The sequence below is a fragment of the Stenotrophomonas sp. AS012628 genome (genome assembly GCF_010608305.1).
GTDB lineage: Bacteria > Pseudomonadota > Gammaproteobacteria > Xanthomonadales > Xanthomonadaceae > Stenotrophomonas > Stenotrophomonas geniculata.
Window position 1 is genome coordinate 60,220 of sequence record NZ_VMBJ01000003.1, and the last position, 56,503, is coordinate 116,722.

Annotated in this window: 51 protein-coding genes and 3 pseudogenes (2 of these 54 running past the window's edge); 41 read left to right on the top strand and 13 right to left on the bottom strand. The window is 67.4% G+C overall.

All coding sequences use genetic code 11. The features are described from left to right. From cls to G5A07_RS02625, 5 genes are all read left to right on the top strand, one after another. On the top strand, window positions 1-150 hold the end of the coding sequence (cls, locus tag G5A07_RS02605) for a cardiolipin synthase (protein WP_010482360.1). The gene continues 1,269 nt to the left of window position 1, outside the view; only the last 150 of its 1,419 coding nucleotides appear in the window; its start codon lies off the left edge, out of view; the stop codon is at window positions 148-150. 45 nt (window positions 151-195) lie between these two features. Next, window positions 196-1,620, top strand: a complete 1,425-nt coding sequence (locus G5A07_RS02610) for an FAD/NAD(P)-binding protein (protein ID WP_191862626.1) — start codon at window positions 196-198, stop codon at window positions 1,618-1,620. 10 nt (window positions 1,621-1,630) lie between these two features. After that, on the top strand, window positions 1,631-3,823 hold the full coding sequence (uvrD, locus tag G5A07_RS02615) for a DNA helicase II (protein ID WP_191862628.1): 2,193 nt from the start codon (window positions 1,631-1,633) through the stop codon (window positions 3,821-3,823). 106 nt (window positions 3,824-3,929) lie between these two features. Then, a complete protein-coding gene (locus G5A07_RS02620; protein WP_049454192.1) occupies window positions 3,930-4,256 on the top strand; it encodes a low molecular weight protein tyrosine phosphatase family protein in 327 nt (108 codons plus the stop codon). Window positions 4,257-4,362: 106 nt separating this feature from the next. Further along, the gene (locus G5A07_RS02625) at window positions 4,363-4,917 is read left to right on the top strand and encodes a hypothetical protein (protein ID WP_010482356.1); all 555 of its coding nucleotides are present in this window, start codon (window positions 4,363-4,365) and stop codon (window positions 4,915-4,917) included. 81 nt (window positions 4,918-4,998) lie between these two features. Here the strand turns inward: G5A07_RS02625 and G5A07_RS02630 are convergent, their stop codons facing one another. Then, window positions 4,999-5,145: a hypothetical protein gene (locus G5A07_RS02630; protein ID WP_021203516.1), complete on the bottom strand. Its 147-nt coding sequence runs from the start codon at window positions 5,143-5,145 to the stop codon at window positions 4,999-5,001. Window positions 5,146-5,328: 183 nt separating this feature from the next. Here G5A07_RS02630 and G5A07_RS02635 point away from each other — a divergent pair, with 183 nt between their 5' ends. Then, the gene (locus G5A07_RS02635; protein ID WP_005411629.1) at window positions 5,329-5,775 is read left to right on the top strand and encodes a universal stress protein; all 447 of its coding nucleotides are present in this window, start codon (window positions 5,329-5,331) and stop codon (window positions 5,773-5,775) included. 132 nt (window positions 5,776-5,907) lie between these two features. Here the strand turns inward: G5A07_RS02635 and G5A07_RS02640 are convergent, their stop codons facing one another. Next, window positions 5,908-6,192, bottom strand: coding sequence for a DUF2782 domain-containing protein (locus G5A07_RS02640; RefSeq protein WP_005411628.1), 285 nt, complete (start codon window positions 6,190-6,192; stop codon window positions 5,908-5,910). A gap of 98 nt (window positions 6,193-6,290) precedes the next feature. Here G5A07_RS02640 and polA point away from each other — a divergent pair, with 98 nt between their 5' ends. Together polA and G5A07_RS02650 are read left to right on the top strand one after the other, a co-directional pair. After that, the gene (gene polA, locus G5A07_RS02645) at window positions 6,291-9,065 is read left to right on the top strand and encodes a DNA polymerase I (protein WP_057503004.1); all 2,775 of its coding nucleotides are present in this window, start codon (window positions 6,291-6,293) and stop codon (window positions 9,063-9,065) included. Between the two features lie 328 nt (window positions 9,066-9,393). After that, on the top strand, window positions 9,394-9,873 hold the full coding sequence (locus G5A07_RS02650) for a YetF domain-containing protein (protein WP_010482347.1): 480 nt from the start codon (window positions 9,394-9,396) through the stop codon (window positions 9,871-9,873). Window positions 9,874-9,890: 17 nt separating this feature from the next. On the opposite strand, the gene G5A07_RS02655 is transcribed toward G5A07_RS02650, so the two are convergent. From G5A07_RS02655 to G5A07_RS02685, 7 genes are all read right to left on the bottom strand, one after another. Then, a complete protein-coding gene (locus tag G5A07_RS02655; RefSeq protein WP_191862629.1) occupies window positions 9,891-11,411 on the bottom strand; it encodes a hypothetical protein in 1,521 nt (506 codons plus the stop codon). A gap of 95 nt (window positions 11,412-11,506) precedes the next feature. Further along, the gene (gene hemF, locus G5A07_RS02660; protein ID WP_010482345.1) at window positions 11,507-12,403 is read right to left on the bottom strand and encodes an oxygen-dependent coproporphyrinogen oxidase; all 897 of its coding nucleotides are present in this window, start codon (window positions 12,401-12,403) and stop codon (window positions 11,507-11,509) included. Between the two features lie 54 nt (window positions 12,404-12,457). Further along, window positions 12,458-14,074, bottom strand: coding sequence for a hypothetical protein (locus G5A07_RS02665; protein WP_191862631.1), 1,617 nt, complete (start codon window positions 14,072-14,074; stop codon window positions 12,458-12,460). A gap of 37 nt (window positions 14,075-14,111) precedes the next feature. Continuing rightward, the gene (locus G5A07_RS02670) at window positions 14,112-15,230 is read right to left on the bottom strand and encodes a hypothetical protein (protein ID WP_049480322.1); all 1,119 of its coding nucleotides are present in this window, start codon (window positions 15,228-15,230) and stop codon (window positions 14,112-14,114) included. A gap of 32 nt (window positions 15,231-15,262) precedes the next feature. Then, window positions 15,263-15,823, bottom strand: a complete 561-nt coding sequence (locus G5A07_RS02675; protein ID WP_191862633.1) for a hypothetical protein — start codon at window positions 15,821-15,823, stop codon at window positions 15,263-15,265. Between the two features lie 30 nt (window positions 15,824-15,853). Next, window positions 15,854-16,273 carry an NUDIX domain-containing protein gene (locus G5A07_RS02680; protein ID WP_019337913.1) on the bottom strand — a complete coding sequence of 140 codons (420 nt, stop codon included), beginning with the start codon at window positions 16,271-16,273 and terminating at the stop codon, window positions 15,854-15,856. Beyond that, window positions 16,270-18,639 carry a S9 family peptidase gene (locus tag G5A07_RS02685; protein ID WP_053443729.1) on the bottom strand — a complete coding sequence of 790 codons (2,370 nt, stop codon included), beginning with the start codon at window positions 18,637-18,639 and terminating at the stop codon, window positions 16,270-16,272. Before G5A07_RS02685 ends, G5A07_RS02680 begins: the two co-directional genes overlap by 4 nt. 167 nt (window positions 18,640-18,806) lie before the next feature. Between G5A07_RS02685 and G5A07_RS02690 the strand changes: the two genes are divergently transcribed. The 28 genes from G5A07_RS02690 (at window position 18,807) to G5A07_RS02825 (ending at window position 46,411) form a co-directional block, all read left to right on the top strand. Then, a complete protein-coding gene (locus G5A07_RS02690) occupies window positions 18,807-19,136 on the top strand; it encodes a hypothetical protein (RefSeq protein WP_010482336.1) in 330 nt (109 codons plus the stop codon). 37 nt (window positions 19,137-19,173) lie between these two features. Continuing rightward, window positions 19,174-19,827 carry a sigma-70 family RNA polymerase sigma factor gene (locus G5A07_RS02695; protein ID WP_191862635.1) on the top strand — a complete coding sequence of 218 codons (654 nt, stop codon included), beginning with the start codon at window positions 19,174-19,176 and terminating at the stop codon, window positions 19,825-19,827. Next, a complete protein-coding gene (locus G5A07_RS02700; protein WP_049413155.1) occupies window positions 19,824-20,039 on the top strand; it encodes a hypothetical protein in 216 nt (71 codons plus the stop codon). The genes G5A07_RS02695 and G5A07_RS02700 overlap by 4 nt, the downstream gene beginning before the upstream one ends. Window positions 20,040-20,510: 471 nt before the next feature. Then, the gene (locus G5A07_RS02705; protein ID WP_191862637.1) at window positions 20,511-21,809 is read left to right on the top strand and encodes an FtsX-like permease family protein; all 1,299 of its coding nucleotides are present in this window, start codon (window positions 20,511-20,513) and stop codon (window positions 21,807-21,809) included. A gap of 1 nt (window position 21,810) precedes the next feature. Continuing rightward, on the top strand, window positions 21,811-23,010 hold the full coding sequence (locus G5A07_RS02710; RefSeq protein WP_262405808.1) for an ABC transporter permease: 1,200 nt from the start codon (window positions 21,811-21,813) through the stop codon (window positions 23,008-23,010). Between the two features lie 129 nt (window positions 23,011-23,139). Beyond that, entirely contained in the window at window positions 23,140-24,537 is a 1,398-nt protein-coding gene (locus G5A07_RS02715; RefSeq protein WP_049454170.1) for a cytochrome ubiquinol oxidase subunit I, read from the top strand. A gap of 1 nt (window position 24,538) precedes the next feature. Then, window positions 24,539-25,552 carry a cytochrome d ubiquinol oxidase subunit II gene (gene cydB, locus G5A07_RS02720; RefSeq protein ID WP_010482330.1) on the top strand — a complete coding sequence of 338 codons (1,014 nt, stop codon included), beginning with the start codon at window positions 24,539-24,541 and terminating at the stop codon, window positions 25,550-25,552. A 217-nt stretch (window positions 25,553-25,769) separates the two neighbouring features. Then, a complete protein-coding gene (locus G5A07_RS02725) occupies window positions 25,770-26,513 on the top strand; it encodes a beta-ketoacyl synthase chain length factor (protein WP_043399566.1) in 744 nt (247 codons plus the stop codon). Next, window positions 26,506-27,303 carry a lysophospholipid acyltransferase family protein gene (locus G5A07_RS02730; protein WP_010482327.1) on the top strand — a complete coding sequence of 266 codons (798 nt, stop codon included), beginning with the start codon at window positions 26,506-26,508 and terminating at the stop codon, window positions 27,301-27,303. Before G5A07_RS02725 ends, G5A07_RS02730 begins: the two co-directional genes overlap by 8 nt. After that, complete coding sequence (locus G5A07_RS02735; RefSeq protein ID WP_005411610.1) at window positions 27,290-27,547, top strand: phosphopantetheine-binding protein; 258 nt, start codon at window positions 27,290-27,292, stop codon at window positions 27,545-27,547. Before G5A07_RS02730 ends, G5A07_RS02735 begins: the two co-directional genes overlap by 14 nt. Before the next feature lie 17 nt (window positions 27,548-27,564). Continuing rightward, window positions 27,565-27,822 (top strand): acyl carrier protein, encoded by a 258-nt coding sequence (locus tag G5A07_RS02740; RefSeq protein WP_006402206.1) that lies wholly within the window; start codon window positions 27,565-27,567, stop codon window positions 27,820-27,822. Window positions 27,823-27,844: 22 nt separating this feature from the next. After that, the gene (locus G5A07_RS02745; protein WP_010482325.1) at window positions 27,845-28,396 is read left to right on the top strand and encodes a membrane protein; all 552 of its coding nucleotides are present in this window, start codon (window positions 27,845-27,847) and stop codon (window positions 28,394-28,396) included. Continuing rightward, window positions 28,389-30,074, top strand: coding sequence for an AMP-binding protein (locus G5A07_RS02750; protein ID WP_191862640.1), 1,686 nt, complete (start codon window positions 28,389-28,391; stop codon window positions 30,072-30,074). The genes G5A07_RS02745 and G5A07_RS02750 overlap by 8 nt, the downstream gene beginning before the upstream one ends. Beyond that, the gene (locus G5A07_RS02755) at window positions 30,064-30,834 is read left to right on the top strand and encodes a glycosyltransferase family 2 protein (protein WP_043399560.1); all 771 of its coding nucleotides are present in this window, start codon (window positions 30,064-30,066) and stop codon (window positions 30,832-30,834) included. The genes G5A07_RS02750 and G5A07_RS02755 overlap by 11 nt, the downstream gene beginning before the upstream one ends. A 1-nt stretch (window position 30,835) precedes the next feature. Next, window positions 30,836-31,777, top strand: a complete 942-nt coding sequence (locus tag G5A07_RS02760) for an acyltransferase (protein ID WP_010482320.1) — start codon at window positions 30,836-30,838, stop codon at window positions 31,775-31,777. Then, the gene (locus G5A07_RS02765) at window positions 31,767-33,317 is read left to right on the top strand and encodes an aromatic amino acid ammonia-lyase (protein WP_049413142.1); all 1,551 of its coding nucleotides are present in this window, start codon (window positions 31,767-31,769) and stop codon (window positions 33,315-33,317) included. Before G5A07_RS02760 ends, G5A07_RS02765 begins: the two co-directional genes overlap by 11 nt. Beyond that, window positions 33,304-33,735: an acyl-CoA thioesterase gene (locus tag G5A07_RS02770; protein ID WP_043034444.1), complete on the top strand. Its 432-nt coding sequence runs from the start codon at window positions 33,304-33,306 to the stop codon at window positions 33,733-33,735. The genes G5A07_RS02765 and G5A07_RS02770 overlap by 14 nt, the downstream gene beginning before the upstream one ends. A gap of 2 nt (window positions 33,736-33,737) precedes the next feature. After that, window positions 33,738-34,361 (top strand): outer membrane lipoprotein carrier protein LolA, encoded by a 624-nt coding sequence (locus G5A07_RS02775; RefSeq protein WP_171954952.1) that lies wholly within the window; start codon window positions 33,738-33,740, stop codon window positions 34,359-34,361. Continuing rightward, on the top strand, window positions 34,354-36,708 hold the full coding sequence (locus G5A07_RS02780; RefSeq protein ID WP_191862642.1) for a hypothetical protein: 2,355 nt from the start codon (window positions 34,354-34,356) through the stop codon (window positions 36,706-36,708). The genes G5A07_RS02775 and G5A07_RS02780 overlap by 8 nt, the downstream gene beginning before the upstream one ends. Window positions 36,709-36,761: 53 nt before the next feature. After that, on the top strand, window positions 36,762-38,012 hold the full coding sequence (locus G5A07_RS02785; protein ID WP_019336780.1) for an NAD(P)/FAD-dependent oxidoreductase: 1,251 nt from the start codon (window positions 36,762-36,764) through the stop codon (window positions 38,010-38,012). Beyond that, window positions 38,000-38,557, top strand: a complete 558-nt coding sequence (locus G5A07_RS02790; protein ID WP_191862644.1) for a DUF3261 domain-containing protein — start codon at window positions 38,000-38,002, stop codon at window positions 38,555-38,557. The genes G5A07_RS02785 and G5A07_RS02790 overlap by 13 nt, the downstream gene beginning before the upstream one ends. After that, window positions 38,554-39,738, top strand: a complete 1,185-nt coding sequence (locus G5A07_RS02795) for a beta-ketoacyl-[acyl-carrier-protein] synthase family protein (protein ID WP_019336778.1) — start codon at window positions 38,554-38,556, stop codon at window positions 39,736-39,738. Before G5A07_RS02790 ends, G5A07_RS02795 begins: the two co-directional genes overlap by 4 nt. Next, window positions 39,735-40,190: a hypothetical protein gene (locus G5A07_RS02800; protein ID WP_010482310.1), complete on the top strand. Its 456-nt coding sequence runs from the start codon at window positions 39,735-39,737 to the stop codon at window positions 40,188-40,190. Before G5A07_RS02795 ends, G5A07_RS02800 begins: the two co-directional genes overlap by 4 nt. Then, the gene (locus tag G5A07_RS02805; protein ID WP_029379816.1) at window positions 40,187-40,918 is read left to right on the top strand and encodes a 3-ketoacyl-ACP reductase FabG2; all 732 of its coding nucleotides are present in this window, start codon (window positions 40,187-40,189) and stop codon (window positions 40,916-40,918) included. The genes G5A07_RS02800 and G5A07_RS02805 overlap by 4 nt, the downstream gene beginning before the upstream one ends. Next, complete coding sequence (locus G5A07_RS02810) at window positions 40,918-42,156, top strand: beta-ketoacyl-ACP synthase (RefSeq protein ID WP_049413131.1); 1,239 nt, start codon at window positions 40,918-40,920, stop codon at window positions 42,154-42,156. Before G5A07_RS02805 ends, G5A07_RS02810 begins: the two co-directional genes overlap by 1 nt. 62 nt (window positions 42,157-42,218) lie before the next feature. After that, window positions 42,219-42,659: a hypothetical protein gene (locus G5A07_RS02815; RefSeq protein WP_010482305.1), complete on the top strand. Its 441-nt coding sequence runs from the start codon at window positions 42,219-42,221 to the stop codon at window positions 42,657-42,659. A gap of 160 nt (window positions 42,660-42,819) precedes the next feature. Next, window positions 42,820-43,080: a YcgL domain-containing protein gene (locus G5A07_RS02820; RefSeq protein ID WP_010482302.1), complete on the top strand. Its 261-nt coding sequence runs from the start codon at window positions 42,820-42,822 to the stop codon at window positions 43,078-43,080. Next, a complete protein-coding gene (locus G5A07_RS02825) occupies window positions 43,073-46,411 on the top strand; it encodes an ankyrin repeat domain-containing protein (RefSeq protein WP_191862646.1) in 3,339 nt (1,112 codons plus the stop codon). Before G5A07_RS02820 ends, G5A07_RS02825 begins: the two co-directional genes overlap by 8 nt. A 75-nt stretch (window positions 46,412-46,486) precedes the next feature. Here G5A07_RS02825 and G5A07_RS02830 read toward each other — a convergent pair whose 3' ends face one another. Continuing rightward, on the bottom strand, window positions 46,487-48,265 hold the full coding sequence (locus G5A07_RS02830; RefSeq protein ID WP_019336775.1) for a monovalent cation:proton antiporter-2 (CPA2) family protein: 1,779 nt from the start codon (window positions 48,263-48,265) through the stop codon (window positions 46,487-46,489). Window positions 48,266-48,611: 346 nt separating this feature from the next. Here G5A07_RS02830 and mgtE point away from each other — a divergent pair, with 346 nt between their 5' ends. Then, a complete protein-coding gene (gene mgtE / locus G5A07_RS02835; protein ID WP_191862648.1) occupies window positions 48,612-49,982 on the top strand; it encodes a magnesium transporter in 1,371 nt (456 codons plus the stop codon). An 84-nt stretch (window positions 49,983-50,066) separates the two neighbouring features. Continuing rightward, the gene (locus tag G5A07_RS02840) at window positions 50,067-52,787 is read left to right on the top strand and encodes a bifunctional acetate--CoA ligase family protein/GNAT family N-acetyltransferase (protein WP_191862650.1); all 2,721 of its coding nucleotides are present in this window, start codon (window positions 50,067-50,069) and stop codon (window positions 52,785-52,787) included. Between the two features lie 28 nt (window positions 52,788-52,815). Here the strand turns inward: G5A07_RS02840 and G5A07_RS02845 are convergent. After that, window positions 52,816-52,926 (bottom strand): annotated as a pseudogene (locus G5A07_RS02845) (YbjQ family protein); the annotation flags it as partial. 685 nt (window positions 52,927-53,611) lie between these two features. Further along, a pseudogene (locus G5A07_RS02850) lies at window positions 53,612-53,840 on the bottom strand (IS5/IS1182 family transposase); the annotation flags it as partial. Between the two features lie 159 nt (window positions 53,841-53,999). Here G5A07_RS02850 and G5A07_RS02855 point away from each other — a divergent pair. The 3 genes and pseudogenes from G5A07_RS02855 to G5A07_RS02865 all read left to right on the top strand — a co-directional run bounded on the left by G5A07_RS02855 (window position 54,000) and on the right by G5A07_RS02865 (window position 56,168). Then, window positions 54,000-54,377, top strand: coding sequence for a hypothetical protein (locus G5A07_RS02855; protein ID WP_071305585.1), 378 nt, complete (start codon window positions 54,000-54,002; stop codon window positions 54,375-54,377). Between the two features lie 172 nt (window positions 54,378-54,549). Next, window positions 54,550-55,339 (top strand): annotated as a pseudogene (locus G5A07_RS02860) (ATP-binding cassette domain-containing protein). 127 nt (window positions 55,340-55,466) lie between these two features. Then, window positions 55,467-56,168, top strand: a complete 702-nt coding sequence (locus G5A07_RS02865) for an alpha/beta hydrolase (protein WP_071305583.1) — start codon at window positions 55,467-55,469, stop codon at window positions 56,166-56,168. Here G5A07_RS02865 and G5A07_RS02870 read toward each other — a convergent pair. Continuing rightward, window positions 56,131-56,503, bottom strand: partial view of a YdcF family protein gene (locus tag G5A07_RS02870; protein ID WP_191862654.1) — the end only. 404 nt of this gene lie beyond the right edge of the window; the window shows 373 of its 777 coding nt (coding positions 405-777); its start codon lies beyond the right edge, outside the window — the gene reads right to left on this strand; the stop codon is at window positions 56,131-56,133. The genes G5A07_RS02865 and G5A07_RS02870 overlap by 38 nt on opposite strands.

Genomic DNA, 56,503 nt, shown 5'->3' on the forward strand with positions numbered 1-56,503 from the left:
TACGACCATGCGCTGGTGAAGCAGTTGTGCGGGATCGAGGATGGCTACCTGCGTGAATCGCGGCAGCTGGATCTGCAGCAATGGCGCAAGCGTCCTGCCTGGCGGCGCAGCCGCGAGGGCATCGCACGCTTGGCCGATGCGTTGATGTAAGGCAATGCCGGCCGCCCATTCCGGCAATCCGGCCTGTCATCGCCGATGGCCTACAATCGGCACATGACTGATTCACCGCGTAATGGCGAACTGGACCTGGCGATCATCGGTGGTGGTGCGGCCGGGGTGCTGGTGGCGATCCAGGTACTGCGCCAGGCCCACGCGCCGCTGGCGCTGGCCATCTTCGAACCCGCCTCGCAGCTGGCCCAGGGTATCGCCTATGCCACGCCATGGCCGGAGCACCTGCTGAACGTACCGGCGGCAAAGATGAGTGCGTTTGCCGACCAGCCCGGCGATTTCCTCGACTATCTGGTGGCTGCCAACGCCTACCCGGGCGAGGCGCGCGAGGTGCTGGGCGAGCGTTACGTGTGTCGCCATTACTTTGCTGCCTACCTGCAGCAGCGCCTGCAGGAGGCCGTGGCCGCCAGCCCCGCACAGCTGCAGGTGATCGCGCAGCCGGTACTGGGCCTGCAGCCGGATGACCATGGCTACCAGCTGACACTCGGCGATGGCAGCACGCTGCATGCTGCGCAGGCGGTGCTGGCCACCGGCAACAGCATGCGCCCGTTGCCCGTGGCCGGTGCCGACGCGCTGCCTGACGATGATGTGATCGAGGCCTGGGACTACGACGGTGTGCGTACCCTGGCCGGCGAACAGGCCGTGGCCATTGTCGGCTCCGGCCTGAGCATGGCCGACACCGTGCTGGCGCTGGTTGCTGCCGGTCACACCGGCCCGCTGCATGTGATCTCGCGTCACGGCCTGCTGCCGCTGCCGCACGCACACGGCGGCCTGCCCACGTTCGACCCGGCCACGCTGCTGCCGATGAACCTGCGCCAGCGCCTCCGTGCGCTGCGTGGCTTCGCCCGCCAAGCGCAGGCCGATGGCCTGCCGTGGCAGGGCGTGATGGACCGCATCCGTCCGCACGGGCAGGCACTGTGGTGCAGCCTCGACGAGGCCGACCAGCGCCGCTTCCTGCGCCATGTGGTGCGCTACTGGGACGTACATCGCCACCGCATCGCCGAAGAGGTGGATGCGCAGCTGCAGTCTCTGCAGGACAGTGGCCAACTGCGCATCCATCGGTCGCGCCTGCAGCGCGTCTGCCGCGAAGGCGATGCCCTGCGGTTGTCTGGCCGCGATGCCACCGGCAATGAACAGCAGTGGACGATGATTGGCGGGGTGATCAACGCCACCGGTGTGGAGACCCGTGCCAGTGCGCTGCGCAATCCGTTGCTGCAGCAGCTGCAGGCCGATGGCCTGGCACGCCCCGGTCCGCATGGGCTGGGCCTGGACAGCACCGTGCCGGGCGACCGCCTGCGTGCTGCCGGTGGCCAGCCGCAGGCACGGCTGGGTGTGCTCGGCAGCCTGCGCATTGGCAGCCTGTGGGAAAGCCTGGCGGTGCCTGAACTGCGTCAGCAGGCCCAGGCACTGGCCACCCAGGTGGTCGCAGGAGCCGCGACGGCGATGCCGTAAAATGGGGGGCATGGATGTCTCCCACCTGCTTGATGGCCTGAACCCGGCCCAGCGCGAAGCCGTCTCCGCTCCTCCCGGCCACCACCTGGTGCTGGCCGGTGCCGGTTCCGGCAAGACCCGCGTACTCACCCACCGCATCGCCTGGCTGCATGAAGTCAATGGCGTGCCGACCCACGGCATTTTCGCGGTGACTTTCACCAACAAGGCGGCCGGCGAGATGCGCCACCGCATCGACGCCCAGCTGCCCCATGGCAGCCGCGGCATGTGGATCGGCACCTTCCACGGCCTGGCCAACCGCCTGCTGCGCCTGCACTGGCAGGACGCGAAGCTGCCTGAAGGCTTCCAGGTGATGGATTCGGACGACCAGCTGCGGCTGGTCAAGCGCGTGGTGCAGGCGCTGGAACTGGACGACGGCAAGTACCCGGCCAAGCAGATCGCGTGGTGGATCAACGCGCAGAAGGATGAGGGCCGCCGCCCGCAGCACATCCAGCCCGAGCCGCACGATGCGTGGCTGGAAACCATGCGCCAGGCCTACATCGAGTACCAGGCGCGCTGCGACCGCGCCGGCCTGGTCGACTTCGCCGAGCTGCTGCTGCGCGCGCACGAACTGCTGCGCGACAATCCGGCGCTGCTGTCGCATTACCGCGCCCGTTTCCGCGAGATCCTGGTGGACGAGTTCCAGGACACCAACGCCATCCAGTACGCCTTCGTGCGCGTGCTGGCCGGCGATTCCGGCCATGTGTTCGTGGTTGGCGACGATGACCAGGCCATCTACGGCTGGCGCGGTGCCAAGGTCGAGAACGTGCAGGGCTTCCTGCGCGACTTCCCGGGTGCGCAGACCATCCGCCTGGAGCAGAACTACCGCTCCACCGCCAACATCCTCGGTGCCGCCAACGCGGTGATCGCGCACAATCCCGACCGCATCGGCAAGCAGCTGTGGACCGACAGCGGCGACGGCGAGCCGATCGATCTGTACGCGGCGTACAACGAGATGGACGAGGCGCGCTACATCGTCGAGCGTGCCCGCCAATGGGTGCGCGACGGTGGCAGTTACACCGAAGTGGCCGTGCTCTACCGCAGCAACGCGCAGTCGCGCGCGCTGGAAGAAGCGCTGCTGAGCGAACAGGTGCCGTACCGGGTGTATGGCGGCATGCGCTTCTTCGAGCGTGCCGAAATCAAGGATGCGCTGGCTTACCTGCGCCTGCTGTCCAACCGCAACGATGACGCCGCCTTCGAGCGCGCGGTCAACACGCCCACCCGTGGCATCGGCGACCGCACGCTCGACGAAGTGCGCCGCGAGGCGCGCGCACAGGGCATCTCGTTGTGGGAAGCGACCATGCTGGTCACCCAGGGCAACGCGCTGGCCGCACGCGCGCGCAATGCGCTGGCCGGCTTCCTGGGGCTGGTCAACGAGCTGCAGGCGCAGACCGTGCACATGACCCTGGCCGAGCGCGTGGACCACGTGCTGGCCCGCTCGCAGCTGCGCGAGCACTGGAGCAAGGAAAGCCGCAATTCGCTGGATTCGGAATCGCGTACCGACAACCTCGACGAACTGGTCTCGGTGGCGTCGCGCTTCGTGCGCCGCGCCGACGACGTCGAGGAAGTGGGCGAGGACATGGACGAGCTGGTCGCGTTCCTGGCCTATGCCGCGCTGGAGGCCGGTGAAGGCCAGGCGCAGGCCGGCGAGGACGGTGTGCAGTTGATGACCCTGCATTCGGCCAAGGGCCTGGAATTCCCGCTGGTGTTCCTGGCGGGCATGGAAGACGGCCTGTTCCCCAGCGCACGTTCGCTGGAAGAAAGCGGACGGCTGGAGGAAGAGCGCCGCCTGGCCTACGTCGGCATCACCCGCGCGCGCCAGAAGCTGGTGCTGAGCTATGCCGAATCGCGCCGCATCCACGGCCAGGACAACTACAGCCTGCCCTCGCGCTTCCTGCGCGAGATTCCGCGCGAGCTGCTGCATGAAGTGCGCCCGAAGGTGCAGGTCTCGCGGCCGGCCTCGATGGGCGCCAGCCGGGTGATGGGCCATGCCTCGATCGAAGCACCGCGGATCAAGCTCGGCGCGCTGGTCACCCATCCCAAGTTCGGCGAAGGCATGGTGACCGACTACGAAGGCAGCGGCGCCCACGCCCGCGTGCAGGTCGAGTTCGCCGACGCCGGCAGCAAGTGGCTGGTGATGGCCTACGCCAACCTGACGGTGATCTGATCACCGTCGGGGGGGCAGGAATTCCTGTAGAGCCGAGCCCATGCTCGGCTGCTTTTGGCGGAGAAAACCAGCCGAGCATCGCTCGGCTCTACCAAGGTGAGTACGCATGACCCGCAACGTGCTCTTCCTCTGCAGCCAGAACCGCCTGCGCAGCCCGACGGCCGAGCAGGTATTCGCCGATTGGCCGGGCATCGAGACCGCCTCGGCCGGGCTGCTGGCCGACGCCGAGGAAGTGCTCAGCCCCGAGCTGCTGCAGTGGGCCGACCTGGTGTTCGTGATGGAACGCGCCCACCGCAACCGGCTGTCCAGCCGCTACAAGGCGTGGTTGAACGGCAAGCGAGTGATCTGCCTGGATATCCCTGATGACTACGAGTACATGGACCCGGTGCTGGTGGAGTTGCTGAAGCGCAAGGTGACGCCGTTCCTGCGTTGACAGGCTGTTGTAGAGCCGAGCCCATGCTCGGCTGCTTCTGGCGCGAAAAGCAGCCGAGCATGGGCCTGGCTCTACAATAGGCTCCACATCTTCCAGGAACGCCCCCATGACCGAACCTACGCTGCACGTCACCGTGAAGTTGAACGCCCGGCTGCAGCCGGAGCATCGCCACGAGCTGTTCGAAGATCCGCTCGACGCGCTGCTGCAGGCGGCCCAGGTGGGCGAGCTCACCGGCGGCGGCACCGCGATGTCGGATCTGGGTGAGGTCGAATACGGCGACATCGAAGTGGCGCTGGTCGATGCGAGTGGCGTGCCGAAGCTGATCGACCTGCTGGAGCAGTTGGGTGCACCGAAGGGCTCGAAGATCCACGGCGCGGGCGAGGCCGACCGCAGCTTCGGCGTGACCGAGGGCCTCGGCATCTATCTGGATGGCCTGAATCTGCCGGACGAAGTCTACGAACAGTGCGATTCCAACCACGTATTCGAACAACTGTCGGAGAACATCGACGGCCTGGGCGAGATCTGCAGCTGGTGGCAGGGCCCGACCGAAACCGCGCTGTACATGTATGGCGAATCGTTCGAGGCGATGCGTGATGCGATTGCCGAATTCGTGGCCAGCTATCCGCTGTGCCAGAACGCACGCGTGGTGCAGATCGCCTGAGGGTGGGCCTGATGTAGAGCCGAGCCCATGCTCGGCTGCTTCGTCCGCAGCCCAGCATGGGCTCGGCTCTACAGGAGCAGGTTATCGGCCGGCTGACTGCCGGGCGTTGTCGCGCTGGGCAAGATCCTTGCCCAGGTAATAGCCGCCGCAGAACAGCACGAAGGCGGCGCTGAGGCTCCACAGGATGATCCTGAGGGTGCTTTGTGATGTCGGCTTGCTGTCCTGCATGCGGGTTCTCCCAAGGCGGCGCGGCACCGCCTACCCAGCTTGCGCCGCAGTGATCGGGTACGCAAGCGGACGGTGCGCACACGCCGCTGCGCGGCGCCGGATTGATCCTGCTCAAGGCGCAGCCTGCACATCCGGTGTGTAATGGTGTCGTTCCCATCTGGCAGATCGCCACGGAGCCCCACCATGTACAAGCGCATCCTGATTGCCACCGACGGGTCCGAGCTGGCCGACAAGGGCCTGGCCAAGGGCCTGGAGCTGGCCAAGGACCTCAATGCCGAGGTCGATATCGTGACTGTGTCCGAGCCGTGGGCCGTCGGCATGTACGACGCCATGGGCTGGAGCGTGGGCTACATGAACAGCCCGGAGTACAAGGCTGACCGCGAGGAAGGCGCGCAGAAGGTGCTGCAGCCGGCGCTGGCCAAGGCCGCCGAGCAGGGCATTACCGCCAACCCGGTGCATGTGCTGGACCGCTACGCGGCCGACGGCATCATCGAGACGGCGGGCGAGCGCAACAGTGATTTGATCGTGATGACCTCGCATGGCCGCCGTGGCGTGACCCGCGTGCTGCTGGGCAGCCAGACCGCTGAGGTGCTGGCACGCAGCACGTTGCCGGTGCTGGTCATCCGCTGATTCAAGCGTTCCCGGGGAGGGGACCCGACGCCGGCCGCAGGATGCGCGCCGGCGTTGTTTTTTGTGGGGGCCGGGGGTGAATCCACGCATGGCGTGGATCTACTGGATCGCAGGGATCCGACCCCGGTCAGATCACCAGCTGTACAGCTTCCAGTACACCGGCGACACGCCATCCTTGTCGTTGTCGAAACGGCCGTCGCCGTTCTTGTCGTACATGTAGAACGGGGCACCGCGCGACGGGGTCACCTTGACCATGCGCAGCTGGCCGGACACGCGGTATTCCTCGATGACATCGCCGTTGTCCATGGTGCGCTTGGATACATCCGCGCCCTTGACGTCCACCGGGGGAGCGCCCGCACCACCCATGCTGGCGCAGCCAGCGAGCAGGAGCAGGGAAGCCAGCATCAGGGTCTTCATCGGCGGGGGCCTTTGCCTGGAAAGAGCCTTGATTATGCCCCATCGCCGGGCGCCTGCCGTGTCGCCGCGATGCAGGCACGGGCGCGTAGAATCGACCCATGAGCAGATTAGTCCTGATCGACGGGTCCAGTTACCTGTACCGCGCGTTCCACGCGCTGCCGCCCCTGTCCAATGCACAGGGTGAACCCACCGGCGCGCTGTTCGGCGTGGTCAACATGCTGCGCTCGACGCTGAAGGAACGCCCGGCCTACGTGGCGTTCGTGGTCGATGCGCCCGGCAAGACCTTCCGCGATGACCTCTACGACCAGTACAAGGCCAACCGCCCGCCGATGCCCGATGAGCTGCGCAGCCAGGTCGAGCCGATGTGCCGCATCGTCGAAGCGCTGGGCATCAGCATCCTGCGCATTCCCGGCGTGGAAGCCGACGATGTGATCGGCACGCTGGCCCTGCAGGGCGTGGCGCAGGACCTGAAGGTGACCATCTCCACCGGCGACAAGGACTTTGCCCAGCTGGTGCGCCCGGGCATCGAGCTGGTCAACACCATGACCGGCAGCCGCATGGATTCGGACGCGGCGGTGATGGAGAAGTTCGGCGTGCGCGCCGACCAGATCATCGACCTGCTGGCGCTGATGGGCGATACCGTCGACAACGTGCCGGGCGTAGAGAAGTGCGGGCCGAAGACCGCCGCCAAGTGGCTGGCCGAGTATCAGCACCTGGATGGGGTGATGGCGGCCGCGCCGACCATGAAGGGCAAGATCGGCGAGAACCTGCGGGCGGCGCTGGAGCGGCTGCCGCTGAACCGCGAGCTGGTGACCATCCGCACCGACGTGGAGCTGGACGCCAGCCCGACCATGCTGGCCCTGCGCGAGCAGGACGTGCCGGAGTTGACCGAGCTGTATGCGCGCTACGGCTTCACCCAGGCGCTGAAGGAGCTGGGTGCACCGCTGCCGGCGCCGACGGCCGCCAGCGAAGCAACGCCAAGCCTGCGCGGTACGGCAGCAGGCTTTGCCCGCGGCAGCGCCGAGGCACCGGCAGCGGGCACGCTGGATCCGGCGCTGGCCGCGCCAGGTGAATACGAGACCGTGCTGACCGCCGAGCAGCTGCAGGCCTGGGTCGAGCGCCTGCAGCAGGCGGACCTGATCAGCTTCGATACCGAAACCGATGCGCTGGACGCGATGCGTGCGCGCCTGGTCGGCGTCAGTCTGGCGGTCGAGCCGGGCAAGGCCGCCTACATTCCGGTCGGCCACGATTACCCGGGTGCGCCGGCCCAGCTGCCGATGCAGCAGGTGCTGGATGCGCTGCGCCCGATGCTGCAGGACCCGGCGAAGAAGAAGCTGGGCCAGCACGGCAAGTACGACCTGCACGTGCTGCGCCGTCACGGCGTGGACGTGCAGGGCTACCACGACGACACCATGCTCGAGAGCTTCGTGCTCAACTCCACCGCCACCCGCCACGACATGGATTCGCTGGCCCTGCGTTACCTGGGCTACAGCACCATCAAGTTCGAGGACGTAGCCGGCAAGGGCGCCAAGCAGATTCCGTTCTCGCAGGTGGGCATCGACGAAGCCAGCCGCTATGCGGCCGAGGACGCCGACATCACCTTGCGCCTGCACCGCGCGCTGCAGCCGCAGCTGCTGGCCGAACCGGCACTGGACAGCGTGTACCGCGACATCGAGATGCCGCTGGTGCCGGTGCTGACCAGCATCGAAGCCAACGGCGTGCGGGTCGACACCGACGAACTGCGCCGGCAGAGCCAGGACCTGTCCTCGCGCATGCTGGCGGCGCAGCAGAAGGCCACCGAACTGGCTGGGCGCAGCTTCAACCTGGATTCGCCCAAGCAGCTGCAGGCGGTGCTGTTCGACGAGCTGAAGCTGCCGGCGGTGGTGAAGACCCCGAAGGGCCAGCCCAGCACCAATGAAGAGGCACTGGAGGCGATTGCCGACCAGCACGAGCTGCCGCGCGTGATCCTGGAGTACCGCGGGCTGGCCAAGCTGCGCAGCACCTACACCGACAAGCTGCCGGAGATGGTCAACCCGGACACCGGCCGCGTGCATACCAGCTACCACCAGTCCGGCGCCGCCACCGGCCGCCTGTCCTCGTCGGACCCCAACCTGCAGAACATCCCGATCCGCACCGAAGATGGCCGCCGCATCCGCCGCGCGTTCATCGCCCCGGAGGGCTTCCAGCTGCTGGCCGCCGACTACTCGCAGATCGAGCTGCGGATCATGGCCCACCTGTCCGAGGACCCGGGCCTGGTGCGTGCCTTCGAGCAGGGCGCCGACGTGCACCGTGCCACCGCCGCCGAGGTGTTCGGGCGCACGCTGGAGGAGGTGACCCCGAACGAGCGCCGCGCTGCCAAGGCGATCAACTTCGGCTTGATGTACGGCATGAGCGCCTTCGGCCTGGCCCGCAACCTGGGCATCGACCGCGGCCAGGCGCAGGACTACGTGGCGCTGTACTTCAGCCGCTACCCGGGCGTGCGTGACTTCATGGAGCGGATGCGCCAGCAGGCCCGCGACCAGGGCTATGTGGAGACCCTGTTCGGCCGCCGCCTGTACCTGAACGACATTCATGCACGTAACCAGGGCCTGCGCGCCGGTGCCGAGCGTGCTGCGATCAACGCGCCGATGCAGGGCACCGCCGCCGACATCATCAAGCGCGCGATGGTGGACGTGGACCAGTGGCTGCGCGACAGCGGCGCACCGGCACGGATGATCCTGCAGGTGCATGATGAACTGGTGTTCGAAACCGAAAGCAGTTTCGTTGAAGACTTGCGTTTGCAGGTGGTGGAGCGCATGTCGCAAGCGGCCAAACTGCGCGTGCCGCTGGTGGTCGATACCGGCATCGGCAACAACTGGGACGAAGCACACTGAGGGTGTTTCAGGCCGAAAACGACGTGAATTCGTTCATTCGTCAGAGGTTTCTGACTCGATCATGAATGTTGCCCTGATCGAGGTTCATTAAATTGGGCCCCTTCACGAACCGTTAGTGTTCGGAGTGCTTCTATAACTCTCGACAGGCGCAACGCCTGTTGTGGATCTCTCCCATCCCCTGGAGCAGATCTCGGAACGGGGACTCCTCCCCAAGTGCCCGTTCCCCGGCCCCGTTGACCTCCCCCTGGTCAGCGGGGCTTTTTATTTGTGCCGTTGCCAGACGCCATGGCCTGCGCCACGCTGGGCCACCGCTCCGCAGGGGAAGACCATGCCCGACCTGTTCGCACTGGCAATGCCGTGGTGGGAGTTCATCCTGCGCGCGGTGGTGGTCTATGTCGTGGTGCTGGGCATGGTCCGGCTTGGCGGCAAGCGGGCTCTAGGGCAGATCACGCCGTTCGACGTGCTGTTGATCGTGCTGCTGGGCAATGCGGTGCAGAACGCGCTGCTGGGCACCGATACCTCGCTGGGCGGTGGCCTGCTGCTGGCCGCAACCCTGATCCTGCTCAACTATGGGGTAGGCTGGGTGAGTACCCGCAGCCGGCGGATCGAGCGCCTGGTTGAAGGAGAACCCGTGGTGATCGCGCGTGATGGGCGCCTGTTCGACGCCGTTCTGCGTCGCGAGCAGGTCACGCGTGCCGATTTCGAGGCCGCCATGCGCCAGCAGGGCGGCCTGGGCGTGAAGGATGTCGAGCTGGCCCTGCTGGAGATCAACGGGCACATCACCATCATTCCGAGGAAGAGCACCTGACCTTGTAGAGCCGAGCCTCAGGGCGCGGCTTCGGCCTTCAGTGCCGGCCAGTTGCGGGTGGCGTCCACATCACAGGCCACGTGCGTGCCTTTGCCATCCTTCGCGCAGATCGCAGCCATGGCTTGCGGGATCTTCGGGTCTGCGGTGTGCGAATACACCGCTGCCAATGCCAGGCACCCTTCGCGCACACCCGCGCCGCACAGCGTCTCGAAGTAGGGCAGCGACGCGGCCCATTTTTCGGACTCGAACAGCGCTTCGCCGGCCACCTTGCAGCCGAGCAGCTTGCCATCGGTGCAGCAGGCCTTTGCGCCGTCCTTGCGGGCCAGGGGCGGGCAATCCAGCGGCAGCGGGATCTCCACGAAGGCCACCGGCGGCGTGCAGGTGGCATTGCCTGTGGCGGGCTTGCGCTCGTAATAGGCGAAGCGGTTGCCGCCGTCGACGCTGGCCAGGTTTCCGTTCTTCAGCGGCTGCAGTACGAAGTCGCTGCCGACATCGCGACGGATGAAAATGCGGCCGTCATGCAGGCGCGCGCGCATGCGCTGGTCGCGACCCTCGGCCTCAACCAGGCCGCCATCGAGGAAGCGCAGCTGCGAGAGCACGCCGTATTCGGCTTCAAAGCTGCCACAGGGCAGTGCGGTGGCCGGCACCGGGGCCAGTGCAGCGGCCGGTGCGGTGGCCAGGCTGGCAAGTGCCTTGGCGCGGCCGCAGGCCACGCCGTCCGCGCGCTGCGCGCACGACAGCTGCAGTGCTTCGTGGGCCTGTGAAAGGCGTCCACCACTCCACAGCACCTCGGCAACGTCGGCGCAGAAGGTCTCGCCGTGCTGCTGCCGGCACAATGCGGCCAGCTCATCGAGCTGCGCCGACGGCAACGCAGGGTCGACCGCATGCTGCAGCCCGAGCAGGGACTTGCCGATCATCTCCAGCCCGATCACCTCGGCGATCGCCCGGCAGCCCTCGGCGTTGAAGGATGCGGAATCCTCCTTGCAGATCTCCGGTTTCGGCGGCTCGGCTCGTGCAGGCGCGGGGGCTGCGTCCTTGGCCCGCTGCTGGTAGGTCTCCAGCAACCGCATGCAGGCTGCGCCCACGCCCTCGGCACACCAGGCGTGCAGTTTCACGGGTGCGGCCTCCGGCAGCGCCTCCAGGCACTCGGAGGTGTTCATCACGCAACCGTCTTCGATGGGCTCCGGCATCGTCTTGCAGGCGGCGGCGTGCTCACGGGTGAACTCGCGATAGGGCGTGCTGATCGTGCGGTCGTTGTCCGAGAAGTACCAATTTTCCAGCTGGCCCGTGGACAGGTTGCCGGTACCCAGCACGTCCTCCTGGCGGGCGATGCGCAGCTCCTCTGTCGCCTGGTAGGGGCCGGACAGGAAGCCGTGGCCTTCGCTCTCGAGGGTCAGCGTGGTGTTGCCGCTGCTGTCCCTGTAGGTGCCGCAGGCCATCGACTGCGCGGCGGCCGGCAGGCTGGCCGAGGCCAATGCAAGCAACAGCAGGGAGCGCCAGCCCGCAGCGCGGGGGCGAAGGGAAACAGCAGCAGGCATGGGGTCATCCTTGAAAGAAGTGGGGCAGGGCCTGTCCGGTGCGGGGCGCACCGCAGGCGGGGAAGGCGCCACGCGTCAGGCGTGGCGCCGGAAGATCAGAGCCAGTCGCGCGGCACCAGGTAGTCGGCCAGGCGCGCCTCGGCGCTGCCGGCCTCCGGGCTGAAGCCGTATTCCCAGCGCACCCGCGGCGGCAGGCTCATCAGGATGCTCTCGCTGCGGCCACCGCTCTGCAGACCGAACAGCGTGCCGCGGTCATAGACCAGGTTGAATTCCACATAGCGGCCGCGACGGTACAGCTGGAACTCGCGCTCGCGTTCGCCATGCGCGGTGTCCTTGCGCTGCTGCACGATCGGCAGGTAGGCCTGAAGGAAGCCATCGCCGACCGCACGCAGGTAATCGAAATCGCGCTCGAAGTCGCCGTGCAGGTCGTCGAAGAACAGGCCGCCAACGCCACGCGTTTCATTGCGGTGGCGCAGGAAGAAATACTCGTCGCACCAGCGCTTGTGCGCGGCATAGCGTTCCTCGCCGAACGGCGCACACAGGTCGCGTGCGACCCGGTGCCAGTGCTGCACGTCTTCGTCGAACGGATAGAACGGCGTCAGGTCGAAGCCGCCACCGAACCAGCTGGCCACCACTTCACCGTCGCGTTGCGCCTGGAAGAAGCGCACATTCGCGTGGGTGGTCGGCACGTAGGGGTTGAGCGGGTGGAACACCAGCGACACGCCGGTGGCGCGCCAGGAGGCGCCGGCCAGTTCCGGGCGGTTGGCCGAGGCCGATGGCGGCAGGCGGCTGCCGGCCACGTCGGAGAAGCCGATGCCGGCCTGCTCGAACACCGCACCGTCACGCAGCACGCGGGTGCGCCCGCCACCGCCCTCGGCCCGCTGCCACAGGTCTTCCTGGAAGCGGGCCTGGCCATCGACGGCCTCGATCGCCGCACAGATGCGGTCCTGCAGGTCGGTGAGGTAGGCGCGCACGCGCTCGAATTCGTTCATGGCGCGTACTTTACCGCAGGGCCCGGCCGAAGCTGCGGGCAGGCCCTGGCCGGCTCAGCGCTTGCGGTTGGAATTGCGCGGTACCGGAGTGTCGTCCACCGCCGCCTCATCAACCGCCTTCTGCAGGGCACCGCCCAGCGTGATCAGCTCCCAGTTCTGGGTTTCGAGCACGTCGCAGGCCACATGCAGGCCGCTGCGGTCGGCCTTGCACAGCTGTTCCAGGATTCGACGCGCGTCCACCTCCGCACCGTTGCCTTGTGCGGTGACCAGATTCTCGCAACCCTCGCGGACACCGGCACGGCAGACCGTGGTGTAGTGCTCGACGGCCTGCAGCCAGTGCCCGGACAGCGCAAGACGGTTGCCGAGAATGTTGCAGCCCTGCAGCTTGCCCTGCGCGCAGCAGGCGTCGGCACCGTCCTCGTTGGTCAGTGCCAGCGGGCAATCCTGTGGCAGTGGCAGCACCCTGAACTGCTTCGGCGCACTGCACCGGGTCGGGCCCTCCCCGGTGGGGACGAACACCTGGAAGCGGGTCCAGTTATCCAGGCCCAGCAGCTGCCCGCCGGGCAGCGGGCGCAGCACGAAGTCGCCGTCCCGGTCGTGGTGGATGCGGATGTCGCCCGCTTCGACGCGCGCGCGAAGATGGCTGCTCCAGCCCACACCGACCAGGCCGGCATCGCCGAAATCCAGCGTGTCCATCAGGCCGCCGTCGGACCGGTAACTGCCGCAGGGCAGGACCGTTGCCGGCTGCGGCTGCAACGATGCACCCACCGCCTGCAACGCCGGCAGGCGCTCGCAGGTGGCGGTATCGTTGCCGGGTGTGCAGGCCGCAGCCAGGGCCTGCACCGCCTGCAAGTGGTCTCCTGCCTCCCAGGAAAGTTCAGCCACGCGGGTGCAGAAGCCGCCATGGGATACCTCGCGGCACAGCCGCAACAACTGTTGCCGCCGCTCGGCCGGAATGATCACCGGCACGGTCGGCGCCGTCATCGTCACCATGGCTTCGGTCATGGCTGCCGTCATCGCCGCCTTGACCAGCTGCTCCTGCACTGCGGGGTCGGCCTCGAGTGCGGCGGCACACGCCGCGGTTCCCTGTTCGAAGCCACCGTCGTCACAGGCGGCGGGGAGCTTGATGCCGGACAGGGCGGCGTCGAGCGCTGCCTTTGCCAGGGCAGGATCGGCCGCGACCGTGGGTTTGGCCTCCTCGTGCCAACGATCAGCCAGTTGCAGGCACATGCCGGGCACGCCTTCCCGGCACCCTGATTCCAGCGCGGTCGGGGTGGCTTCGCGACGGTTGTCCAGGCACGCCGCCGCATCGGCCAGGCAGCTGCCTTCAGCCGGCGCGGCGGCTGCGGCGCACTGTGCAGGGGCCTGCAGGATGTAGACCGTGCCATCCACCTCGACCGTCCGGCCACGATCGCGCACCTGCAGCGCGCTGGGCAGGCCGTACTCCAGGTTCACCAGTTGCAGCTTTCCGTCGATCTGCTGGAACGCGACCGGAGAGGGCGCACTGCCGAAGTGTTTCTGCTCGCCGCGGTTTGGCGAGCTGATGCGCAGCGTACCGCTGCCTTCGTCGGCCTTGAACATGCCGCATTGCGGTGACTGTGCGGCGGCCATCGGCGCGGCCAGCAGCAGTGCCCAGGCCAGCCAGCGGCGGCGCGGTGCGGGTGAATGCATGTCGTCTCCTTGACGATCGAACGGAAAACTCCAAGCGCTACGGCGAACCACGGCCCTCGCGCGGGGGCGTGCATTGTGCCGTGCCGGGCACCGGCTGGTAACGCTGATATCCCGTCTGCGCATCCATACCAAGCAGGTCGCCATTGCCGAGCTGACGCAGCACAAGGTTTTCGCCGTTCTGCCGCAGGTGGATCGCGCCGTCATGCAGACGGCCACGCGCGCCATCGCCGAAGTCGAGCCTGTCGATCACGCCACCGTCGGCCTGATAGCGGCCGCACGGCACCTGCTGGGCCGGGACGAGGCGCAGGTCCGCGCCGAGATCGCGCAGCGGTGCGATGCGTTCGCAGGCACTGATGCGGCCTGCATCGCAGACCACCTGCAGGGCCTGCACCGCCAACGCGGGTTCCAGCGCGATCAACTGCTGTTCGGCCACTTCGACGCAGAAGCGACCACTGCGGTGCTGCAGGCACAGCTGCTGCAGACGATCGCGTGCAGCGGCCGGAAGCGGTGAATCCAGTGCGTCTTCGTCTTCCTGTTGCAGGCGTTCACCCACCCGCTGCATCGCGGTGGCCAGCGCATCACCGGTCAGCGCCTCGCAGGCCTGCGGGTCATGCTCGGGCGTGTGTTCGCGGCAGGCGGACGGGCGCTCGAAGAGGGCGGCGCCGGTGTCACCAGCGGCTGCGGCATTGCCATCGCGCAGTTGTCGCAACAGCGCCGAGCAGCCTGCGCCAACGCCTTCGCTGCACGCGCGCTGGGCCTGGCCGGGAGAGGCCGTGGGCAGCTGCGCAATGCAGTGGCTGCCGGCGGCGCGACAGCTGCCGTCCATCGTGCTGGGCTCGACGGTGCAGGCACGGGACTGGCGCAGCGTGTAGGTCACCACCCCGTCGTCCTCGATGCGCTGGCCATCGGCACTGATCCGGATCGGCTCCGCCACGCCATCGTCGAGCATGACCAGGCGCGTCTGCGCCGCACTGCGATCAATCCACAGCGGCTGAGGCTCGCTGCCGTCAGCGTGGTGGTAGCCGCTGCTGGGGGTGGTGAACACCAGCGCCATGCCGCCATCGGCGCTGCGGTATTCGCCACACTGCAACGCGTCGGCGCCGGCTGGCAGCGCGGCGAACAGCAGCAGTGCAGGGAGAAGAGCCAGCAAGCGCATGCGACGGTCCTTGTCGTGCGGGAAAGGGGGACTCAGTGGAAACGCGCGCGGATGTCCGGCCGCAGCAGGCGCCAGGCCAGCCAGCCCTGCAGGCCGAGGAACACAAATGACATGGCCACCACGGTCAGCGTGATCAACCAGCGTTTCAGATGGAGTTCCTGCTGCAGGAGGGCGTCGTCGGAGAGAAACGGGATGACGTCACGCATGAACACGTCCAACCAGCCGGCGATCGCAAAGTTGGTCAATGCGCTCAGCAGCAGGATCACCACAAAGCTCCACAGGCCCCAGCTGCGCTCGCGCAGCAGGCCCCAGCTGGCCAGGGCCGAGGCCAGGCACAGCAGCGCGACGATCAACGACGCGGCCACCGGATGCGCCAAAAGCCAGATCAGGCTGTGCAGGTGCTGGTCTTGCACTTCCCTCTCAACCAGATGCCAGATCGGAAGGTTGTGCAGCGGCCACAGCAGCAGTCCCTGCATCACGAAGTAGACCGTGAGCAGCAGTGACAGCCAGAACGAGGCCTGTGCGATCGGGCGCACCCAGGCGTGATATGCCGGCTGGACCAGCGAAGGAATCGGCGGGATCGACATTGACATCCGGTGTCCTTGCAATCGGTGCCCGCGCGGTCAGCGGGCCGTCACCCGGGTGGCGACCGCCGGCAGGATATGGTGTTCGCTCAAGGGTGCCAAGGGCAGGCCATGCGGCGGTTGCAGCGGCACCCAGGCCAGTTCGGCGATCTCGGCGCGCGCCTGCGGCGTGCCGTGCACCTGCACCCACCAGGCCTGTGCCTGTACGCGCTGGCCAGGCTCATTCACCGCCCAGTCCTCGAACGTGCCCAGCGCAGCCGCTGAAGCCGTACGCAACTGCACGCCCAGCTCCTCGTCCAGCTCGCGGGCCAGCGCCTGCAGAGGCGCCTCGCCGGGTTCGGGCTTGCCGCCCGGCTGGATGAAGCGGCTGGCGCCCTGCTTGCGCACCACCAGCGCCTGGCCGCGGTCATCCAGGATGACCGCGGCCACGATGTGGATCGTGGCCGCGGCGTTGCTCACTTCAGGTTCTGCTCGAACAGCTTGAGGATGCGCTTGTACTGGTCCAGCCAGGAATCGGCACGGGTGTAGCCGTGGCGTTCCAGCGGGTACGGTGCGATCGACCAGTTGTCCTTGTGCAGTTCGATCAGGCGCTGGGTCAGGTTCACCGAGTCCTGGAAGAACACGTTGTCATCCATCATGCCGTGGGCGATCAGCAGGTTGTCCTGCAGGTTCTGCGCGTACTCGATCGGCGAGGACACGCGGTACGCCTCCGGATCGATGTCCGGGGTGTTGAGGATGTTGCTGGTGTAGCCGTGGTTGTACTGGTGCCAGTCCACCACCGGGCGCAGCGCGGCGCCGGCCTTGAAGGTGCCCGGCGAGCGGAACAGCGCCATGAAGGTCATGAAGCCGCCATAGGAACCACCGTAGATGCCGGCGTGGTCGCGGTCACCCTGCTGGGTGTCGACCAGCCAGTCCAGGCCGTCCTTGTAGTCTTCCAGTTCCGGGTGGCCCATGTTGCGGTAGATCGCCGTGCGCCAGTCGCGGCCGTAGCCCTCGCTGCCGCGGTAATCCATGTCCAGCACGATGTAGCCCTTCTGCACCAGCAGGTTGTGGAACATCTGCTCGCGGAAGTAGGCCGGGTAGCGCTGGTGCACGTTCTGCAGGTAGCCGGCGCCGTGCACGAACATCACGATCGGGTACTTCTTCCCCGGTTCCTTGTTTTCCGGTTCGTAGTACTTGGCCCAGACCACGCCGGCACCGTGCTTGGACGGCACTGCCACCAGCTTCGGCTGGATCCACTGGCGCGCCTTGTAGTCGGCGGTGCGGGTGTCGGTCAGCACGCGTGTCTGGCCACCGGCACTGGGCAGCACGGCCAGCTGCGGCGGCAGGTAGGCGCCGGAGTAGCGCACCAGCAGCTGCTGGCCGTCCGGCGACAGCGAGAAGTCTTCCACGCCGTTGAGGCTGGTCAGCTCGCGCACCTGGCGGCTGCCGGTGTCGACCGCGCAGACTTCGTAGTCATGTGGCGCCTGCTGGTTGCACAGGAAGTAGAAGCCCTTGCCATCGGCCGACGGCACCGGCGCCGAGGTTTCCCACTTGCCGCTGGTCAGCGCCTGCGGCTTTGCGGTACCGGCCTGGGTGTACAGGTGCGAGAAGCCCGATTCCTCCGACAGCAGCCACAGCGTGCGGCCATCGGCCATCCAGCCGAAATCGTTGAAGCCCCAGTTGATCCAGGCGTTGTCGGTCAGGCGGTGGCGGTTCTGCACGCGGCCGTCGGCAGCGTTGACGCTGATGATCCAGCGGTCCTTGTTGTCGTTGGCACGCAGCATCACCGCAGCTTGCTGGCCGTCGGCGCTCCAGCGGATGCCACCGCCCATGAAGTCGCTCATCACCTGCAGGCTGCGCTCGCCCTTCAGCGCGTCCTTGCCGGCCTTGCGGCGCAACTCGGCCAGCGGATCGGTGCCGATGCCCGGCAGGCCAGCCAGCGAAACCTTCTCGGCCTTGCCGGTGCGCACGTCCACGTACCACAGGGTATGCGGTTCGAAGCCGTTGCGGCCGACGCGGGTGCGGGTGTCTTCGGTTTCCTCGTAGCCCGATTCGGTCACGTACAGCGGCATCTTGCCGCCACGGCCGTCATCGAAGTCCTTCGGCTTGGTCACCACGATCAGGTGGGTCAGGTCCGGCGACAGCACGCTGTCGGCGATCTCCACGTCGGCGCCCAGGTACACCGGGCCCGGCGCGCGGGTCGGGTCGGCCTGGCGCCAGCGCTGGTCCTGGTCCTTCAGTGCTTCGCGCTGGTCACGGTCGCGGCGCAGGGTTTCCAGCGTGCGCAGCTGCTGGTCGCGCAGCACGTCGGCCTTCGGTGCCGTGCGCGGATCCTTCTCGGCCTTCAGGCTGGCCACCTGCTGCACGCCGCTGGCGGCGGTCCAGTGGAACCAGTTCTGGCCGACGCGCCAGATCACGCCGTTGTCGGCGGCGAAGTTCACGTTGCCCGCGCGCTCGTTACTGCGGGTCAGCTGGGTCAGCGCGCCGCTGCGCAGGTCGCGCACGAACACGTCGCCATTGCGCACGAAGGCGCTGCGGCTGCGGCTGCGGTCGTAGACCGGCTCGGCCACGTCCAGGGTGCCGCGCTGGTCATCGGCGACCTGCGCGGCCACGCCACCGGCCAGCGGCTGGCGGAAGGTATCGCGCACCGGGCTGCCGCTACGCTTGAGCTGGTATTCCACCTGCTGGCTGTTCCACGACCACCAGGCCTTCTCGACCGGCGGACCGATCCAGTCCGGGTCGGCCATGGCCTGTTCGATGGTGATCGGCGTCGGCGCGGCATGCGCAGCCGGTGCGGCCAGCACGGCCGACAGCAGGAGGGACAGGGGCAGCACTCGGGACATGGGCGGACGGCACCAGAAGAGGAAACCGGCCAAGGGTACCAGCCGCCCCGGCCCGGGGCAGGGGCCACAGGTCATGGCAGCGGGATTGGCAAAGTGGTGCAACCGGTTGCCGTGGTCGCGCATCCATTCTCCTGAACCCGCATCATCCACCGAACAGGAGTCCGACCATGCAGGAACTGATCCCGATCACCCTCTTCATCTGCATCGCCTACGCGATCCATGCCATTGCCGATGCCCGCGCCCGCAGCAAGCTGGTGGCTCCGCACGTGCCGGAGGAAGTGATCCGCTCGCTGGCGGTACTGGAAGAAGAACGCCGCCGCCAGGGCGCGCTGCGCTGGGGCATCAGCCTGGTCAGCCTGGCCGTGGCAATGGGCCTGCTGGAGGCGATCGGTGCACGCGAACTGACCTTCGGCGCCGCCGCCGCGATGGTCGGCAGTGCCGGCCTCGGCCAGCTGCTGGCCTGGCACTTCACCCGTCCTGCCGCACGCAAGGGCTGAGCCGGCCCATGCCATGGGCACAGGGGGCGCTCCATAGATGAGCCTGCTCGGCGAAGCATTGTCGGCACTGCGGGGCCATCGCCGCCACGATACGGCGGCGACGGCGGCACCCATCGAACCGCTGGATGCGGACCAAGCCTTGGTGCGGGCCATCATCGACGGCTCGCAGGCGGCCTTCGCGAAGCTGGTGGAGACCCACCAGCGCACCTGCGCGCATGTGATCGGGCGCATGGTGGGCGACCGTGATCAGATGGCCGACCTGCTGCAGGAAACCTTCCTGGCCGTGTTCCGCCAGCTGCACCGGTTCCGCTTTGAATCCTCGCTGCGTACCTGGGTTTCACGGGTGGCTTACACCACGGCGTTGCAGCACCTGCGCCGGCGACGGCTGGAGGCGCAATGGATGGTGGCGGTGGAAGTACCCGAGGAACTGGGTATTGGCGATGAAGGGCCGGGGCCGGCTGAACTGAGCGAGGCGCTGCAGGCTGGTCGCCATCTTGGCGCGGCACTGGAACGGCTGAGTGCACCGCAGCGGCTGATCGTCGGCCTGCATTACCTGGAGGATTTCGATCTGGCCGAGATCGAACAGGTGACCGGGCTGGCACGCGGTACCATCAAGAGCCACCTGTACCGCGCGCGCCAGGTCCTGAAGCAGGAACTGACGCGGCATGCCACCGCTGGAGAACTGCTGTGAACCCACCGACCGACCCTCGCGATGCGGAAGAGCGCGCGCTGGCGCAGGCGTTGCGTGAGCAGGCGCAGCAGGAACAGACACCGGATGTGAGCGAGGCGCTGCAGAAGCGCATCGCCGCTGAGTCGCGCGACAGTGGCGTGGGGTATGTGGTGGTGCAGGTGGTGTTGCTGGGGGCGTTGGTGGCAGGGGCTGTCTGGTACTTCTGGCGCTGACAGGACGTGGTGATGCGTTAGACGCATTCTGCGTGGTCTGCAGGACCAATGACCTGGAATGAGGACTCGTGAAACTCGCGAGCTTCATCAAGATGTGGTGATTAGCGCCATGACGAGTCGTGATCGCGCCGCCAATCGTAGGCTGATGTTGCCGACAATGATTCTGAGCTCTCAACCATCTTGAGGATAGTTGCAGAGTTCCATTCCGCTATTGAGGTTCATGTGCGTCCTGGGGAACTCTCGGTCGTCGGCAATCGCTGACGCAGGTCATAGCTGGGGAGGCTTGGACCTGTTCGCGTTCCATCAACTTCAACGGAGATGAGTCATGTCGAAGATCGACAAGTCTGTGCTGCCCGTGCATTCAGCCCGTATCTGGCCACCCTTGGCGATCCAGTGAGAAGCAGGGATCTGCTCCTGCGTGGGATGCCGATCGCGTCTGTCTAGGCACAGGGTCAACTCCATGGAGGGTGTGTGATCTTCTATTACGTTTCTCTGTCGCTTAAGCGCTTTCGGCAGCGCCTCCGGATGCACATTGCCGTCGCTCTCATGCTCGGTGCGGGAGTGGGAACCGCCATGGTGATGCTGTCCATTGTGCTGCAGGCATCCTCCGATCCGGTCCCGGGACGCAGCGGGTCGCTCTTCCGTCCACACCTGGACGTGCGCCCGGGAGCACAGCACGCGGCGGCACCTGATCCTGGGCAGGGGTTGACCTGGCCTGATGCCAAAGCCCTGCTGGACCAAGGGTATGCCTGGAATCAGGCGGCCATGGCCGGTGGTGCCGTGACCCTGCTGAAACCCGGGCAATCAAGCGCCCGGCTGCGTGCCAGATACGCAACGTCAGGAGTGTTCGGCGTGCTCGGGATCACTCTGGTGCAAGGGCGATCGTGGACGGCGGAGGAAGGGCAGGCCGGAAGTCGGATCGCTGTGCTGTCACGGGCACTCGCAGCGGTCGAGTGCCCGGCCGGATGCATCGGTCATCCGCTGGAGCTGAGCGGGCGCACATACACGGTTGTCGGCGTGGCGGAGGACTGGCATCCGGTGCCGATGTTCCAGGGAGACGTGACCCGTCGTCCTTTCGCGGAACCCGATCAGATCTATCTACCGGTTGAAACTGCCATTGCGGACGGATTGACCGTGGTCGACGGCGTGGCGGTCTGGGGCGGTGGGGAGGGAGTGGACCTTGCTGGCCCGCAGGCGTCCTGGCTGCAACTGTGGACATGGTTACCGACAGTGGATGACGTGTCTGGATACCGCGCGATGCTGAACGCGTACGCGCAAGCCCGGGATCTGCAGGTTGACCCGGACAGCGATCAGGTCGGGCTCTGGCCGCTGATGGCGTGGCTGGACCGACAGGGGCTGGTCCCTGAACGCACCCGGACACAGCTTCATCTGGCACTGCTTCTGCTGGTGGTCTGCATCGTCAATGCAGCCGCGCTGCTGGGATTCAGCCTGGGCGCGCGCCGTCGCGAGCTTGCGATACGTCGCGCGCTGGGTGCCCGGCGGAGGGATGTTTTTGCCCAGCTCATGTGGGAATGCGCATCGTCGGGATTGGCCAGTGCTGCGTTGGCGGCCATTGCGTATGCGGTGGGCATGCGGCTGGTGGCGACAGGGGAGGTGCTTCCGTCGGCCATCACTACGCTGGACCCCGCGTCCGTACTGATGGCAGCCGGGGTTGGGTTCGCGACAGCGCTGTTGTGCGCGTTCATCCCCGCGCTGGAAGTCTGCCGGAGCGGATCGCTGTCGCGGTTGTTTGCAAAGGGAGCGGCGTGAAATGCTGGATTCAATGCAGGAAGTCCGCAACCACCTGGGCCGCGCGTCGCTGCTGTTTGTACAGGCCGCACTGGCCAGCCTGGCCTGCGCCTTTGCCCTGCAGTCTGCCGCAGATGGTTTCTCACGATTGAACACGCGGGGCATCGAGGGAGCACAGGCGATCGGTGTCATCCGGGTCTCCGATATCGAAGAGAGGGTGGCGCCTTCGTTGGTGCGATCGGACCTCTCCGCCATCCAGCTCCCTGGCGTCCGGCAGGCGGTCGCCAGCGATTCGGTTCCGTTCGGAGGCAGGGCTCATCATTACGGTGCATGCACCAGTGATGCAGCCATGGCACACGCCATGGCGGCTGGCAGCAGCGACGTGGCAGGCTGTGATCGCATTCCCGTGATAACCGCCAGCCCAGGCCTGTTGACGATGCTGGGGACACAGGTGGTGAAGGGGCGTTTGCCGGCAGACCATGAGGCGACCGACGGCGCGCCGGTCGTGCTGATCAGCGAGGCATTGGCCGTCCATCTGTTTGGCTCGGAGAGCGCCGTGGGTCGTCAGCTGTACTTCGGGCCGGGAAGCAGCAGGGTGATCGTGGGTGTGTTCTCGTCCATCGTCGGGCCTGCGCCAAGTGGAAACGATCGGGACTCGCAGTGGGCGCTGTTTCCCGGTTTTCCAACCGGTGCGAGCCGCTATTACCTGATCGGATCCCACGCGGAGGTGGATCGCGTGTTGCTTGACCGCACCGTTGAGGCGCTGCGGCAGCCCTATCGCGTCGTGAATCCGACAGGCGTTGACACGTTGGCCGGATATCGCGATGCCTACCTTCGTGCAGACCGCTTCACGACGGCCATGCTCGCTTTCATGGCAGCGGTGGTCCTGGGTGTGCTGATGGCCGGCGTGTCCGGCGTGGTAGGCGCATGGCTGGAGCGTAGGCGGCGCTCCATCGGTATCCGTCGAACGTTGGGTGCGCGCGCATCGGTGATCTTCACGGAGATCATCTTCGAAGTCAGCATTTTCACCATTCCTGGCGCCGTGCTGGGCGCGTGTTTGCTGTACCTGTTCTGGTCGCCCGAGGAACGAAGCTCGATATCGTCGTGGCTGACAGGGTTGATGGCGTTCATGTTGGTGATGGTGGCGAGTCTTGCTGCCCTGCTGCCCCGTGCATGGCGAACGGTGCGGGAGGAGCCATTGGCGTTGTTGAAGCCGTTCTGATTCGTTCGCCCGTGAGCCCAGCTCCACCTGCGACAAAGTGAAGCAGCGCGTCACCCGGTCGCATCCCACCTTAACGAAATCCTCCTAAAGTGGTCCGGTATCCCACCGGTCACAGGCAGGAGGCGTCCCTTGGACGCGTTGTTGTTGTCCCGGATCCAGTTCGGATTCGTCATCAGTTTCCACGTGCTGTTCCCCGCCTTCACCATCGGTACGGCCAGCTGGCTGGCCTTCATCGAATGGCGCTGGCTGCGCACGAAGTTGCCCGTGTGGCGCGAGCTGTATTTCTTCTGGCAGAAGATCTTCGCGGTGTCGTTCGGCATGGGCGTGGTCAGCGGCATCGTCATGGCCTTCCAGTTCGGTACCAACTGGCCGCGGCTGAGCGAGGTGGCTGGCACGGTCATCGGCCCGCTGCTGACCTACGAGGTGCTGACCGCGTTCTTCCTGGAAGCCAGCTTCCTCGGCGTGATGATGTTCGGCTGGGGCCGGGTCTCGCCGCGCCTGCATTTCCTGTCCACCTGCATGGTCGCGCTGGGCACGCTGTTCTCCACGTTCTGGATCCTGTCGTCCAACAGCTGGCTGCATACACCGGCCGGCTACGAGATGGTCAACGGCATCGTGCATCCAGTCGATTGGTGGCAAGTGGTGTTCAACCCCTCGTTCCCCTATCGCCTGGCGCACATGGCGTTGGGCTCGTTCATCACCACCTGTTTCGTGATCGGTGGCGTGGGTGCGTGGTACCTGCGAAAGGGAACGCACGTGGAAGCGGGCCGACGCATGCTGATCGCAGCGGTGGGGTTCGCAGCACTGACCGTGCCGGTGCAGATCTTCGTCGGCGACATGCATGGCCTGAACACGCTCAAGCATCAGCCGATGAAGATCGCGGCGATGGAAGCGCACTGGCATGAAACCAAGGAAGGCGAGGGCGTGCCGCTGGTGGTCTTCGCGCTGCCGAACGAGAAGGAAGAGCGCAACGATTTCGAAGTGACCATCCCGAAGCTGGGCAGCGTGATCCTCACCCACAGCCTGGACGGCACCTTCGATCCTCTCACCTCGGTACCCGCCAGCGAGCGGCCTCCGGTGACGCCGGTGTTCTTCGCCTTCCGCATCATGGTCGGGCTGGGCACGCTGATGCTGTTGCTGGCCTGGGTGTCGGCCTTCCAGTTGTGGCGGAAGAAGCTGCTGGATTCGCCGTGGCTGCTGCGCGGCTGGAACTGGATGCTGCCCAGTGGCTTCATCGCGCTGCTGTCGGGTTGGTTCGTTACCGAGATGGGGCGCCAGCCGTGGGTGGTGTATGGCGTGCTGCGCACCGCTGATGCAGTGGGCCCGCAGAGCGCGTGGATGACCGCGCTGTCGCTGGGCGTCTACGTTGTTGGCTATGCCTTCGTGTTTGGCTGGGGCATCTGGTACCTGGTGAAGATCCTGCGCCATGGGCCGCAGCCGTACGCCGAGGGGCCGTCGCTGGACCACGGCAGCCATACCCCGGCACGCCCGCTGTCGGCCGCCGACGAACCGCTGGAGGAACGCTGACATGGACCTGATGACCTGGCTGCCGGTGGCATGGTTCGCGGTGATCGGCTTCGGCGTGCTGATGTACGTGGTGCTGGACGGCTTCGTGCTCGGCATCGGCATCCTCGCCCCGTTCGCCGAGGACGAGGAACAGCTGGACCTGATGATGAACACCGCCGCGCCGATCTGGGACGGCAACGAGACCTGGCTGGTGCTCGGTGGCGCCGGCCTGCTGGCGGCGTTCCCGAAGGCGTATGCGGTGCTGCTGTCGGCGCTGTACCTGCCGGTGCTGCTGCTGGTGGTGGCGCTGGTGTTCCGAGGCGTGGCGTTCGAGTTCCGCTTCAAGGCGCATCGTTCGCGCCGGCTGTGGAGCGTGGCGTTCGGCCTCGGTTCGCTGCTGGCGACCTTCGCCCAGGGCGTGATCCTCGGCACCCTGGTGCAGGGCATCCCGCTGGTGGACGGTGTCTATCAGGGCGGGCCGTTCGCCTGGTTCAGCCCGTTCGCGATGCTGACCGGCGCTGCGCTGGTCGCCGGCTACGCGCTGCTGGGCAGCACCTGGCTGATCCTGAAGACCGAAGGGCGCGTGCAGGCGCTGGCGCGGCAGATGACCCGGCCGCTGGTGGTGGCGGTGATCGCGGCGATGGGCCTGGTCAGCAGCTGGCTGCCGTTCCTCGATTCGCGGTTGATGGATCGCTGGTTCAGCGACGGCAACTTCTGGTGGCTGTCGCCGGTGCCGCTGCTGACCCTGGCGGTAGCCGCCGCGCTGTGGCGCAGTGCCACCCACCCGCGCCGTGACCTGCCGCCGTTCCTGCTCAGCCTGGCCCTGTTCGTGCTCGGCTTCCTCGGCCTGGTGCTGGGCATGTGGCCTTATCTGCTGCCACCGTCGATGACCCTGTGGCAGGCCGCCGCGCCGGCGTCGTCGCTGGGCTTCACGCTGGTCGGACTGGTCATATTGCTGCCGGTCATCCTCGGCTATACGGCGTGGTCCTACCGGGTATTCCGCGGCAAGGTGCACGCCGACACCGGTTACCACTGATCGATTGAAGACGGGGCCTGCGCTTGCCGGGCCCCGTGTTGGGGAATGTGAAACCTGCACACCCCGCGCGGGACGTGCTAGCGTGCGCTCCTTTCCGGCGGCCAGGGGGGCAGCCGGCGACGTCCTGGACGGACGCACGGCTGCAGGAACGGGGGGCCGCCGCGCGTCGCCGTAATGGCTCGTGCCTATCGTTCTCCCGTTGAAGCACCATCGCCAAATGATCGAATTTTCCATCGTCGACTGGGCCGCCTGGGCGCCCGGCCTGAGTGAGCGCAGCCAGTGGCTGGGCTGGGCCGATACGCCGTACCTGCCGCATGGCGGGGACACGCCGGCGCTGGCCGAAGTGCCGGCGATGCAGCGCCGTCGCATCGAGCGGCTGGGTCGTATGGCGATCCAGGCCGCGTGCTGGTGCGAGGACGGGCAGGGCGCCGACAGTGACGTCCCGCTGGTGTTCGCCAGCCGCCACGGCGACGTGGCCCGTTCGATGGACCTGCTGGGCGCGCTGGTCGGCGACCAGCCGTTGTCGCCGACCGGATTCGGCCTGTCCGTGCACAACGCGATCGCCGCGCTGTATTCGATCGCCCGCGGTCACCGCGGCAACTACCTGGCGCTGGCGGCGGGCCAGGCCACGGTGGAGACGGCGTGCCTGGAGGCCGTCGGCCTGCTGGCCGATGGCGCCCGCGAGGTACGGGTAGTGGTCTACGAGTCGCCACTTCCTGAAATTTACGCGACGTTCGCCGACGAACCTGATCCGTTCTTTGCATGGTGCTGGCGTTTGACCGCTCCGGCAGAGGGCCGGCCGACGCTGTCGCTGCAGTGGCAGCCGGCCGACGGCCAGGCCAGCACTGCGCCCGGCCTGCTGCCGCATGCGCTGGACCTGCACCGGTTCCTGTTGTCCGGCGCGCCGGCACTGGAACACGTGGCCCACGGCCAGCGCTGGTGCTGGAGCCGCCGTGGCTGAGCTGCTGCGCCGCCTCGACCATGCCTGGCGTGTGTTTGGCACCGGCCTCAGCTTCGTCGCGTTTGGCCTGGGCGGGCTGCTGCTCGGCGTTCTGGTGATGCCGGTACTGCTGCTGATGCGTGACCCGGTGGCGCGCCGCCGCCGCGCCCGGCGCGTGGTCCAGGTCGCGTTCGCCAGCCACCTGCGGCTGATGCGCGGGCTGGGGGTGATGACCTACGAGATCGAGGGCGGTGAGCGCCTGCAGCGCGACGGCCTGCTGGTGCTGGCCAACCACCCGACCCTGATCGACGTGGTCTGCCTGATCTCGCTGCTTCCCAACGCCGACTGCGTGGTCAAGCGGGCCGTGGCCTGCAACCCGTTCATGCGCGGTCCGGTACGGGCCGCCGGCTACATCGCCAATGACGATGGTGCCGGCCTGGTCGATGACTGTGTGGCCGCAGTACGCGCTGGAGGCACCCTGGTCATCTTCCCGGAGGGCACCCGCAGCGTGCCCGGACAGCCGCCGCGGCTGCAGCGGGGCGCGGCCAACATCGCCGTGCGCGGCCGCCTGGACATCACCCCGGTGCGGATCACCTGCAGCCCGCCAACGCTGACCAAGGGGCAGAAGTGGTATCGTGTCCCCTCACGTCGCTTTCACGTTCGGCTGCAGATCGGCGAAGATATCCCGATCGCGCCATTTCTGGCCGAAGACGACTCGCCAAGGGGGGATGCCTTGGCAGCCCGTCGCGTCACCGAGCACCTTTCTCGTTATTTCGACCTGTCTGGAGATCCGAACCGTGCAAGCACTTGAGCACGAGATCAAGGAATTGATCATTTCCTCCCTTTCGCTGGAGGACATCACGCCGGAGGACATCGATCCGACCGCGCCGCTGTTCGTCGAGGGCCTTGGCCTGGATTCGATCGACGCGCTGGAGCTGGGCCTGGCGCTGCAGAAGAAGTACGGTGTGAGCCTCTCGGCCGATTCGGAAGAAACCCGTCGCCATTTCTCCAGCGTGCGCGCGCTCGGCGAGTTCGTCGCCGCCCGCCAGTCGTAACGGTGCCAGGACCTGCCATGACCAAGAATGAACTGTTCGAACGCATCGTCAGCATCCTGACCGACAGCTTCGAGATCGAAACCGCCCGGATCACGCCCGAGGCCCGCCTGTACGACGACCTGGACATCGACAGCATCGATGCGGTGGACCTGATCGTGCAGCTCAAGCCGCTGCTCGGCCGCAACCTGCAGCCGGAAGCGTTCAAGGCCGTGCGTACCGTGCAGGACATCGTCGATGTGGTGCACAGGCTGCTGCCGGACCAGGCAGCCGCCTGACCGCAGCGCCGGCGGCTCCACCATGGCACGCGCACGCACGGTCGTGGTGGCTGCGATCTCGCTGGCCTACCCGGTACTGGTGTACCTGGCGATGGGCCGTTTCGAGCCACGCTGGCTGTCGCTGCTGCTGTTCACCCTGGCCCTGCTGCGCGCGCTGAGTACGCGCCAGCCGCTGTGGTGGGCCGCGGCCGCGGGCACCGGCCTGCTGGCGGTGCTGGCCACGGTACTCAACCAGGCCCTGCCGCTGAAGCTGTACCCGGCGCTGGTCAATGCAGTGATGCTGGCGGTGTTTGGCACCAGCCTGCGTTTCGGCCCGCCGCTGGTGGAACGCCTGGCACGGCTGCAGGAACCGGACCTGCCAGCGTTCGCAGTGGCCTATACCCGCCGCGTCACCCAGGTGTGGTGTGGCTTCTTCGTTCTCAACGGCAGCCTGGCCCTGCTGACCGCGCTGTACGCGTCGGACCGGGTCTGGATGCTCTACAACGGATTGTTGGCGTACGTGATGATGGGCGTGTTGTTCGCAGGTGAGTGGCTGGTGCGGCGGCGGGTGAAGGCGGCGCACGCGCATGGCTGAGTGGATTGCCCTGGACCGGCTGCTGCTGGAGGCGCGGCCGCAGCGCAATGTTGGCGTCTGCGATGGCGAGGTGATCGACCACGCTCGCTTCCGCCAGCGCGTGCTGGCCTGGCGCGCGGCCTTTGCGGCCGCCGAAGGCCGTGACTGGGCCCTGTATTTCGACGATGCCGTGGCCTTTGCTGCGGCGCTGTTCGGCGCCTGGCATGCCGGCAAGCGGGTGTTCCTGGCCGCCGACAACCTGCCGGCCACGCTGCAGGCGCTGCAGCCGCAGGTGAGCGGTTTCGCAGGCGACGTGTCCGTCGATTACCGCCCGCTGGCGGCGCTGGACGCCGCGCTGGACGACGAACTGCAGGCGCTGGACGAGCGCGCCTGCGAACTGTGCGTGTTCACCTCCGGCAGCACCGGCCAGCCGAGCGCGATCAGCAAGCGCATGGACCAGCTGGCGCGCGAGGTGGATGCGCTGCAGGCCGCGTTCGGCGCGCAGCTGGAAGGCGTGCAGGTACATGGCACGGTGTCCCACCAGCACATCTACGGCCTGCTGTTCCGCGTGCTGTGGCCACTGGCCGCCGGCCGCCTGATCCATCCACGCCGGTTCTTCCATGAAGACCTGGTGGGCGCGCTGGCCGGTACCGACACGGTGCTGGTGGCGACCCCGGCTCACCTCAAGCGCCTGCCCGAGCAGCTCGACTGGGCCAGCCTGCATGGCCGCCTGCGTGCGGTGTTCTCCTCCGGTGGCCCACTGCCGGAAGAAGCTGCACGCCAGGTACGGCAGTGGCTGGGCGTGGCACCGACCGAGGTCTATGGCAGCAGCGAGACCGGTGGTATCGCCTGGCGCCGCTGGGACGCCGACCTGCCGCCGTGGCAGCCGCTGCCGGGCGTGCAGTGGCGCATCGAGGATGGCTGCCTGGCCGTCGCCTCGGCGCATCTGGAAACCCTCGACTGGTGGCGCACCCAGGACCGCGTGGAAGCCTTGGCCGACGGCCGCTTCCGCCTGCTGGGCCGTGCCGACCGCATCGTCAAGATCGAAGAGCGCCGCGTTTCGCTGGATGCGCTCGAACGCGCGCTGCGCGAAGACGCCGAAGTGGACGACGTGCGCGTGCTGGTCCTGCCCGGCCAGCGCGAGCAGCTGGCGGCCGTGGTGGTGCCGGCCGACCTGGCGCTGCTGGAGGGCGGTGACGCCGCGCGCCGCGCGCTGGGCCAGCGCCTGGGCGCGCGCCTGGCACAGGCACATGACGCGGTCACCCGGCCGCGCCGCTGGCGGCTGGTGCCGACGCTGCCGATCAACGCACAGGGCAAGGTCACCCAGGTGGCGCTGGCAGCGCTGTTCCAGCCACTGATGCCGGTGCCGGTCTGGGACCGCCGCGACGCCGCCAGCGCCACCCTGCGCATGACCCTCGACCCGGCGCTGCGGCCGTTCCAGGGCCACTTCCCGCAGGCGGCGATCCTGCCCGGCGTGGCGCAGCTGGACTGGGCAGTGCGTTTTGGCCGCCAGATGTTCGCGATGCCGGCAGGGTTCCTGCGCATGGATGCGGTGAAGTTCCAGCATGTGGCCCGCCCGGGCGATGAGCTGACCCTGCAGCTGGACTGGGATGCCGCACGCAACGTGCTGGCCTTCCGCTACACCTCCAGCCACGGTGTGCATGCCAGCGGCAAGGTGGTCTTCGCCGATGCGGACTGATCCGGCCGTTGCCAGTGCCGCGTTCGCGCCACTGGTGGTGATCCCCGTCTACGACCACGAGCACGCCATCGCGGCGGTGGTCGACGGCGTGCAGGCCGCCGGCCTGCCGTGCCTGCTGGTCGATGATGGCTCGCATGAGGCGTGCGCGAATGCACTGCGCTCGCTGGCACAGCGCCAGGGCGTCGACCTGCTGCGCCTGGACATCAACCAGGGCAAGGGCGGGGCAATGCTGGCCGGTTTCGCCGAAGCCGGTGCACGTGGCTACAGCCACGTGCTGCAGATCGATGCCGATGGCCAGCACGACACCGCTGACCTGCCACGCTTCATCGAAGCGGCGCGCGCCCATCCCGAGGCGGTGATCTGCGGCATTCCGGCCTACGACGCCAGTGTTCCGAAGGCGCGCCTGTACGGGCGCTACGCGACCCACATCTGGGTCTGGATCAACACGCTTTCGCTGCACCTGCGCGACACCATGTGCGGCTTCCGCGTGTATCCGCTGCCGGCGGTGCTGCGCCTGATCGATGAAGAGACCATCGGCCGCCGCATGGATTTCGATACCGAGGTGATGGTGCGCCTGTACTGGCGGCAGCTGCCGGTCGAGCACCTGGCCACGCGCGTGACCTATCCCGCCGATGGCGTGTCGCACTTCGATGTGTGGCGCGACAACGTGCGCATCAGCCGCATGCATACCCGCCTGTTCTTCGGCATGCTCTGGCGCGCACCACGCCTGCTGTGGCGCCGCCTGCGGGGGCAGCACTGAGATGGCGACCGCGCAGGGTGCCCCGCACTGGGCCGACATCGGCGAATCGACGTCGGTGGCCGGCGTGCTGTTCCTGTGCTGGGTGCACCGCTGGTTCGGGCGCTGGCCGTTCCGCCTGTGCGTGTGGCCAGTGGTGGCCTGCCACTGGCTGGGCAACCGTGTAGGGCGCCAGGCCTCGATGCAGTACCTGCAGCGGCTGCAGGCGCACAGCGGCGTGCTCGGCCGCACGCCAACGCGGCGTGACAGCCTGCGCCATTTCTTCGCCTTCGCCGACACGATGCTGGACAAGATCCTCGGCCTGGGCGGGCGCTATCCGGCCGAACGCATCCACCTGCATCGTGACCTGGTGCTGGAGAAGATCGCGCGCCGCGAAGGTGGGCTGATCCTTACCGCGCACATCGGCTGCCTGGAACTGTGCCAGGTGCTGGCCGAACAGGTGCCGGGGTTCCGCATCACCGTGCTGGTGCACACCGCGCATGCGCAGCGCTTCAACCGCCTGCTGCAGCGCTTGGACCCGCTGGCGGCGGTGGAACTGGTGCAGGTCACCGAGATGGGCCCGGCCACGGCGGTGATGCTGGCCGAGCGCGTGGCCGCCGGTGGCTTTGTCGCCATCGTCGGCGACCGCACGCCGGTGCAGGGCGGTCGCAGCGTCACCGCCGATTTTCTCGGCCACCGGGCGCCGTTCCCGATCGGCGCCTACGTGCTCGCCGCCGCGCTGGGCTGCCCGGTCTACACCATGGCCTGCCTGCACCAGGGCGAAGGCTATCGCGTGGCGTTTGAACAGTTCGCCGAACGCATCGTGCTGCCGCGTGGCTCACGCGATGCGGCACTGGCCGAACAGGCACAGCGCTTCGCGCGCTGGCTGGAACTCCAGCTCATCCAGTCCCCGTTGGACTGGTTCAATTTCTTCCCCTTCTGGGATCAGGCTCCGCATGACGACTGACGCCGTACCCGTGTGCCGCTTTGGCGATGCACCGTTGACCATCGAAGACGTGGTTGCCCTGGCCCAGCGCCAGTGCGAGGCCGCACTGAGCGACGCGCCGGCATTCCGTGCGCACATCCAGCGTGGTGCCGACTTCCTCGACCGCCTGCTGCGCGAGGACGGCGTGATCTACGGTGTGACCACCGGCTATGGCGACTCGTGCACGGTGAACATCCCGCCGGCGCTGGTGGCTGAACTACCGCACCACCTCTACACCTACCATGGTTGTGGCCTGGGTCGTTACCTGGACCCGGTCGAGACCCGTGCGGTGTTGGCTGCGCGCCTGGCGTCGCTGGTGCGCGGCATGTCCGGTGTCAGCGTGCCGCTGCTGGAAGGCCTGGCCACGCTGCTGCAGCACGACGTGCTGCCGATGATTCCGGCCGAAGGCTCGGTCGGTGCCAGTGGCGACCTGACCCCGCTGTCGTACGTGGCGGCAGTGCTGTGCGGCGAACGCGAGGTACTGTTCGACGGCCGCGTGCAGCCGGCGACCGAGGTGCTGGCGAAGATCGGCATGACCCCGCTGAAGCTGCGGCCGAAGGAAGGCCTGGCGATCATGAACGGCACCGCGGTGATGACCGGCCTGGCCTGCCTGGCCTGGCAGCGCGCCGATTACCTGGCCCGCATGGCCACGCGCCTGACCGCGTTCAACGTGCTGGCCAGCGACGGCAACGCGCACCACTTCGACGAGACCCTGTTCGCGGCCAAGCCGCACCCGGGCCAGGGCCGCATCGCCGCGCGCTTGCGCAGCGACCTGCACAGCGAGCGCCCGCCGCGCAATGAGCAGCGCCTGCAGGACCGCTATTCGCTGCGCTGCGCGCCGCATGTGATCGGCGTGCTGGAAGACAGCCTGCCGTTCCTGCGCCAGCTGATCGAAACCGAACTGAACAGTGCCAACGACAACCCGCTGATCGACGCCGACGGCGAGCGCATCCTGCATGGCGGCCACTTCTACGGCGGCCACATCGCGCTGGCGATGGACACCCTGAAGAACACCGTGGCCAATGTTGCCGATCTGCTCGACCGGCAGCTGGCACTGGTGGTCGATGCCCGCTACAACCATGGCCTGCCGGCCAACCTGTCGGCGGCCACCGGCCCGCGCGCGGCCATCAACCATGGCCTGAAGGCGCTGCAGATCAGCGTTTCGGCGTGGACCGCCGAAGCGCTGAAGCAGACCATGCCGGCCAGCGTGTTCTCGCGTTCCACCGAATGCCACAACCAGGACAAGGTCAGCATGGGCACCATCGCCGCGCGCGACTGCCTGCGGGTGATCGAACTGACCGAACAGGTGGTGGCGGCGATGCTGATCGCCGCCCGCCAGGGCCTGGCGCTGCGCGAACGGGTTGGCCTGAACGCGCAGCTGCATGGCAGTCTGGCCGACATGTACGCCGACCTGGGGCAGCGCATCGCCCTGGTTGAAGAAGACCGCGCGCTGGATCGCGAACTGCGGGAACTGCTGGTGGAGATCCGCGCGCAACGTTGGGAGCTGTATGCCGGTGAATGAGGCCATTGAACGGGTTGGCGAGATTGCGTTGACCCCCGCCTTCCATGACTGCGACCCGATGAACGTGGTCTGGCATGGCAACTACTTCAAGTACTTCGAGATCGCGCGCTGCGCGTTGCTCGGGCGCTACGACTACGACTACCCGCAGATGCTCGAATCGGGCTACCTGTGGCCGGTGGTCGATGCACGGGTGAAATATGTGCGCCCGCTGCTGTTCAACCAGGCCCTGCGCGTGATCGCGCGCATCGTGGAATGGGAGAACCGGCTGAAGATCGAGTACGAGATCCTCGATGCGGAAAGCGGCCAGGTGCTGACCCGCGCGATGACCATCCAGGTCGCGGTGGACGCGGCCAGCAAGGAAATGCTGTACCAGTGCCCGCCGGTACTGTGGGAACGCCTGGGAGTGCCTGCGCCGTGACCATGCTTGCCCGTCTTTCGAGCGTGCTGCTGTGCACGCTGCTGCTGGTGGCCGCACCGCGGGTGCAGGCTGCCGACCCCGCTGTCGATGCGATTACCCAGGCGGTGGCGCGGCCGGAGGTGCTGCGTGGCCAGTTCAGCCAGGAAAAGCAGGTCAGCGGCTTCAAGAACCCGCTGCGTTCGCAGGGCCGGTTCGTGGTCGCACGCCAGCACGGCGTGATCTGGACCACGCTCAAGCCGTTCCCTTCCGAGGTGGTGGTCACCGCCGACCGCATCCTCAGCCGCCAGCGCGATGGCAGCACCCGCGTTGAGCTCGATGCGCGGCAGCAGCCAGCGATGCGTTCGGTCAACGCCATCATGTTCGCGCTGATGAGTGGCGACGTGCAGGCGCTGTCCAGCCAGTTCAACGTGGCGGCCAGCCGTGAAGGACAGGGCTGGCGGCTGCGCCTGACGCCGAAGTCGGTGATGCTGTCCAAGGCTTTCGAATCGCTGACCCTGCAGGGCGACCGCTACGTGCGCCAGGTCGAGATCGTCGAGGCCAACAAGGACCGCACGCAGATCCAGTTCAGCGCGTTGAGCGAGACGCCGGCCACGCTCAACGCCGACGAGGCCCGCCGTTTTGAGTGAGGCCGTGGCATCCAACGCACCGGACCGCCTGCGGCGCTGGTGGCACTGGCTGGGCATCGCCTGGCTGGTGCTGCTGCTGGCGCTGGGCGCGCAGCAGTGGCACCTGTGGAGCCAGCAGTCGCGGATCGACACCGACATCCTCGCGCTGCTGCCGCAGGATGCGCATGACCGCCTGTTGAGCGATGTCACCCGGCGCATCGCCGATGGCAGTTCGCGGCAGGTGGTGGTGCTGCTCGGCAGCAAGGACAGCGCGGCCGCCAAGCGCGCGCAGGCGGCCTTTGCGGCGGCCATGGCCAAGGACGCCGACCACGCCTTGTTGGTGCCCAGTGGTTCGATCGAAGGCTGGTTCGATGAGGCGCGCGCGTTCTACGCGCCGTACCGCGACCGCCTGCTGACCCCGGCCCAGCGCGAGCAGCTGCAGGGCAGTGAACCGGGCGCGTTGGCCGAGCAGGCGCTGGCTGCACTGTACGGCCCGATGGGCGCGCCGCGCCTGACCGACTGGCGACAGGACCCGCTGTCGCTGTGGCCGCAGTGGTGGCAGCAGCAGGCGCAGGGTTCGGGCCTGCGCCTGGGCGATGACGGCCTGCTCGAGGCCGAGGGCAAGCATTGGGCGGCGCTGCAGTTCGATACGCCGGGTTCGGCGTTCCAGCTCGATGGCGAGCGCCATCTTGATGGCCTGCTGGAGCGGGCCGGAAAGGCGGCCAAGACCGCAGCGCCGGAGCTGGAAATCCTGCATGCCGGCGTGCCGCTGCATGCCGAGGCCGCCGCGGTGCAGGCCAATCAGGAGATCAACACCATCGGGTGGGGTTCGCTGGCGGCGGTGCTGCTGCTGGTGTGGCTGGCATTCCGCTCGCTGCGGCCGATCCTGCTGGTAGCCGCCTCGCTGCTGATCGGTTGTGGCGTGGCGCTGGCGGTGACCGTGCTGGTGTTCGGCAAGGTACACGTGTTGACCCTGGTATTTGGTGCGTCGCTGGTGGGCGTGGCCGAGGACTACGGCATCCATTGGTTCGCCTCGCGCCAGGCCGAGCCGGCCGATCGCCGCTGGAAACTGCTGCGGCACCTGTTGCCGGGCCTGTGGCTGGCCCTGCTGACCAGCGCGCTGGCCTATCTGGCGCTGGGCCTGGCGCCGTTCCCGGGCCTGCGCCAGATGGCGCTGTTCTCGGTGGTGGGCCTGGCCGCTGCGTTCCTCACGGTGATCTTCTGGTTCCCGTGGCTGGATGGCGGCGAGATCCGCCAGACCCGCTTCTCGCAGTGGCTGGGCAACACGCTGGAGCGCTTCCCGCGCCTGCACGGCCGTCGCGCGGTGATGATGTTCGTGGTGATCACGCTGGCACTGTCTGTAATCGGCATCGCACGCCTGCAGAGCAACGACGACCTGCGCAGCCTGCAGTCATCACCGCCAGCGTTGATGGCGCAGCAGATCCGCCTGAGCCAGCTGCTGGGCATGCCCAGCCCGGCGCAGTTCTACCTGGTGCAGGGCGCGGATGCCGCGCAGCTGCTGCAGCGCGAGGAAGCACTGACCGAGCGCCTGCGTGTACTGGCCAACGACAAGCGCATTGGTGGCTATCGCGCGATCAGCGATTGGCTGCCGTCGCCGGCGCGCCAGCAAGCCGATGCCGCGCTGACCGCGAAGGTGGAACCCGGCGTGCTGTCGGCCGTGTCCGAGGCCGTGGGTGAACCGCTGCAGCGACCGCAGTTCGCGGCTGCACCGCTTACCGCCGAGGCCTTCCTCGCTTCGCCGGCGTCGCAGCCGTTCCGCCATCTTTGGGTGGGTGCGGTGGGTGGGCAGATGATCAGCGTGGTGATGGTCGATGACCTGTCACGCGCCGATGCACTGACGACCCTGCGTGGCGCGGCCGAGGGCCTGCCGGGCGTGCGCTGGGTCGACCGCACCGCCGATTTCTCGCAGCTGCTCGGCCACTATCGCAAGCTGATGGGTGGGCTGCTGCTGGTCGGCATTGCACTGGTGTTCGGTGCGCTGTGGCTGCGCTACCGCCGCCAGGCCTGGCGCGTGTTCGCCCCGACCCTGATCGCCGGCGCGCTGACCCTGGGCCTGCTGGGCCTGTTCGGCCAGCCGCTGCAGCTGTTCAACGTGCTGGCGTTGATGCTGCTGCTGGGCATGGGCATCGACTACGGCATCTTCCTGATCGAGCACCGTGGCGATGCCAGCGCCTGGCTGGCGGTGTGCGTGGGTGCGGCCAGTACCTGGCTGTCGTTCGGTCTGCTGGGCCTGTCGCAGACCCCGGCGCTGCGCGCGTTCGGCCTGACCCTGCTGTTCGGCATCGGCCTGGTCTGGTTGATCTCGCCGTTGTTCCGGCCGCCGCCGCATGAGCTGCCGCCAGCCTGAACCTGTCTTCCGACTTCCTTCTTTCCACCTGATCGAGCAACAAGGACGCACCGATGAATACTGCTGTGGATGCTGTCGAACGTACTGAGATCCTGATCATCGGTGCCGGCCCGGCCGGCTCCGTGGCTGCGGCGATGCTGCGCCAGCAGGGCCGCCAGGTGCTGATGCTGGAGCGTCAGCAGTTCCCGCGCTTCTCCATCGGCGAAAGCCTGCTGCCCCAGAGCATGGAATACATTGAAGCCGCCGGGCTGCTGCAGGATGTGGTCGAGGCCGGCTTCCAGTACAAGAACGGCGCCGCTTTCGTGCACGGCGAAGCGCGTACCGCCTTCGACTTCCGGAAGAAGTTCTCGCCAGGCTGGGGCACCACCTACCAGGTGCAGCGCGCCGACTTCGACAACGTGCTGGCACGCGGTGCCGAGCGCATGGGCACCACGCTGCGTTTTGGTGATGAAGTGCTGTCGGTCGAACCCGGTGAACAGCCCACGGTGAACGTGCGCCGCCCGGATGGCAGCGAATACCGCATCGAAGCCGACTTCATCCTCGATGCCTCCGGCTTCGCACGCCTGCTGCCGCGCCTGCTGCAGCTGGAATCGCCATCCAACTTCCCGGTGCGCGGCGCGATCTTCTGCCACGTGCGCGACAACATTCCGGCCGAAGCGGACTTCGATCGCAACAAGATCCTGATCACCACCCACCCCGAGCACGTCGACGTCTGGTACTGGACGATCCCGTTCTCCAACGGCTGCTGCTCGCTGGGCGTGGTCGCCGAGCCGTCGTTCTTCGAGCGCTACGAGGGTGACGACCTGCAGAAGCTGCAGGCCATCGTCGGCGAGGACCCCAACCTGACCCGCCTGCTGGCCAACGCCGAATGGGCGGTGCTGCCGGTGCGCCGCATCACCGGCTACTCGGCCAACGTCAGTTCGCTGTGGGGGCCCGGCTATGCCCTGCTGGGCAACGCCGGCGAGTTCCTCGACCCGGTGTTCTCGTCCGGTGTGACCATTGCCTTCAAGTCCGCGCAGCTGGCCAGCGAATGCCTGGCGCGCCGCTATGCCGGTGAAACCGTCGACTGGGAAGCTGAATTCTCGATCCCGCTGCGCGCCGGCGTGAAGACCTTCCGCCGCTTCGTCGAAAGCTGGTACGAAGGCGGCTTCCAGAAGATCATCTACCACCCGCAGCAGCAGCCCGAAGTGCGCGACATGATCAGCTCCATCCTGGCCGGCTACGCCTGGGACACCAACAACCCGTATGTGGCCGACGAAAGCGGCCGTCGCATGCGCGTGCTGGAGGAATTGTGCAGCGCCTGATCTTCCGTACTGCGGCCCTGCTGCTGTGCCTGCTGCTGGCCGCCTGTGCCGGGCGCATGCCCAAGCCACAGGTGGAACTGCCGCCGCTGCGCCTGTCGCCGGCCAGCCTGCCGGCGCCGCTGGCCCTGCAGCAGCAGCTGCATTTCCGCTTCGGCAGCCATGAGCGCGACCTCGACGCGCTGCTGGAGGCCGACGCGCAGCGGGTGCAGCTGGCGGTGCAGGCGATGGGCCAGACCGGCGTGCGCCTGCAGTGGGACGGCCAGCAGCTGACCCAGCAGCGCGCGCCGTGGCTGCCGCCGCAGGTACGTGCCGAGCGTGTGCTGGATGACCTGCAGTTCGCGCTGTGGCCGACCGCGGCCATCGCCGCCGCGCTGCCGGCCGACTGGCAGGTCAGCGACGACGGCCTGCAGCGCAGCCTGTCGCGCGACGGCACGGTGTGGCTGCTGCTGCAGCGCCTGGACGATGGCAGCGTGCAGCTGGACAACCGTGCCGAAGGCTATGCGCTGCGCATCGAATCGATCGATATGGCCGGACAGGACCGATGAGTGCACCGATCTACCTGAACGACCTGGGCGTGGTCTGCGCGCTCGGCGATGGCCGCACTGCGGTCGCGTCGGCGATGTTCGCCGATGTGCCGGGCGGGCTCAGCGACAACGACAGCCTGCTGCCGGGGCGCACCCTGGCGCTGGGAGAGGTCCGCACGCCTCTGCCGGCGCTGGAAGACCTGCCGGTGGCCCTGCGCGGGCGCAACAACGCCCTGCTGGACGTGGCGCTGGCGCAGATCGCACCGGCGGTGGCCGCGGCGATTGCCCGCCATGGTGCCGAGCGCGTGGCGGTGGTGCTGGGCACCAGCACCTCGGGCATCGGTGAATCCGAGCAGGCCCTGCGCAGCCACGCCGAACAGGGCCAGTGGCCGCAGGGCTTCGATTACGCCCAGCAGGAAATGGGCACCGCTGCGCAGTTCGTGCGCCAGCGCAGCGGCGCACAGGGACCGGCGTGGACCCTGTCCACGGCGTGTTCGTCCAGTGCCAAGGCACTGATGTCAGCCGCGCGCATGCTGCGCGCCGGCATCGTCGATGCGGTGATCGCCGGTGGCGCCGATTCGCTGTGCCGCTTCACCGTGGCTGGCTTCAGCGCGCTGGAATCGGTGTCGGCGGCACGCTGCAACCCGTTCTCGCAGCACCGCGCCGGCATCAACATCGGCGAAGGCGCCGCGCTGTTCCTGCTCACCCGCGAGCCCGGCCCGGTGTGCCTGGCGGGGTGGGGCGAATCGGCCGACGCGCACCACATGTCCGCTCCCGACCCGCAGGGGCTAGGTGCCATCGACGCGCTGCAGCAGGCGCTGCTGCGCGCAGGCTGGGGCGCCGACGAAGTGGATTACGTGAACCTGCATGGCACCGCCACCGGCCACAACGATGCGATGGAAAGCCTGGCGGTCTCGCAGGTGCTGGGCAACAGCGTGCCAGCCAGTTCGACCAAGCCGCTGACCGGGCACACGCTGGGTGCCTCGGGCGCGATCGAGGCCGCGCTGTGCTGGATCCTGCTGGCCGAGAACCCGCAGCAGCAGCTGCCGCCGCACTGGTGGGACGGCGTGGCCGACCCAGCGCTGCCGGTGTTGCCGCTGGTCGCACCGGCCACCCGCCTGGCGCAGCCGCCGCGACGGGTGCTGAGCAATTCGTTCGCTTTCGGCGGCAGCAACGCCGTGCTGGCACTGGAGCGTCGATGAACACGCTGTATGCAATCGAAGAGGTGGTGCCGCACCGCCAGGACATGTGCCTGCTGCAGCGCATCACGCATTGGGACCAGGACACCCTCGAGGCCGAACTGGTGGTGCCCGAGGCCGGCCTGTTCGTGGAGAACGGCGAAGTGCCGGCGTGGGTCGGCATCGAATACATGGCGCAGGCCATCGCGGCCTGGGCCGGCTGCCGCGCGCGTGCGGCCGGCAAGCCGCCGCAGCTGGGCTTCCTGCTCGGCAGCCGCCGCTACAGCAGCGCGCGCAGCAGCTTCCCCGCCGGTTCGCGGCTGCGCGTACAGGCGCGCTGCGAGCTGTTGGGTGACAATGGATTGGGGATGTTCGCCTGCCGCATCCTGGCAGGTGAGGACGAATGGGCGACAGCCAACGTGTCGGTGTTCGAACCGGCCGACGCGATGGCCTATCTGGAGAGTGGACAGGCATGACAGGGAATCGAAGCGTGCTGGTGACCGGCGCCAGCCGGGGCATCGGCCGGGCCATCGCGCTGCGCATCGCGCGTGATGGCTTCGACGTGGTGGTGCATTGCCGCAGCCGCCTGGAAGAGGCACAGGCCGTGGTGGCCGAGATCCATGCACTGGGCCAGCAGGCCCGCGTGCTGGCGTTCGACGTGGCTGACCGCGAGGCCGCACGCGCCGCGCTGGAGGCCGATGTCGAGGCGCATGGCGCGTACTACGGCGTGGTCTGCAACGCCGGCATCGCCCGTGATGGTGCTTTCCCGGCACTGTCGGCCGAGGATTGGGACCAGGTCATCCACACCAATCTGGATGGCTTCTACAACGTGCTGCATCCGCTGATCATGCCGATGGTGCGGCGGCGCAAGCCCGGCCGCATCGTCACCCTGTCGTCGGTGTCCGGACTGGCCGGCAATCGCGGCCAGGTCAACTACAGTGCCGCCAAGGCCGGCATCATCGGTGCCACCAAGGCCCTGGCGCTCGAACTGGCCAGCCGCCAGATCACCGTCAACTGCGTGGCTCCGGGCCTGATCGAGACCGAAATGCTCAACGATGAAGTGATCGAACACGCGCTCAAGCTGATTCCCGCTGGCCGTGTCGGCCGCCCCGACGAAGTGGCGGCGACGGTGTCGTTCCTGCTGTCCGAGCCGGCCGGCTACATCACCCGCCAGGTGATCTCGGTGAACGGGGGCATGCTCTGATGGGCGCCGATCGTCGCGTGGTGGTTACCGGTGCTGCGGCCATCAGTCCGCTTGGCCACGACTGGCCCACCATCGAAGCGCACCTGCGCAGCTGCCGCAATGCCGTGCGCACGATGCCCGAATGGGATGTCTATGCCGGCCTGAACACCAAGCTGGCCGCGCCGGCGCAGGACTTCGAGCTGCCGCCGAACTACAACCGCAAGACCACCCGCTCGATGGGCAAGGTCGCGGTCATGTCGGTGCGCGCCACCGAGGTGGCGCTGCGCGAAGCCGGCCTGCACGAGCATCCGGTACTGCGCAGCGGCCGTACCGGCGTGGCCTACGGCTCGTCCTCGGGCAGCCATGAGGCCACCGGCGAATTCGGGCGCATGCTCAACGAATTCACCACCGAAGGCATCAGTGCCACCACCTACCTGAAGATGATGAGCCACACCGCGCCGGTCAACATCGGCGTGTTCTTCGGTTTGTCCGGGCGCGTCTACACCACCTCCAGCGCCTGCACCTCGGGCAGCCAGGGCGTGGGCGCGGCCTATGAAGCGATCCGCAGCGGCAAGCAGACGGTGATGGTGGCCGGCGGTGCCGAGCAGCTCGATGCCACCGCTGCGGCGGTATTCGACACCCTGTTCGCCACCAGCGTGCGCAACGATGCGCCGCAGACCACGCCGCGCCCGTTCGATGCTGGCCGTGATGGCCTGGTGCTGGGCGAGGGTGCCTGTACGCTGATCCTGGAAGACCTGGAGCACGCGCAGGCGCGCGGTGCCACCATTCTTGCCGAGGTGGTCGGCTACGGCACCAACAGCGACGGCCAGCACGTCACCCAGCCCAGCGCCGACACCATGGCCCAGGCCATGCGCCTGGCGCTGGAGGATGCGGGCCTGGAGCCGGCGCAGATCGACTACGTCAACGCCCACGGCACCGCCACCGATCACGGCGACATCGCCGAGACCCAGGCCACCGCGCAGGTGTTCGGCAGCCGCATGCCGATCAGCTCGCTGAAGAGCTATGTCGGCCACATGCTCGGCGCCTGTGGTGCGTTCGAGGCCTGGATGAGCATCGAGATGATGCGTGCTGGCTGGTTCGCGCCGACCCTGAACCTGGCCGAGGTCGACCCGCGCTGTGGCCAGCTCGACTTCATCACCGGCCAAGGCCGCGAACTGCAGGCCGAGTACGTGATGAGCAACAACTTCGCCTTCGGCGGCATCAACACCTCTCTGGTGTTCCGCCGCTGGCGCGAGTGATCCACCGCCCCACCGCCGTTGTTCCCGCAACCTACCCGCACCCTCGACAAGGAGATGTTCCGATGCGCCGCACCCTGATGATCGCCACGGCCACCGCACTGCTGGCCCTGGCCTCCACCGCTTCTGCCCGCGATACCCGCGTGGAGCAGTCCCTGCAGGAACTGGTCAGTTCGCAGGCTGCCAAGGACGCCGGCATCGACGGCAGCGTCCGCTTCTACCTGGCCGGCCAGCCGGTCAGCGTGCAGCAGCGCCTGGGCGAAGACGTGACCAACAAGAAGACCAACGCCGCCAACAAGAGCGATGCCGAAGCCTGCCGCTGGGTCGCACTGTCGGCGCTGCGCGCGTTGCAGGACGGCGCCAAGTCGCGCGGCGCCAACGCCGTGGTCGACATCGTCAGCTACTACAAGAAGAACGAGTTCAAGAGCAGCACCAACTACGAATGCTACGCCGGTGCGATCCTCGCCGGCGTCGCGCTGAAGGGTACCTACGCCAAGGTCAAGTAAGCGCCTGCGTGGTGCCGGCCGTGGCTGAACGCCGCCGCCACATTGCTGAACCCCGCCGGGGAAACGCCGTCGATCACGCCGTCATCGTCGGATGACGGCTTTCCCCGGTGTCGGCTTTCCGACACAATCATGGCTCTTCCCGGGTTATCGTCCCGCGGACATGCACGCCTACGTCTATAAAAGCCAACTCAAGCCGGACACCTACGTCTACGTTCCCCGTCGCGATGATTTCAGCGCGCTGCCTGCGCCGCTGCTCACCTCGCTGGGGACGCTCGCCTTCGTCCTGGACGTGGCCCTGGATGCCCAGCGCCGCCTGGCCCAGGCCGATCCGGAAAAGGTCCGCAGCGAAATGAGCGAGCGCGGGTTCTACCTGCAGGTGCCGCCGTCGGTGGCCAGCCTGATGCCGCGCCACTATGACTGACACGTCCCGTCCGCGCGCCCTGTCGATCGCCTTCGCCGTGGGCGCCGTGCTGGCGCTGGGCGCCGCCGTGGGCGGCGTTCCAGGCGCCATCCTTGCTGCACTGGCGCAGCCGGCGTTCGCGCTGGGTGTGTCGTGGTGGCGGCGCAGCCGCGCGCTGCTGCCGCTGAAGGTGGTCGCGCGCCAGGACCTGCCGGCGCTGCTGGCGTTGTGGACGGCAGCGCCGTTGTTGCTGGCGCTGCTGCTGGCCTGGCCGCTGGCCGCACTGCGTGACAGCGGCAGCCTTGCGGCGGTGCTGGGCCTGAGCGTGCTGGTCAGTGCCGGCCTGCTGGCGGCCTGGCGCACCTGGCCGCTGTGGAACGATGTCGAACGCCTCGATGGCAGCCTGGCCCAGCACTGGCAGGCGCTGGCTGGGCGCGACCTGACCGCCTGGCGTGGCCTCTGCGTGGCCGCGCTGGTGATCGCGCTGGCCGCGCTGGTGGTGCTGCCGGCCTGGCCGGGCCTGCTGCCGGAAAGCGCGCGCTGGCCCGCCGCGCTGGCGGTCGTGCTGCTGTCGCCGGTGCTGCACCTGCTGCTGCAGCGGGTCGCGCCCGCGCCGCTGGTGTCGCTGCGCGCGAGCCCGTTGGCCACCGCCGGCAACGAGCACGAACCGATGTTCGCCGCCGCGGCCGAAACCGCGCCGCTGGAGGCGATGGCACCGCAGGAACTGACCCCGGCACTGTATGAAGCCGCCCGCCATGGCCGCATCGACCGGGGCCTGCAGCTGCTGCAGGCCGGTGCCGATCCGTATGCGCTGCCGGACCCGAACTGGCGCGACCAGCGCAGCCTGGCGGTGCTGGCGGCGGTGCTGCCGGACCTGCGCCTGCTGCGCGAACTGATCGCCCGCGGCGTCGATGTGAATGCGCCGCACCGGGGCATGACCCCGCTGCTGGCCGCCACCCGCGACAGCTGGCACGGCCGCCCCGAAGCGGTGATGACCCTGCTCGCCAACGGCGCCGACTCGCGTGCCGTCGACAGCGATGGCAACACCCCGCTGCACCATGCCGCGCGCAGTTCCGACCCGGGCGTGGCCGCGCTGCTGCGCGATGCCGCCGCCGAAGTCGATGCGTTGAACAACGAGGGCTGGTCGCCGCTGGCGGTGGCCTGCCAGGTCGGCAACTGGCGCCTGGCCCGCTTCCTGCTCGAACGCGGTGCGCGCAGCGAACCGGCCGAGGGCACGCCGGTGCTGCTGGCCGCCGCTGCCACCGAAGATGACGATCCGGCCGGGGTGCAGCTGCTGCTCAAGCACAAGGCGCGCGCCGACGCCCGCGATCGCCAGCGCCGCAGTGCATTGCACGAGGCGGCCCTGGCCGGCCACGTGGAGATCATCGGCGTGCTGCTCGGCGCCGGTGCCAATCTGGAAGCGCGCGATGCGCTGGGCCGTACGCCATGGCTGGAAGCGGCCCGTGCCGGTCGTGCCGCCGTGGTCGAGCATCTGCTGCCGCACAAGCCGGACCTGGTCGCGGTGGACGGCGAAGGCCGCAACGCGGTGCAGCTGGCGGCGATGGCCGAGGATGTCTCACCGCTGCTGATCAAGCGCCTGGTCGAACTGGGCATCGCCGCCGATGCCGCCGATCCGGTCGGTCGCCGTGCGGTGGACTACGCTGCCGAAGCCGGCCGCTGGGCGATCGTGGCTCTGCTGGACCCCTCCTATCCGTTGCCGGCCGCGGTCAGTGATGGCCTGGCCGAGCGCGGCGAAGCCGCCAGTGCCAGTGGCCTGCTGCCGGACCGTCCGCCGTTGACCCTGCTGCGTGAAGCGCTGGGCTTCGGCAACACCGAAGGCATGGCCGCGCTGGCCAAGCTGTGCCAGCCGGAAGAACTGGGTGGCCTGCTGCTCGATCCGGAACTGGCGCTGGAGCCGCGTGCGGTCGATTGGCTGCTGGCCCACGGTGCCGATCCCTACGTGCGTGACGCCTGTTCCGACACGCCGATGTTCGCGCTGTTGTCGCGCGGCATCGACGCGGTGCCGGCGCTGCAGGTCATGCTGCAGCGTGGCCTGTCGCCGGCCGGACGCGGTGGCCTGGCACGCTTCCTCGCCGCGTGTGCGCAGCACGACCAGGCCGCCCGTGGCCTGGAACAGCTGGCACTGGAACTGCTGGAACGTGGCGCCGATCCGTTCGCCGCCTCGCCGGCCGGTGATCCGCCGCTGTCGCTGGCGGTGCGCCTGGGCTGGCTGCGCCTGCAGCAGGCCCTGCTCAAGGCCGGTGTCGATCGCGAAGCGCGCGACAGCCATGGCATGACCGCATTGCATCTGGCCACCGCATTGGCCCGCGAAGGCGCGCTGAAGCTGCTGGTGCAGCACGGTGCCTCGCCGGAAGCCCGTGCCGCCGACGGCCAGACGCCGCTGGGCGTGGCGCTGTCGATTGGTCGCCGCGATCTGGCTGACTGGCTGGACTGGCGGGTGTGGCCGTTGCCGCGCCGTACCCTGCGCGAGGCCGATCTGCCGGCCGCCGCGATGGCCGGTGATGTGGACGCCGTGCGCCGCCTGATCGACCTGGGCTTCGCCGTTGATGCGGTCGACGCACAGGGCTGCACCGCGCTGCTGCGCGCCGCCGGTGGTGGCCATCTGGCGGTGACTGACCTGCTGCTGGCGCGTGGCGCCGATCCGCAGCACGCTGCGGCCAGTGGGGCTACGCCGCTGTCGGCGGCGGTCAGCATGCGCCAGGTGGATATCGTCTCGGCCCTGCTCGACGCCGGCGCCAAGCTGGAACACCGCCTGCCGGGCGGCGTGACCGTGCTGATGCTGGCCTCGGCGCTGGGCCTGCCGGACATCGTCGCGCGCCTGCTCACTGCCGGTGCCGACGTGCATGCCGGTGATGCGCAACAGCTGGGCCCGCTGCACTGCGCCGCACTGTACGGTTTCAGTGCCCGCGACCGCTCGCGCCTGCTGGCCCTGCTCGACACCCTGCTGCTGGCCGGTGCCGAACCGGACCAGGCCGCTGCCGGTTCGGTGACGCCGCTGCTGCTGTTGCTGGGTGCGCGTGCCGAGCCGGGTACCGCCTGCGAGGAGCAGGTGGTGATGGCGGCGGTGGAGCGCCTGCTGGATGAAGACGTCAGCCTGGACGTGCGCGATCCGCGCGGTTTCGGCCCGCTGCACCTGGCCGCGCTGCATGGCCTGCCGCTGCTGGTGCAGCGCCTGCTGCGTGCCGGTGCCGATCCGGAAGTGCGCGACAGCCTCAACCGCAGCCCGCGCGAGATCGCGGTGATGCGTGGCTTCATCGACGTGGCCGGTGAGTTCGAACCGCGCGTGCCGGGCGTTTCGTCGATGGCGCGGTTCCTGCGCGACAACGGCTGATTCCTGGAAAAGGGTCGTGCCGGCCGCTGGCCGGCAACCGCAATCTGTGGTGGGTGCCGACCGTTGGTCGGCACCCTACTTGCCGTCGCTTTCCGCGTCGGCCTCGAACAGATGCATCAGGTCGTTGCGTGCATCGCGCGAGGTCTGGATCACCGCCGCCTCGTCGTCGTACACCAGATACTGGTCGCGCAGCAGCTGTTCGTCGTGCTCGCGGAAGCGCTGCACATGGCGTTCGGCAACGTCCGGTGCCACGCCCAGCGCGGTCAGCACGCGGCCGCTCATCTCCAGGCTGGTGCCGAACACTTCGCGGAACGGCTCGGCCGACATGTCCATCAGGCGCCACGCATGCTGGCGGTTGCGTGCACGCGCCAGCACCGTCGCGTCCGGGTACAGCCGACGCACCATGCGCACCGCGCGCAGGTTGGTCTCCGGGTCGTCCACAGTGATCACGAACACATCAATGTGCTCACCGCCCGCCGCACGCAGCATCTCCGGCCGGGTCGGGTCGCCGTAGTAGAGCTGGTTGCCGAAGCGGCGCAGGTCGGCCACGGTGTCCGGGTTCGCTTCCAGCGCGACGAACGGCACCTTCTGCGCGGTCAGCAGGCGCGCGATCACCTGGCCGAAACGGCCCATGCCGGCGATCAGCACCTTCGGCCGATTGTCCGGCGCCACCTTGTCGGCCTCGGCGGCCTGACGCGGTGCGGCCTTCTCCTGGCCGAGCAGCTTAAGCAGCGCAATCATCAGCAGTGGCGTGATCGCCATCGACAGGCCGACGATGGCCACCAGCCGGTCATGGTTGGCGTTGCCCAGCAGGTGCGCGCGCTGCGCTTCGTTGAACACCACGAAGGCGAACTCGCCGCCCAGCCACAGCACGCTGCCCAGCAGCAGCGACTGTCGCGAACTGAGTTTGGCGATACGCCCGATCACGTAGAGCAGGCTGAACTTGACCACCAGCAGGATCGCCACGCCGGCAGCGATCAGCCACGGCTCGGCGGCGATGCGGTCCAGATCGATGCCCATCCCCACCGCGATGAAGAACAGGCCCAGCAGCAGCCCCTTGAACGGCTCGATCTGCGCTTCCAACTCGTGCCGGAACTCCGAATCGGACAGCAGCACGCCGGCCAGGAACGCGCCCAGGCTGGGGCTGAGGCCGGCTTCCTGCATGAACCAGGCGGTGCCCAGCACCACCAGCAGTGCCGTGGCGGTGAATACTTCCGGGCTGCGGGTGCGCGCGATGATGCTGAACACCTTGCGCAGCACCGGTCGCCCGCACAGGATCACCACGGCCAGCGCACCGAGGGCCACGGCGGCGTCTTCCCAGCGCAGGGTCTCGTTCTTCACCCCGCCCAGCAGCGGGATGGCCGCCAGCAGCGGAATCGCGATCAGGTCCTGGAACAGCAGGATGGCGAACCCGAGCCGGCCATGGTCGCTGTTGATCGCCTTGTGCTCGGACAGCAGCTGCAGGCCCACCGCGGTGGATGACAACGCCAGCGCCACGCCCACCACCAGCGCGCTTTTCCATTGGAAATGGTCAAGCAGCAGCAGGCCGCCCAGCACCAGCCCGGACAACGCCACCTGTGCCGTGCCGGCGCCGAACACCGAGCGCCGCATCACCTTCAGGCGTGCCGGCGACAGCTCCAGGCCGATCACGAACAGCAGCATCACCACGCCGATCTCGGCGGCACCGAGGATGCGGTCGGCGTCCTGCACGAAGCCCAGCCCGTCCGGGCCCAGCACCACACCGGCGGCCAGGTAGCCCAGCACCGCGCCGAAGCCGAACTTCTTGAACACCGGCACGGCGATGACCGCCGCCAGCAGCAGCACCAGGGCCAGTTCCAGACCACCGCTATGCATGGGAATACCTGGTCATCGGCGGAGCCCGCTGTGCGTCCATTCGGGTGGGGGAAGGGGTGGCGAGTACCACCGCGTCATTATGCGCGCCGGCCTGTGTATGCACGAGAACAACCTGCCGGGCAGGCGCCCTGCGCACAGCGGCCGGGTTGACCTGCATGGCCCACGGGTCCAGACTGCCCGCCGCTGGCGGCGCGTCCGCCGGCACACGCATCCCGGAGTCCCCAACCCATGTCCAGCGACAGTAGAAGTCGACCTCGTTCGACGCCAGCGATGGCCACCGCCTGACATCGGGACGGTTTGCCTGCGTTGGCGTTGCGCGAGGTCGCACCCCCACAAGGCAAACCCGATGAACCAGAAGCAATTGCTGCGCCCGGTGGCCGATGCCGCCGCACTGGCCGCACCATTGGCGAACTACAACACCGCCGATGCGGTGGAATTCCTCAACACGCTGGAACTCGTGCGCGCTGCGGAAACGCTGGCCGCGCTGCCGTTGCCGCGTGCGGTGAAGATGCTGGAGGCACCGGAACTGCACCGCAGCGGCGAACTGGTAGCCGCGCTGCCGCCGGCCCGCGCCGCCGCCCTGCTTGGGCTGATGGCCGATGACCGTGCCACCGACATCGTCCACGAGCTGGACGAGGAAGAGCGCGCGCGGCTGATCCCGCTGCTGGGCACCGACGCCCGCCAGGCCATCCAGAAGCTGCTCAGCTACCCGCCCAACACCGCCGGCGCGCTGATGACCACCGAGTACGTGGCGGTACCCGCCAGCTGGACCGTGGCGCAGACCCTGCAGCACATCCGCCAGGTCGAGCGCACCCGCGAGACCGTGTACGCCATCTACGTGCTCGACCCGGCCAGCCAGCAGCTGCAGCAGGTGGTGACCATGCGCCGGCTGATCACCGGCCTGCCGGAGGAGTCGATCCTGGACGTGGCCCAGGTCAATCCGCCGGTGACGGTGGATGCGCTGATGGACCAGGAAGAAGTGGCGCGGCTGATCCGCCGCCACGACCTGCTGGCGATTCCGGTGGTCGATGCGCAGCTGCAGATGCTCGGCATCGTCACCGTGGACGACGTGCTCGATGCACTGATCGAGGAATCCACCGAAGACGCGCATAAGTTCGGTGGCATGGAAGCGCTGGACAAGCCGTACATGCAGATCGGCTTCTTCGAGATGCTGCGCAAGCGCGCCGGCTGGCTGAGCGTGCTGTTCCTGGGCGAGATGCTGACCGCCAGCGCGATGCAGCACTACGAGGACGAACTGGCACGCGCGGTGGTGCTGACCCTGTTCATTCCGCTGATCATGAGTTCCGGCGGCAACTCCGGCTCGCAGGCCACCTCGCTGCTGATCCGCAGCCTGGCGCTGCGTGAACTGCGCCTGCGCGACTGGTGGAAGGTGGCCATCCGCGAGATCCCGACCGGCATGGTGCTGGGTGCCATCCTCGGCTGCCTGGCGATCGTGCGCATCGTGATCTGGCAGCTGGGCGGCCTGCATGACTACGGCGAGCACTGGATCCTGCTGGCGATCAGCATCGGTGCCGCCCTGGTCGGCATCGTCACCTTCGGCTCGCTGTCCGGCTCGATGCTGCCCTTCATCCTCAAGCGGCTCGGCTTCGACCCGGCCAGCGCCTCGGCGCCGTTCGTGGCCACCCTGGTGGATGTCACCGGCCTGGTGATCTATTTCAGCATCGCCGCGATGATCCTGCACGGCACGCTGCTGTAACAAAAAAGGGGACGGAGGGGATTAAGTCGTTTGTGCACAAACGACTTAATCCCCTCCGTCCCCTTTTTTGGGTACCGTAGGCGCATGAGTACCTACCACCTGCAGTCTGTGTTCCGTCCGCAGTCGGTCGCGGTGATCGGCGGCAGTCCGCGTGAGCGTTCGGCCGGCCGTGCGGTGATGCGCAATCTGCGCGGCACCGGCTTCCCCGGCAAGGTGGCGTGGATCAACCCGCGGCATGCCGAGATCGATGGCATCCGCACGATCAAGCGGCTGAAGGACCTGGACTGGGTGCCCGACCTGGTGGTGATCACCGCACCGGCGGCGATCGTGCCGCAGGTGGTGCGTACCGCCGCCGAGCGCGGCGTGCAGGCGGCGATCATCCTCACCGCGCACCTGGGCGAAGGCCCGGGTTCGTTGTCCGCACAGGTAGAGGCGGTGGCGCGCAAGCATGGCCTGCGCATCCTCGGGCCGCACTGCCTGGGCGTGATCGCGCCGCACGCGCGACTCAATGCCAGTATCGCCGCACATTTCCCGCAGGCAGGCGACCTCGCCCTGATCTCCGAATCCTCGGCGATCGCCGCCGCGCTGGTGGAGTGGGGCGTAGCGCGCTCGGTCGGCTTCTCCGCGGTGGTCTCGCTGGGCGACACGATGGACGTCGACTTCGGCGACCTGCTCGACTACTTCGCCACCGACTACCGCACCCGCGCCATCCTGCTCTATGTCGAGCAGATCAAGGACGCGCGCAAGTTCATGTCGGCTGCGCGTGCCGCCGCCCGCGCCAAGCCGGTGGTGGTGGTGAAGTCCGGCCGCGCCGAGCGCGTGCAGCCGGGCAGCCGCGATACCCATGTGCAGGCACTGGCCCGCGCCGACGACGTGTACGGCGCCGCGTTCAACCGTGCCGGCCTGCTGCGCGTGGGCGCGCTGGACGAACTGTTCACTGCTGCCGAATCGCTGGGGCGGTTGGGCACCTTCCCGGGCCGTCGCCTGGCGATTCTCAGCAACGGCGGCGGCGTCGGTCGCCTCGCCGTGGACCAGCTGATCGCATTGCGTGGCACGCTGGCCAACCTGTCCGACACCACGGTCGAAAAGCTCGACGCCGTGCTGCCGCAGGGCTGGTCGCGCAGCAATCCGGTCGACATCGTGGTCGACGCCGATGGTGACCGCTATGCCGCGGCCATCGAAGCGCTGCTGGCCGACAACGAGAATGATGCGGTGATGGTGGTCAACGTGCCGACGGCGTTCACCTCGTCCGCAGACGCTGCGCAGGCGCTCACCCGCACGCTCGGCCTGCGTCCGCGCCATCATCGCGACAAGCCGGTGTTCGCGGTGTGGCTGGGCAACGATGACCAGGCCACTGCCACGCTCAACGCGGCGCGGGTGCCGACCTATCCGACCGAGGCGGAGGCAGTACGCGGCTTCCAGCATCTGGTGCGTTACCGCGAAGCGCAGAACGCCCTGATGGAAACGCCACCCAGCCTGCCGCAGGACTTCAATGTCGACGCGGCGGCTGCACGCGCGCTGGTCGATGCCGCGTTGGCCAACGGCCAGCAGTGGCTGGATCCGCTGGCCACCCATGAACTGCTCAAGGCCTACGGCATTCCGTCCGCACCGGTCATGCATGCGCGCGATGCGCACGAGGCGATGGACCTGGCGCAGCCGCTGCTCGAGCGCGGTGCCACGGTCGCACTGAAGATCCTGTCACCGGACATCCCGCACAAGTCGGAAGTGGACGGCGTGCGCCTGAACCTGTCCACGTTGCCGGCGGTGCAGAGCGCGGCCAACGCGATCCTGTCGCGCGCACGCCAGCTGCGGCCGGATGCCCGCATCGATGGCCTGCTGGTACAGCCGACCATCGTCCGCCCGAAGGCACGCGAGATCATTGTCGGTATTGCCGATGACGCGACGTTCGGCCCGGTGATCGTGGTCGGCCGCGGCGGCACCGCTGTCGAAGTGATCAACGACAAGGCGCTGGCGCTGCCTCCGCTGGATCTACGCCTGGCCCACGAGCTGATTGGCCAGACCCGTGCCTCGCGCATCCTCAAGGCCTATGGCGATGTGCCTGCCGCCGACGAGCGCGCACTGGCATTGGCGCTGGTCAAGCTGGCACAACTGGCCGCCGACATTCCCGAAGTACGCACGCTGGACATCAATCCGTTGCTGGTCGACAGCAAGGGCATCCTCGCCCTCGACGCACGTGTGGCCGTGGCACCGTCGCGCATCCTGCACAAGGGCCGTGGCCATCCGCGCTTCTCGGTGTTCCCGTACCCGAAGGAGTGGGAGCGCACCATCGAACTGTCCGATGGCGGCCGCGCCTTCGTGCGTCCGGTGCGTCCGGAAGACGACGCGCTGTTCCGTGCGTTCTTCGCCCGTGTCAGCGACGAGGACCTGCGGCTGCGTTTCTTCCAGTCGGTGAAGCACTTCAGCCACGAATTCATCGCGCGCCTGACCCAGCTCGATTACGCACGCTCGATCGCGCTGGTGGCGATCGAACCGCGCAGTGGCGAAATGCTCGGTGCGGTACGCCTGCACGCCGATGCCGATTACCACCGCGGCGAGTACGGCATCCTGATCCGCTCGGACCTGAAGGGCCACGGCATCGGCTGGCGGCTGATGGCGATCATGATCGAGTACGCCAAGTGGCTGGGCCTGGACATGGTGGAAGGCCAGGTGCTGCGCGAGAACAGCACCATGCTGGCGATGTGCCAGAGCCTGGGGTTCAAGACGAAACTCGACCCGGACGACCCGACGGTGATGATGGTGACCCTGCCGGTGCAGCAGGTTGAGGTGCCCGAAACCCCGTTGTAGAGCCGAGCCTGCGCTCGGTTCGACAACGTCACCGCAAGGGGTCCACCACCACCGCCGTGCCATAGCACAGCACCTCGGTCAGTCCAGTCATCACATCGGCGGCGTCGTAAAGCAAGCTCATGCTGATGATTGCGCTGCTGTCAGTCGTTCGACGATTGAATATTGACTACAACGATGGCTTATACCCTACGCCAGTGACGTCCGAGTGGTCCACGCATGTCGGCGTACCGGGTGCCTGCTGTGTCTCTTGCGTAGGAGTGACTGAATCACCAGAAGGAAAGAAGCGGCTACTGACGCATTTCGCTCTTCAACTCAGCGAAGAAGCAACGCTACCATTGCGCCACTGCGTGGCGGCGGTCCTTCGTGACCTTATTGAAAGAGGATGTTTCCCGATGTTGCAGGCATGAGGAAATTTGTGAGGATCCAAGGTATCAACGAAAAGACCTTCGCCATCTGCGTGTGCTGCCTAGCTATGGTGGCGGCAACTGCAGACGGTCGGATCTTGCCGTTCTTGTTCATAGGAGCGGTTGTCATTGCGATAGCCAGGCATGCCGACGTCAGGCGCGAGCGGATTCGGGAAGAGCACGAGTCGAAATGATCACTTTGCAAGGTTGCCGCTTGAGTTGCAGCTGCGGCTGATTCCTGCAAGGACGCCAAGTCCGTATTGGTTTCAATGCGGCAGTTGATGGACCAGAGCAATCGTCATGACCCTTCTCGACGCTTGGCATGGAGTCCACGCGAGTTATGCAGGGCATCTTGACCTGAGAACGACTGGTGAGCCGCTCGAACAGCCGCATCGAATCAATCTCGTGCAGCGCTTGCTACATGCCCGAATCGCTCCAACGCATATCACTGCTGCAGCAGGTGGATGCGCAGCATCGTCTCCATCGCATACGACGACCGACCCACGCGACCCGAACGCGGGTAATCTGGCTCGATCCGGACCAGTAGTGCCTTCCATGGCACTACCTAGTCCACCTCGTAAAGGAGAATCTCGCGCCGGGTCTGCTTGCGCTTGCCCAGGCCCTGCGCATCCCCAAGTGTCAGCCGTATGATGTATTCCACTACGCGGCTCAGTAGTGTCCCCCGAAGCGGCAGTCTGTGGCGGGCACTGCTGCACAGTTCGCAGGGAGCTGTTCAGAACATCCTTAGCGCTGGTCAATCATTAGCTGGATCGCGGGGCTTTCGCCCTGCGATCCATTGAGGATCGATATGAAGATTACTGATGGATTTGATGGCCGGCATGGCAAGTTCTACTTTATTTCCCTGGTAGCAATGGCGTCTGCGTCAGCGCTGATGCTGGTGGCGGCGCTTCGGGGTGCTGAGCCTTTGCAGGTTCCTCAGGAGGTTGGAGCTTTTGTTGCCGCATTCTCGCTGATGTGTTCGACGGCAAGTTACCTGTTAATAGGGAAAATTAAGTGCTCGTTCCTGCTGCTTGGGGTTTCGGCTGCCGTGTTTTCGGCCGCTCTATGGTCGTTCGGTGCGCCTTTGTCGTTCGTGCTTCTCTTGGGGCTTCCAGCTCTGCTCTTGTCTTTAATTTCAGTTATTTTTCGGGATAAGGTCGATGTACAGGTCGAGGGGGATGACTAACGTTATTTGTCTATAGATTGGCTTATTCTTAGTCCATTGGTCGCTGATGGCTGAGCGAGATTTGCCGTCCTCATGACCTGCATCTACGGATGCTCTGAACAACTACTTCGGTAGTGCTGTCCGCTTGCCGGCGGCCTGAGAGACAATAGAGGCACACGTTGAGAAGCCATCCATGCAGCTGACATTTGGCGATACGCAGGGTCTGGGCAAGCGCAAGCAGACCCGGCGCGAGATTCTCCTTTACGAGGTGGACTGGGTAGCGCCATGAAAGGCACTACTGGCCCGGATCGAGCCACATTACCCGCGTTCGGGTCGCGTGGGTAAGTCGCCGTATGCGGTGGACACGATGCTGCGCATCCACCTGCTGCAGCAGTGATATGCGTTGGAGCGCTCCGGGCATGTAGTAAGCGCTGCACGAGATCGCTTCGATGCGGCTGTTCGCCCGGGTCAGCGAGCTTGATGCGATCCCGGATGACCAGTTGTTTGTCGGAAGCATTGTCGACAACATCAGCGGCTTCGATAGCGGCTTCGATAGCGGCTTCGATAGCGGCTTCGATGAACAGCGCATTGAGGAAGCTGCTCGAATGGCCGCGGTGCATGATGAGATCGCGGGGATGGCGATGGGTTACCACGGTCATATCGGCGACATGGGCAACTCGCTCTCAGGCGGTCAGAAGCAGCGCGTGATTCTGGCCCGCGCTCTCTACCGCCGGCCACGGATTCTGCTTCTAGATGAGGCCACCAGCCATCTTGATGTCATGCGCGAGCGCTTGGTCAACGAAGCCGTGCAGCGTATGGAGCTGATCAAGGTGATCGTGGCCCATAGGCCGGAGACCATAAACAGCGCCGACCGCGTGCTCGTGATGGAGCAGGGGCGGATCGTCCAGGAGGTGCGGCCCCAGCGTGGGGCGTCGACGGCGCCTGCTTCCGACGCCGAGGAATGCGTCGCGGCATCGGTCTGACTGGCGTCCCACAGGGTATCCAGAAGCGGGCGCGGGTCCGGCGCGCCTGTTTCATCCGGGGCATGTCGCCGCGCTTGGCGCGGTCGCTGGCATGGCGCTACCACCGCACCGGCGCGACAATACCCCCATGACCGACCGTATCCCCCTGTTGCTGCTGCCCGGCCTGCTCAACGATGCTGAACTGTGGCGCGCACAGCTGGCCGACCTGGCCGACATTGCCGATTGCACCGTAGGCGACCAGACCCGCGGCGAGACCCTGCAGGCGGTGGCCGAGGACGTGCTGGCACAGGCACCGGAGCGCTTCGCCCTGGCCGGTTTCTCGCTGGGTGGCTTCGTGGCCCAGCAGATCCTGCGCATCGCCCCGGAGCGCGTATTGCAGCTGGCGCTGATCGATACCTCGATCCACGCCGATTCACCGGAACGTGCCGAACAACGGCGTAGCCAGCGCGCCAGCGTGCGACTGCCTGGCAAGTTCCATGGCTTCGGCGATGTGCTGATGCGCAGCTACATCGACGCCTCACGGCTGGACGACTACGTGCTGGTGCAGCGCGTGCGCGACATGACCGCCCGCCTGGGGGCGGAGGTATTCCTGCGCCAGAGTGCGCTGGAGCGGCGCGACGGCCATGACGTGCTGGCGGGCTACCGCGATCCGCTGCTGATCGTGTGCGGTGCCAACGACCGCATCACGCCGCTGGCGGTGAGCGAGGAAATGCACGACCTGGTGCCGCACTCGCAGCTGGTGGTGGTGCCCGATTGCGGGCACCTGGCCCCGATGGAAAAGCCGGACGAGGTCAGTGCGGCGATGCGTGGGTGGCTGTCTGTGGATTGAAGGGGATCGGTGGCATCGGTGGTTCGTTCCACCCCAGTCTGTTGTAGGCGTGGTAACGAAGCACGCCGATACGTTCGTGCAACATCACCTCGGCCAGCAGCAGGTTGAAGGTCGAGGGAAGCCATCCGGGCGTAGCGCGTAGCCGGTCGCTGGGCAGGCCTTCGGCAATCACGCCGAAATGCTGGAAATAAAGCAGGCTTCGCCTGAGGTGAAGACCCGAGGTCACGATTACCACGCGCGATGGATCGTGGCGGAGCATCGCGCTGCTGTTCCGGGCGTTCTCCCAGGTGTTGGCGCTGGCATCCTCCTGCTCGATGCGATCCATCGGCACACCC

Bases quoted from the DNA above. Each gene is read 5' to 3' on its own strand.
- G5A07_RS02625 (WP_010482356.1), top strand. From the start codon at position 4,363: ATGACCGAACCTACGCTGCACGTCACCGTGAAGTTGAACGCCCGGCTG.
- G5A07_RS02690 (WP_010482336.1), top strand. From the start codon at position 18,807: ATGCAGGAACTGATCCCGATCACCCTCTTCATCTGCATCGCCTACGCG.
- G5A07_RS02820 (WP_010482302.1), top strand. From the start codon at position 42,820: ATGCACGCCTACGTCTATAAAAGCCAACTCAAGCCGGACACCTACGTC.
- G5A07_RS02800 (WP_010482310.1), top strand. From the start codon at position 39,735: ATGAACACGCTGTATGCAATCGAAGAGGTGGTGCCGCACCGCCAGGAC.
- G5A07_RS02760 (WP_010482320.1), top strand. From the start codon at position 30,836: ATGGCGACCGCGCAGGGTGCCCCGCACTGGGCCGACATCGGCGAATCG.
- polA (WP_057503004.1), top strand. From the start codon at position 6,291: ATGAGCAGATTAGTCCTGATCGACGGGTCCAGTTACCTGTACCGCGCG.
- G5A07_RS02795 (WP_019336778.1), top strand. From the start codon at position 38,554: ATGAGTGCACCGATCTACCTGAACGACCTGGGCGTGGTCTGCGCGCTC.
- G5A07_RS02750 (WP_191862640.1), top strand. From the start codon at position 28,389: ATGGCTGAGTGGATTGCCCTGGACCGGCTGCTGCTGGAGGCGCGGCCG.
- G5A07_RS02685 (WP_053443729.1), bottom strand. From the start codon at position 18,639: ATGTCCCGAGTGCTGCCCCTGTCCCTCCTGCTGTCGGCCGTGCTGGCC.
- cydB (WP_010482330.1), top strand. From the start codon at position 24,539: ATGGACCTGATGACCTGGCTGCCGGTGGCATGGTTCGCGGTGATCGGC.
- G5A07_RS02725 (WP_043399566.1), top strand. From the start codon at position 25,770: ATGATCGAATTTTCCATCGTCGACTGGGCCGCCTGGGCGCCCGGCCTG.
- G5A07_RS02855 (WP_071305585.1), top strand. From the start codon at position 54,000: ATGAAGATTACTGATGGATTTGATGGCCGGCATGGCAAGTTCTACTTT.
- G5A07_RS02830 (WP_019336775.1), bottom strand. From the start codon at position 48,265: ATGCATAGCGGTGGTCTGGAACTGGCCCTGGTGCTGCTGCTGGCGGCG.
- G5A07_RS02810 (WP_049413131.1), top strand. From the start codon at position 40,918: ATGGGCGCCGATCGTCGCGTGGTGGTTACCGGTGCTGCGGCCATCAGT.
- G5A07_RS02640 (WP_005411628.1), bottom strand. From the start codon at position 6,192: ATGAAGACCCTGATGCTGGCTTCCCTGCTCCTGCTCGCTGGCTGCGCC.
- G5A07_RS02650 (WP_010482347.1), top strand. From the start codon at position 9,394: ATGCCCGACCTGTTCGCACTGGCAATGCCGTGGTGGGAGTTCATCCTG.
- G5A07_RS02805 (WP_029379816.1), top strand. From the start codon at position 40,187: ATGACAGGGAATCGAAGCGTGCTGGTGACCGGCGCCAGCCGGGGCATC.
- G5A07_RS02655 (WP_191862629.1), bottom strand. From the start codon at position 11,411: ATGCCTGCTGCTGTTTCCCTTCGCCCCCGCGCTGCGGGCTGGCGCTCC.
- G5A07_RS02775 (WP_171954952.1), top strand. From the start codon at position 33,738: ATGCTTGCCCGTCTTTCGAGCGTGCTGCTGTGCACGCTGCTGCTGGTG.
- G5A07_RS02610 (WP_191862626.1), top strand. From the start codon at position 196: ATGGCCTACAATCGGCACATGACTGATTCACCGCGTAATGGCGAACTG.
- G5A07_RS02840 (WP_191862650.1), top strand. From the start codon at position 50,067: ATGAGTACCTACCACCTGCAGTCTGTGTTCCGTCCGCAGTCGGTCGCG.
- G5A07_RS02670 (WP_049480322.1), bottom strand. From the start codon at position 15,230: ATGCGCTTGCTGGCTCTTCTCCCTGCACTGCTGCTGTTCGCCGCGCTG.
- G5A07_RS02770 (WP_043034444.1), top strand. From the start codon at position 33,304: ATGCCGGTGAATGAGGCCATTGAACGGGTTGGCGAGATTGCGTTGACC.
- mgtE (WP_191862648.1), top strand. From the start codon at position 48,612: ATGAACCAGAAGCAATTGCTGCGCCCGGTGGCCGATGCCGCCGCACTG.
- G5A07_RS02815 (WP_010482305.1), top strand. From the start codon at position 42,219: ATGCGCCGCACCCTGATGATCGCCACGGCCACCGCACTGCTGGCCCTG.
- G5A07_RS02710 (WP_262405808.1), top strand. From the start codon at position 21,811: ATGCTGGATTCAATGCAGGAAGTCCGCAACCACCTGGGCCGCGCGTCG.
- G5A07_RS02865 (WP_071305583.1), top strand. From the start codon at position 55,467: ATGACCGACCGTATCCCCCTGTTGCTGCTGCCCGGCCTGCTCAACGAT.
- G5A07_RS02765 (WP_049413142.1), top strand. From the start codon at position 31,767: ATGACGACTGACGCCGTACCCGTGTGCCGCTTTGGCGATGCACCGTTG.
- G5A07_RS02635 (WP_005411629.1), top strand. From the start codon at position 5,329: ATGTACAAGCGCATCCTGATTGCCACCGACGGGTCCGAGCTGGCCGAC.
- G5A07_RS02745 (WP_010482325.1), top strand. From the start codon at position 27,845: ATGGCACGCGCACGCACGGTCGTGGTGGCTGCGATCTCGCTGGCCTAC.
- G5A07_RS02740 (WP_006402206.1), top strand. From the start codon at position 27,565: ATGACCAAGAATGAACTGTTCGAACGCATCGTCAGCATCCTGACCGAC.
- G5A07_RS02695 (WP_191862635.1), top strand. From the start codon at position 19,174: ATGAGCCTGCTCGGCGAAGCATTGTCGGCACTGCGGGGCCATCGCCGC.
- G5A07_RS02630 (WP_021203516.1), bottom strand. From the start codon at position 5,145: ATGCAGGACAGCAAGCCGACATCACAAAGCACCCTCAGGATCATCCTG.
- G5A07_RS02675 (WP_191862633.1), bottom strand. From the start codon at position 15,823: ATGTCAATGTCGATCCCGCCGATTCCTTCGCTGGTCCAGCCGGCATAT.
- G5A07_RS02755 (WP_043399560.1), top strand. From the start codon at position 30,064: ATGCGGACTGATCCGGCCGTTGCCAGTGCCGCGTTCGCGCCACTGGTG.
- G5A07_RS02825 (WP_191862646.1), top strand. From the start codon at position 43,073: ATGACTGACACGTCCCGTCCGCGCGCCCTGTCGATCGCCTTCGCCGTG.
- uvrD (WP_191862628.1), top strand. From the start codon at position 1,631: ATGGATGTCTCCCACCTGCTTGATGGCCTGAACCCGGCCCAGCGCGAA.
- hemF (WP_010482345.1), bottom strand. From the start codon at position 12,403: ATGAACGAATTCGAGCGCGTGCGCGCCTACCTCACCGACCTGCAGGAC.
- G5A07_RS02620 (WP_049454192.1), top strand. From the start codon at position 3,930: ATGACCCGCAACGTGCTCTTCCTCTGCAGCCAGAACCGCCTGCGCAGC.
- G5A07_RS02665 (WP_191862631.1), bottom strand. From the start codon at position 14,074: ATGCATTCACCCGCACCGCGCCGCCGCTGGCTGGCCTGGGCACTGCTG.
- G5A07_RS02785 (WP_019336780.1), top strand. From the start codon at position 36,762: ATGAATACTGCTGTGGATGCTGTCGAACGTACTGAGATCCTGATCATC.